53 protein-coding genes and 1 tRNA gene (2 of these 54 only partly in view) are annotated in these 57,227 nt (G+C 70.9%); 14 read left to right on the forward strand and 40 right to left on the reverse strand.

The features are described from left to right. The 20 genes from ACWDEN_RS20930 to ACWDEN_RS21025 form a co-directional block, all read right to left on the reverse strand. Positions 1-951, reverse strand: partial view of a cytochrome P450 gene (locus ACWDEN_RS20930; RefSeq protein ID WP_450859856.1) — the 5' portion only. It extends 273 nt beyond the left edge of the window; the window shows 951 of its 1,224 coding nt (coding positions 1-951); it begins with the start codon at positions 949-951; its stop codon lies off the left edge, out of view. A 54-nt stretch (positions 952-1,005) separates the two neighbouring features. Next, positions 1,006-1,494, reverse strand: coding sequence for a hypothetical protein (locus ACWDEN_RS20935; RefSeq protein ID WP_351602481.1), 489 nt, complete (start codon positions 1,492-1,494; stop codon positions 1,006-1,008). Between the two features lie 41 nt (positions 1,495-1,535). Continuing rightward, positions 1,536-2,201 carry a response regulator transcription factor gene (locus tag ACWDEN_RS20940; RefSeq protein WP_351602479.1) on the reverse strand — a complete coding sequence of 222 codons (666 nt, stop codon included), beginning with the start codon at positions 2,199-2,201 and terminating at the stop codon, positions 1,536-1,538. Next, complete coding sequence (locus ACWDEN_RS20945) at positions 2,198-3,538, reverse strand: sensor histidine kinase (RefSeq protein ID WP_351602477.1); 1,341 nt, start codon at positions 3,536-3,538, stop codon at positions 2,198-2,200. Before ACWDEN_RS20945 ends, ACWDEN_RS20940 begins: the two co-directional genes overlap by 4 nt. A 101-nt stretch (positions 3,539-3,639) precedes the next feature. After that, complete coding sequence (locus ACWDEN_RS20950) at positions 3,640-4,320, reverse strand: response regulator transcription factor (RefSeq protein ID WP_351602475.1); 681 nt, start codon at positions 4,318-4,320, stop codon at positions 3,640-3,642. Between the two features lie 36 nt (positions 4,321-4,356). After that, positions 4,357-5,787, reverse strand: coding sequence for a sensor histidine kinase (locus ACWDEN_RS20955; protein ID WP_450859857.1), 1,431 nt, complete (start codon positions 5,785-5,787; stop codon positions 4,357-4,359). 10 nt (positions 5,788-5,797) lie between these two features. Then, positions 5,798-7,027: an acyltransferase family protein gene (locus tag ACWDEN_RS20960; RefSeq protein ID WP_450859887.1), complete on the reverse strand. Its 1,230-nt coding sequence runs from the start codon at positions 7,025-7,027 to the stop codon at positions 5,798-5,800. Positions 7,028-7,127: 100 nt separating this feature from the next. Beyond that, positions 7,128-8,291, reverse strand: coding sequence for an alpha/beta hydrolase (locus ACWDEN_RS20965; protein ID WP_351602474.1), 1,164 nt, complete (start codon positions 8,289-8,291; stop codon positions 7,128-7,130). Positions 8,292-8,480: 189 nt separating this feature from the next. Next, positions 8,481-9,365 carry an alpha/beta hydrolase gene (locus ACWDEN_RS20970; protein ID WP_351602473.1) on the reverse strand — a complete coding sequence of 295 codons (885 nt, stop codon included), beginning with the start codon at positions 9,363-9,365 and terminating at the stop codon, positions 8,481-8,483. Between the two features lie 243 nt (positions 9,366-9,608). Then, positions 9,609-10,793 (reverse strand): kynureninase, encoded by a 1,185-nt coding sequence (gene kynU / locus ACWDEN_RS20975; RefSeq protein ID WP_351602471.1) that lies wholly within the window; start codon positions 10,791-10,793, stop codon positions 9,609-9,611. Next, entirely contained in the window at positions 10,786-11,634 is an 849-nt protein-coding gene (locus tag ACWDEN_RS20980) for a tryptophan 2,3-dioxygenase family protein (protein ID WP_351602470.1), read from the reverse strand. The genes kynU and ACWDEN_RS20980 overlap by 8 nt, the downstream gene beginning before the upstream one ends. A 160-nt stretch (positions 11,635-11,794) precedes the next feature. Further along, the gene (locus ACWDEN_RS20985; RefSeq protein ID WP_351602469.1) at positions 11,795-12,208 is read right to left on the reverse strand and encodes a DUF3151 domain-containing protein; all 414 of its coding nucleotides are present in this window, start codon (positions 12,206-12,208) and stop codon (positions 11,795-11,797) included. 80 nt (positions 12,209-12,288) lie between these two features. After that, positions 12,289-13,743 (reverse strand): MFS transporter, encoded by a 1,455-nt coding sequence (locus ACWDEN_RS20990; RefSeq protein ID WP_450859858.1) that lies wholly within the window; start codon positions 13,741-13,743, stop codon positions 12,289-12,291. Positions 13,744-13,812: 69 nt separating this feature from the next. Beyond that, on the reverse strand, positions 13,813-14,835 hold the full coding sequence (fbaA, locus tag ACWDEN_RS20995) for a class II fructose-bisphosphate aldolase (protein WP_351602466.1): 1,023 nt from the start codon (positions 14,833-14,835) through the stop codon (positions 13,813-13,815). 141 nt (positions 14,836-14,976) lie between these two features. After that, a complete protein-coding gene (pyrE, locus tag ACWDEN_RS21000) occupies positions 14,977-15,525 on the reverse strand; it encodes an orotate phosphoribosyltransferase (protein WP_351602464.1) in 549 nt (182 codons plus the stop codon). Between the two features lie 10 nt (positions 15,526-15,535). Beyond that, positions 15,536-16,342 (reverse strand): aldose epimerase family protein, encoded by an 807-nt coding sequence (locus ACWDEN_RS21005; protein WP_351602462.1) that lies wholly within the window; start codon positions 16,340-16,342, stop codon positions 15,536-15,538. 70 nt (positions 16,343-16,412) lie between these two features. Beyond that, the gene (locus ACWDEN_RS21010; RefSeq protein WP_351602460.1) at positions 16,413-17,207 is read right to left on the reverse strand and encodes an SRPBCC family protein; all 795 of its coding nucleotides are present in this window, start codon (positions 17,205-17,207) and stop codon (positions 16,413-16,415) included. A 54-nt stretch (positions 17,208-17,261) separates the two neighbouring features. After that, positions 17,262-18,899 carry a polyamine aminopropyltransferase gene (locus ACWDEN_RS21015; RefSeq protein WP_351602458.1) on the reverse strand — a complete coding sequence of 546 codons (1,638 nt, stop codon included), beginning with the start codon at positions 18,897-18,899 and terminating at the stop codon, positions 17,262-17,264. 99 nt (positions 18,900-18,998) lie between these two features. Beyond that, positions 18,999-19,523 (reverse strand): DUF2617 family protein, encoded by a 525-nt coding sequence (locus tag ACWDEN_RS21020; RefSeq protein ID WP_351602456.1) that lies wholly within the window; start codon positions 19,521-19,523, stop codon positions 18,999-19,001. Between the two features lie 318 nt (positions 19,524-19,841). Continuing rightward, positions 19,842-20,159, reverse strand: a complete 318-nt coding sequence (locus ACWDEN_RS21025) for a hypothetical protein (RefSeq protein ID WP_351602454.1) — start codon at positions 20,157-20,159, stop codon at positions 19,842-19,844. A gap of 118 nt (positions 20,160-20,277) precedes the next feature. Here ACWDEN_RS21025 and ACWDEN_RS21030 point away from each other — a divergent pair, with 118 nt between their 5' ends. Continuing rightward, positions 20,278-21,462, forward strand: a complete 1,185-nt coding sequence (locus ACWDEN_RS21030; RefSeq protein WP_450859859.1) for a pyridoxal phosphate-dependent aminotransferase — start codon at positions 20,278-20,280, stop codon at positions 21,460-21,462. A 52-nt stretch (positions 21,463-21,514) separates the two neighbouring features. Here ACWDEN_RS21030 and ACWDEN_RS21035 read toward each other — a convergent pair whose 3' ends face one another. After that, entirely contained in the window at positions 21,515-22,066 is a 552-nt protein-coding gene (locus ACWDEN_RS21035; protein ID WP_450859860.1) for a mycothiol transferase, read from the reverse strand. Between the two features lie 196 nt (positions 22,067-22,262). Here ACWDEN_RS21035 and ACWDEN_RS21040 point away from each other — a divergent pair, with 196 nt between their 5' ends. Next, complete coding sequence (locus ACWDEN_RS21040) at positions 22,263-23,456, forward strand: mannosyltransferase family protein (RefSeq protein ID WP_450859861.1); 1,194 nt, start codon at positions 22,263-22,265, stop codon at positions 23,454-23,456. Between the two features lie 12 nt (positions 23,457-23,468). Here the strand turns inward: ACWDEN_RS21040 and ACWDEN_RS21045 are convergent, their stop codons facing one another. After that, complete coding sequence (locus ACWDEN_RS21045; RefSeq protein WP_351602448.1) at positions 23,469-23,999, reverse strand: type III secretion system chaperone family protein; 531 nt, start codon at positions 23,997-23,999, stop codon at positions 23,469-23,471. 215 nt (positions 24,000-24,214) lie between these two features. Beyond that, positions 24,215-26,812, reverse strand: a complete 2,598-nt coding sequence (gene clpB, locus ACWDEN_RS21050) for an ATP-dependent chaperone ClpB (RefSeq protein WP_450859862.1) — start codon at positions 26,810-26,812, stop codon at positions 24,215-24,217. Between the two features lie 107 nt (positions 26,813-26,919). On the opposite strand from clpB, the gene ACWDEN_RS21055 reads away from it, so the two are divergent. Further along, positions 26,920-27,312: a pyridoxamine 5'-phosphate oxidase family protein gene (locus ACWDEN_RS21055; RefSeq protein WP_351602444.1), complete on the forward strand. Its 393-nt coding sequence runs from the start codon at positions 26,920-26,922 to the stop codon at positions 27,310-27,312. 156 nt (positions 27,313-27,468) lie between these two features. On the opposite strand, the gene ACWDEN_RS21060 is transcribed toward ACWDEN_RS21055, so the two are convergent. Both ACWDEN_RS21060 and ACWDEN_RS21065 read right to left on the reverse strand, forming a co-directional pair. Continuing rightward, a complete protein-coding gene (locus tag ACWDEN_RS21060; RefSeq protein ID WP_351602442.1) occupies positions 27,469-27,804 on the reverse strand; it encodes a hypothetical protein in 336 nt (111 codons plus the stop codon). Then, positions 27,801-28,052: a hypothetical protein gene (locus tag ACWDEN_RS21065; protein ID WP_351602440.1), complete on the reverse strand. Its 252-nt coding sequence runs from the start codon at positions 28,050-28,052 to the stop codon at positions 27,801-27,803. Before ACWDEN_RS21065 ends, ACWDEN_RS21060 begins: the two co-directional genes overlap by 4 nt. Before the next feature lie 170 nt (positions 28,053-28,222). Between ACWDEN_RS21065 and ACWDEN_RS21070 the strand changes: the two genes are divergently transcribed. Genes ACWDEN_RS21070 through ACWDEN_RS21080 form a run of 3 tightly spaced genes read left to right on the forward strand, consistent with a single transcriptional unit; the run spans position 28,223 to position 31,171 of the window. Then, entirely contained in the window at positions 28,223-29,167 is a 945-nt protein-coding gene (locus tag ACWDEN_RS21070; RefSeq protein ID WP_351602605.1) for a helix-turn-helix transcriptional regulator, read from the forward strand. 19 nt (positions 29,168-29,186) lie between these two features. Continuing rightward, positions 29,187-30,185 carry a helix-turn-helix transcriptional regulator gene (locus tag ACWDEN_RS21075; protein ID WP_450859863.1) on the forward strand — a complete coding sequence of 333 codons (999 nt, stop codon included), beginning with the start codon at positions 29,187-29,189 and terminating at the stop codon, positions 30,183-30,185. After that, positions 30,182-31,171, forward strand: a complete 990-nt coding sequence (locus tag ACWDEN_RS21080; RefSeq protein WP_450859864.1) for a helix-turn-helix transcriptional regulator — start codon at positions 30,182-30,184, stop codon at positions 31,169-31,171. Before ACWDEN_RS21075 ends, ACWDEN_RS21080 begins: the two co-directional genes overlap by 4 nt. Here ACWDEN_RS21080 and ACWDEN_RS21085 read toward each other — a convergent pair. The 7 genes from ACWDEN_RS21085 to ACWDEN_RS21115 all read right to left on the reverse strand — a co-directional run bounded on the left by ACWDEN_RS21085 (position 31,134) and on the right by ACWDEN_RS21115 (position 39,216). Further along, positions 31,134-32,180 carry a helix-turn-helix transcriptional regulator gene (locus ACWDEN_RS21085; RefSeq protein WP_351602434.1) on the reverse strand — a complete coding sequence of 349 codons (1,047 nt, stop codon included), beginning with the start codon at positions 32,178-32,180 and terminating at the stop codon, positions 31,134-31,136. The two genes, ACWDEN_RS21080 and ACWDEN_RS21085, sit on opposite strands and share 38 nt — an antisense overlap. A 297-nt stretch (positions 32,181-32,477) precedes the next feature. Beyond that, the gene (locus ACWDEN_RS21090; RefSeq protein WP_450859865.1) at positions 32,478-33,581 is read right to left on the reverse strand and encodes a sugar ABC transporter substrate-binding protein; all 1,104 of its coding nucleotides are present in this window, start codon (positions 33,579-33,581) and stop codon (positions 32,478-32,480) included. 353 nt (positions 33,582-33,934) lie between these two features. Beyond that, the gene (locus ACWDEN_RS21095) at positions 33,935-34,381 is read right to left on the reverse strand and encodes a heat shock protein transcriptional repressor HspR (protein WP_023547970.1); all 447 of its coding nucleotides are present in this window, start codon (positions 34,379-34,381) and stop codon (positions 33,935-33,937) included. A gap of 5 nt (positions 34,382-34,386) precedes the next feature. Beyond that, complete coding sequence (gene dnaJ, locus ACWDEN_RS21100) at positions 34,387-35,559, reverse strand: molecular chaperone DnaJ (protein ID WP_351602431.1); 1,173 nt, start codon at positions 35,557-35,559, stop codon at positions 34,387-34,389. Between the two features lie 36 nt (positions 35,560-35,595). Continuing rightward, on the reverse strand, positions 35,596-36,261 hold the full coding sequence (gene grpE / locus ACWDEN_RS21105) for a nucleotide exchange factor GrpE (protein WP_351602429.1): 666 nt from the start codon (positions 36,259-36,261) through the stop codon (positions 35,596-35,598). Further along, the gene (gene dnaK / locus ACWDEN_RS21110; protein WP_351602427.1) at positions 36,258-38,102 is read right to left on the reverse strand and encodes a molecular chaperone DnaK; all 1,845 of its coding nucleotides are present in this window, start codon (positions 38,100-38,102) and stop codon (positions 36,258-36,260) included. The genes grpE and dnaK overlap by 4 nt, the downstream gene beginning before the upstream one ends. A 94-nt stretch (positions 38,103-38,196) precedes the next feature. Then, positions 38,197-39,216, reverse strand: coding sequence for an MraY family glycosyltransferase (locus ACWDEN_RS21115; RefSeq protein WP_351602425.1), 1,020 nt, complete (start codon positions 39,214-39,216; stop codon positions 38,197-38,199). Positions 39,217-39,390: 174 nt separating this feature from the next. On the opposite strand from ACWDEN_RS21115, the gene ACWDEN_RS21120 reads away from it, so the two are divergent. Both ACWDEN_RS21120 and ACWDEN_RS21125 read left to right on the forward strand, forming a co-directional pair. Next, entirely contained in the window at positions 39,391-41,673 is a 2,283-nt protein-coding gene (locus tag ACWDEN_RS21120; RefSeq protein WP_351602423.1) for a (Fe-S)-binding protein, read from the forward strand. A gap of 297 nt (positions 41,674-41,970) precedes the next feature. After that, on the forward strand, positions 41,971-42,708 hold the full coding sequence (locus ACWDEN_RS21125; protein ID WP_450859866.1) for an SDR family oxidoreductase: 738 nt from the start codon (positions 41,971-41,973) through the stop codon (positions 42,706-42,708). 60 nt (positions 42,709-42,768) lie between these two features. On the opposite strand, the gene sigJ is transcribed toward ACWDEN_RS21125, so the two are convergent. Both sigJ and ACWDEN_RS21135 read right to left on the reverse strand, forming a co-directional pair. Next, the gene (gene sigJ / locus ACWDEN_RS21130; RefSeq protein WP_450859867.1) at positions 42,769-43,683 is read right to left on the reverse strand and encodes an RNA polymerase sigma factor SigJ; all 915 of its coding nucleotides are present in this window, start codon (positions 43,681-43,683) and stop codon (positions 42,769-42,771) included. A gap of 266 nt (positions 43,684-43,949) precedes the next feature. Then, positions 43,950-44,276, reverse strand: a complete 327-nt coding sequence (locus ACWDEN_RS21135) for an antibiotic biosynthesis monooxygenase family protein (protein WP_450859868.1) — start codon at positions 44,274-44,276, stop codon at positions 43,950-43,952. A 129-nt stretch (positions 44,277-44,405) separates the two neighbouring features. Between ACWDEN_RS21135 and ACWDEN_RS21140 the strand changes: the two genes are divergently transcribed. Next, positions 44,406-45,491, forward strand: coding sequence for a Yip1 family protein (locus tag ACWDEN_RS21140; protein WP_351602416.1), 1,086 nt, complete (start codon positions 44,406-44,408; stop codon positions 45,489-45,491). 69 nt (positions 45,492-45,560) lie between these two features. Here ACWDEN_RS21140 and ACWDEN_RS21145 read toward each other — a convergent pair whose 3' ends face one another. Further along, positions 45,561-46,058: a phosphoribosyltransferase gene (locus tag ACWDEN_RS21145; protein ID WP_351602414.1), complete on the reverse strand. Its 498-nt coding sequence runs from the start codon at positions 46,056-46,058 to the stop codon at positions 45,561-45,563. Between the two features lie 14 nt (positions 46,059-46,072). Further along, on the reverse strand, positions 46,073-46,648 hold the full coding sequence (dcd, locus tag ACWDEN_RS21150) for a dCTP deaminase (RefSeq protein ID WP_055705140.1): 576 nt from the start codon (positions 46,646-46,648) through the stop codon (positions 46,073-46,075). A 567-nt stretch (positions 46,649-47,215) separates the two neighbouring features. Here dcd and ACWDEN_RS21155 point away from each other — a divergent pair. Further along, positions 47,216-47,289, forward strand: a tRNA-Gly gene (locus ACWDEN_RS21155). 229 nt (positions 47,290-47,518) lie between these two features. Then, positions 47,519-48,784: a DUF4365 domain-containing protein gene (locus tag ACWDEN_RS21160; RefSeq protein WP_450859869.1), complete on the forward strand. Its 1,266-nt coding sequence runs from the start codon at positions 47,519-47,521 to the stop codon at positions 48,782-48,784. Positions 48,785-49,504: 720 nt separating this feature from the next. On the opposite strand, the gene ACWDEN_RS21165 is transcribed toward ACWDEN_RS21160, so the two are convergent. The 3 genes from ACWDEN_RS21165 to ACWDEN_RS21175 all read right to left on the reverse strand — a co-directional run bounded on the left by ACWDEN_RS21165 (position 49,505) and on the right by ACWDEN_RS21175 (position 51,470). Continuing rightward, complete coding sequence (locus tag ACWDEN_RS21165) at positions 49,505-49,903, reverse strand: type II toxin-antitoxin system VapC family toxin (RefSeq protein ID WP_450859870.1); 399 nt, start codon at positions 49,901-49,903, stop codon at positions 49,505-49,507. Further along, a complete protein-coding gene (locus ACWDEN_RS21170) occupies positions 49,900-50,181 on the reverse strand; it encodes a hypothetical protein (protein WP_351602408.1) in 282 nt (93 codons plus the stop codon). The genes ACWDEN_RS21165 and ACWDEN_RS21170 overlap by 4 nt, the downstream gene beginning before the upstream one ends. A 470-nt stretch (positions 50,182-50,651) precedes the next feature. Then, entirely contained in the window at positions 50,652-51,470 is an 819-nt protein-coding gene (locus ACWDEN_RS21175) for a COG4705 family protein (RefSeq protein ID WP_351602406.1), read from the reverse strand. Positions 51,471-51,773: 303 nt separating this feature from the next. Between ACWDEN_RS21175 and ACWDEN_RS21180 the strand changes: the two genes are divergently transcribed. Then, complete coding sequence (locus tag ACWDEN_RS21180; protein WP_351602404.1) at positions 51,774-52,094, forward strand: hypothetical protein; 321 nt, start codon at positions 51,774-51,776, stop codon at positions 52,092-52,094. Between the two features lie 11 nt (positions 52,095-52,105). Here ACWDEN_RS21180 and ACWDEN_RS21185 read toward each other — a convergent pair whose 3' ends face one another. Next, positions 52,106-52,609 carry a hypothetical protein gene (locus ACWDEN_RS21185; protein WP_450859871.1) on the reverse strand — a complete coding sequence of 168 codons (504 nt, stop codon included), beginning with the start codon at positions 52,607-52,609 and terminating at the stop codon, positions 52,106-52,108. A 328-nt stretch (positions 52,610-52,937) separates the two neighbouring features. Here ACWDEN_RS21185 and ACWDEN_RS21190 point away from each other — a divergent pair, with 328 nt between their 5' ends. Continuing rightward, positions 52,938-55,322: a hypothetical protein gene (locus ACWDEN_RS21190; protein ID WP_450859872.1), complete on the forward strand. Its 2,385-nt coding sequence runs from the start codon at positions 52,938-52,940 to the stop codon at positions 55,320-55,322. 162 nt (positions 55,323-55,484) lie between these two features. Continuing rightward, positions 55,485-57,227 carry the 5' portion of a hypothetical protein gene (locus tag ACWDEN_RS21195; RefSeq protein WP_450859873.1) on the forward strand. The gene runs 135 nt beyond the window's last position, so 1,743 of the gene's 1,878 nt are visible here — the first part of the coding sequence; the start codon lies at positions 55,485-55,487; its stop codon lies beyond the right edge, outside the window.

Genomic DNA, 57,227 nt, shown 5'->3' on the forward strand with positions numbered 1-57,227 from the left:
CGAGCCCCTCGGGACGGTCGTGCCGTCGATCTCGATGTCGTCCAGCACCCAGCGTTCGAAGAGCTGGAGCGGGGTGTCGTAGCGCATCAGCTCCTCGATCGCGGACGGGACCAGGGAGTGGTCGGCGCGCAGGGCGGCCAGCTGGCCGGGGTTGCGGAACAGCGCCCACCAGCCGTTCACCGTGGCGTTGACCGTGGCCTCGTGACCGGCGTTGAGCAGCAGGACCGCTGTGGAGATCATCTCCTGCTCGGTCAGCCGGTCGTCGTCCTCGTCATGGGCCGCGATCAGGCCGGAGACGAGATCCTCGCCCGGCTCCTTGCGGCGGGTCGCGATCAGCATCCGCAGATACTCCGAGAACTCCACCGAGGCCCGCACCGCCTGCGCGGCCGTCTCCTCCGACGGGTTCAGCTCGTACATCCCGCAGATGGCCGCCGACCAGGGACGGAGCTGGGCGCGGTCCGCCTCGGGGATGCCGAGCATCTCGGCGATCACGGCCACCGGCAGCGGCTCGGCGACGTCGGTCAGCAGGTCACCGCCGCCGTTGTGGACCAGCGCCGCCACCAGGTCGTTCGCCAGGCCGTGCACATACGGCTTCAGGCGCTCGACGGTGCGCGGTGTGAACGCCTTCGACACCAGACGCCGGATCCGGGTGTGGTCCGGCGGCTCCAGGTCGAGCATCCCGTGGTCGTTGAGGGTGTGGAACGGCTCGTGCTCCGGCGGGGGCGCGGTCCGACCGAACTCCTCGTGCGAGAACCGGTGCTGATACGTCCGCCCCAGCCGGCGGTCCCGCAGCAGCGCCGCGACGTCCGCGTGGTGCGGGACCAGCCACTGGTCCGTCGGCTCGTACCGGATCACCCGGCCCCGCGCCCGCAGCTCGGCATAGGCCGGGTACGGGTCGGCGAGAAACGCCGGGTCCCAGGGGTCGAAGGTCAGGTCGGTGGTGCCAGCCATGCGGGGACGCTAACGCGCCGGGCCGACATCTGACCAGGGTCCCCCCTGACCTGCTCAGCCGCTGCCTTCGAGGAGGAAGTCGTAGTAGTCCTTCCCGCCGACGAGAACGGACGTGACGCACAGGGGCAGGCCCTCGGCGTCCCGGGGAACTTCCTGGGAGGTCTCGCGGGTGAAGCCCAGGGACACGCCGGGGATCACGGGGTGCCCGGGGCGGGACTCGTCGACCCTCCAGCCACGGTCGGCGGCGCGGCGGAAGAGGTCCTGGGCCGGTGTGCCGAAGACGTCGTGCCCGTCGAGCAGGACCCGGGTGCCGGAGGTCCGGCCCTCGCCGGGCCACCACAGCTCGATCGCCGTGACCGTGGGGCTGCTCTCCAGGAGGGCCTGCACGCCCACGCCGTCCAGGGACCAGGACGCCCGCGCCGAATCCCGGCGCCGGAGGACTCTGGGCTCACCCCAGTCGGGCGCCGCCGCGAGCGCCTCGTCCAGTGTCATCCCCAGCCGGAGCGGCGCGACTCCGCGCGGCGGGTCGAGTACCAGGTCCATGGCCTTCCCGTTCCGTTTCCGTCCTGCCCGCCCGGACACCGTCAGCCCGGTGTCACCAGCCTTGCCTCGTACGCGAACACCGCTGCCTGGGTGCGGTCTCTGAGGCCCAGTTTGACCAGGATGCGGCTCACATGGGTCTTGATCGTCGACTCCGCCACCACCAGGCGCTCGGCGATCTCCGCGTTGGACAGGCCCTGGGCGATCAGGACCAGGACCTCTGTCTCACGCTCGGTGAGTTCGCCGTAGGCCGCATGGGCCGACGGGATCAGGCGCGGGGGGTCCGAGAGACGGGAGAACTCCGTGAGCAGGCGTTTGGTGACCGAGGGAGCCAGGAGGGCCTCGCCTGCGGCCACCACCCTCACACCGTCCGCCAGCTGACGGGCCGAGGCGTCCTTCAGCAGGAAACCGGAGGCTCCCGCGCGCAGCGCCTGGTACACGTACTCGTCCAGGTCGAAGGTCGTCAGGACCAGCACCTTCGCCGCCGCGTCCGCCGCCACGATCTCCCGGGTGGCCTCGATGCCGTTCAGCTCCGGCATGCGGATGTCCATCAGGACGACGTCCGGGGCGAGTTCACGGACCCGGTCCACCGCCTCCCTTCCGTTGACGGCCTCGCCGACGACCTCGATGTCCGGCATCGCGTTCAGCAGGACGGAGAAGCCCTCGCGGACCATCATCTGGTCGTCCGCGATCAGTACGCGGATGGTCATGCGTCCCCTTCACTCGCGGTCGCCGCCGGCACCGGCAGGAACACCGTCACCTCGTAGCCCCCGTCCTCCGTCGGGGCCGCCGTCATCTCGCCGTTCAGCATCGACACGCGCTCCCGCATGCCCGTGATGCCGTGCCCCGCGCCCGGAGAGGGCTTCACGAGGTGCGGCGCGGGCGGCGGGGTGTTGACTATGCGCAGGCCCAGGCCGCCGAGGACGTAACCGATCTCCACGCGGGCGCCCGCTCCCGGTGCGTGCCGCAGGGTGTTGCTGAGGGCCTCCTGCACTATGCGGTACGCCGACAGCTCCACGCCCTGCGGCAGTTCGCGCACCGCGCCGGTCACCGCCTTGTCCACCGTCAGACCGGCCTCCCGCACATTGGCCAGCAGCCCGTCGAGGTCGGCCAGGGTCGGCTGGGGGGCGTCGGGCGCCTCGTAGTCCTCCGCGCGTACGACCCCGAGGACCCGGCGCAGCTCGGTCAGGGCCGCGACCGCGTTCTCCCGGATGGTGGCGAACGCCTTCTCCAGCTCCTCCGGGGGGTTCTCCACCCGGTAGGGAGCGGCCTCCGCCTGGATGGCGACCACCGACATGTGGTGGGCGACCACGTCGTGCAGCTCGCGGGCGATCGTCGTGCGCTCCTCCAGGAGGGTGCGGCGGGAGCGTTCGTGCTGGGTGACCGTCTGCTGGGCGGTCACCTCCTGCTGGGCCTGGCGGCGGATGTGCCGGACCGTCACGGCCAGCAGGATCAGGGCAGACAGGAAGAGCATCGGGGTCACATTGGTGTCGTAACGGTGCCAGCCGAAGAGGCCTCCGGTGACGAAGCCGTAGACCGCGGTCATCACCCACATCGAGGCCGCGGTGCGCGGGCGGGTGCGCAGCGCGACGACCGTGAGCACCACCAGGTGGGACAGGAAACTGCCCGGCAGCCAGGGCCAGTCGCTGCCGTCGCCCCGGCCGATCACGGCGGCGACCGTGCTCGCGGCCAGCGAGAACCAGAAGGCCCCCACCGGGCGCGCCAGCGTCAGCAGGACCGGTCCCAGCGCCAGCAGCCCGCACAGCAGGGTGGCCAGGCCGGAGTCGAAGGAGCTCGCCAGGGCGAGGGACATCGCCATCACACCCAGGGCTGCCACCACCGTGTGCGGCAGCCAGCCCGCGCCGGACAGACGGCGGGCGAGCGGACCGTCGGCGCTCCGGCGGGGCAGCGGCCGGTAGGCGAAGGCGTCATCGAACAGGTCCTGCCGCAGCCCGCGCAGGGCGTCCGCGGCCAGCCGGAACTCCGGACTGCGCGGCCGGCCGGCCGGGCCCGGCGGTGTCGTCTGCGTGTGCGTCGTCTGGGTCACGTACGCAACGGTAGGCGGGCGGCGGGGCGCGGTCGTCACCTTGGAGGGGGGTTCTCGGGGGTCCCTCTCAGGTACTACGGGTCGCCCCGCAGGGGTTCGGTTCAGCGGCCGCCGGGGCGGACCACGCCGGACTCGTAGGCGAAGACCGCCGCCTGGGTGCGGTCGCGCAGGCCCAGCTTCACCAGGATCCGGCCCACGTGCGTCTTCACGGTCTGCTCGGCCACGACCAGCCGCTCGGCGATCTCCGCGTTCGACAGGCCCTGCGCGATCAGCGCCAGCACCTCCGTCTCCCGCTCGGTAAGGTCGCCGACGCGCTGCTTGAGCGGGGCCCGGCGGCTGCCGTCCAGCCGGGAGAACTCGGCGATCAGGCGGCGGGTGATGCCGGGCGCGAGGAGCGCGTCGCCCGCGGCCACGACCCGGACCGCCTCGGCCAGCTGGTCCGCGGAGGCGTCCTTCAGCAGAAAGCCGGAGGCCCCGGCCCGCAGTGCCTCGTACACGTACTCGTCCAGGTCGAAGGTGGTCAGCACCAGCACCTTGATGGCGGGATGTTCGGCGGTGATCCGGCGGGTCGCCTCGATGCCGCCGAGTTCGGGCATCCGGATGTCCATCAGCACGACGTCCGGGGCCAGTTCGGCGGTCTGCGCGATCGCGTCCAGACCGTCCACCGCCTGCCCGATCACCTCGATGCCGGGCTGGGCGCCGAGCAGCACGCCGAAACCCTGCCGGACCATCTGCTGGTCGTCGGCGATGAGTACGCGGATGGGACCGGTGCCGCTCGTCATGGGGCCTGTTCTCCTGTCGGGGGCTCGGGGCTGAGGTCAGTGCGAGGAGGTGGGTTCGGGTCCGGTGGGTGCGGATCCGGTGGGGTCGGGGGTGCCCTCGCGGGGAAGGAACGCCGTCACCAGAAAGCCGCCGTGCCGGGTCGGTTTCGCCTCGACGCGCCCGCCCAGCATCGCCGCGCGCTCCCGCATGCCCAGCAGTCCGTGGCCACTGCCCGGGGAGGGCGGGACCGGGCGGCTGGGACGGGAGTTGACGACGCTGAGGTATATGCCGTTGGGAAAGTGGCCGATCTCCACACGGGCCTTCGCGCCCGGCGCGTGCCGCAGTACGTTGCTCAGCGCCTCCTGGACGATCCGGTACGCGGACAGCTCCACCCCCGGCGAGTAGCCGCGCGGGGCGCCCTCCTCCGCCTTCACGACCTCCAGGCCGGCCGCCCTGGTGTTCTCGAGCAGGGAGTCCAGCCGGGCGAGGTTCGGCTGCGGGGCGTCGGGGGCCGGGCCGGTGCCGGGCGCGGGCCGGCGGGAGACGTCCTCGGCCGCCTCCGGGGCGTCCGGGTCGTCCGGGCTCTCGGAGCGCAGGACGCCGAGCACACGGCGCAGCTCGGTCAGCGCCTCCAGAGCGTTGTTGCGGATGCCGGCCAGGTTCTCCTTCAGTTCCTCGGAAGGGTTCTCCACCAGATGGGGGGCCACCTGCGCCTGGATGGAGATCACCGACATGTGGTGGGCGACCACGTCGTGCAGCTCCCGGGCGATACGGCTGCGTTCCTCCAGGAGCGTGCGGCGGGCCCGTTCCTCCGCGGTGATCGTCGTCTGCTGGATCAGTTCGGTACGGGCCTCGCTCCGGCTGCGCAGGGCGGTTCCGATGACGGCGGCGACGGCGAACAGGCCGACGGCTACGGCACCTGTGGGGGAGTAGTGCTGCGCGCCCACTCCGCTCTTGCTCTGGACCCCGAACGTGAGCACGGCGGTCACGCCGAGCGCGGCGACCGTGCCCCGGATGGGAACGCGCAGGGCCACGAACAGGAGCACGGCCATGTGAGCCAGCAGAAGAGGCGTGGACCAGGGCCAGTCGGTGCCAGAGTGCGGGAGCGATGCCAGGTGCGGGCGGGCGAACAGCGCCGTACCGGTGGCGGCTGCCAGCGACACGGCCCAGGCGGGGACGGGGTGCCACAGGGCCACGACGATCGCGACGGCCTGGAGGAAGGTGCTGAGGACTGCTACGGCTGTGGTGAAGCCGTAGCTACGGGACAGTTCCTCGGCGCCGCCCAGGGCGATGCCGAGGGCCAGCCAGCCGACGAGGAGGTAGGTGAGGAAGCGGAGCCAGCGGTACTTCGAGAGAGGGGGTGAGTGGGCGGAGGCCGACTCGCCCAGCCAGGTACCGATGCGGCTGTGGAGGCCGGGCCCGGGGTCCGGGGTGGGACCCGCGAGGGCGGACGGCTGGTCGAGGTCGTGGTCGTCCGCGGGCTGCACGGTGTCAACATTAGGCATTCCGCTGGGGCCTTGCTCGGGGCAGGTGGCGGTGGACCACGTGGGACCTGCGGTTTCGGGGGCGGCGGGGGCCCTGTTCGTGGTGCTGGAAGGCCGCCCGGCACAGGGCGAGCATCAGGGCGAAGACCGGAAGCCAGGCGAGGCGGTACGGCACCCATCCCAGCGAGTCGGGTGAGGTGTGCAGGCCGGGCAGCCGGCCGGCCAGGAGGCCCGTGGCCGTCGTGGCCATCATGGCCGTCTGGTGCCAGAGGTAGATCGTCATCGCGGAGAGGTTGACCAGGGCCACCGCCGCCCAGAGCAGCGGGCGGGCCATCGCGCGGCGCAGCCGGTCGCGCAGGAGCAGGGCGAGCCCGCACTGGGTCAGGCCGAAGGTGACGGCCGCCAGGGTCGGGGGGTCGAGGTTGGAGATCCGTGCGCCGGGGACGCCGACCATGGACGCCGGGTAGCCCGCGCAGATGACGAGGACGGCCGTGGCCGCCGTACCGCCGAGGAACAGGACGCGGGCCGCGCGGCGGGTGTCCAGCTCGCCCCGGGTCCAGGCCGCGCCCAGGGTGTACGGGACCAGCCAGCCGGCGGGGAGGTTCAGCCAGCCGAGCCAGGACGGGCCGGTGTGCAGACCGAAGCGGAGCAGGTCCACGTGCAGGACGACGGCCAGGGGCCAGAGCGGGTTGAGGCGGGTGACGAGCGGGGTGGCGGCCGTCAGACCGGCGAGGACCAGCAGGAACCACAACGGTGACAGGGCCAGCTTGAGCAGGGCCTCGAGGGTGGGGAGGGGGGCGCCGGTGAGGAGGAGGACCGCGGCGGCCACCGCCCACAGGCACAGCAGAGCGGCCACCGGGCGCAGGAGGCGGGTCAGGCGGGCGCGCAGCCAGGAGCCGTAGGTCTCGCCCCTGTCGCGGGCGGTGGCGAGGCTTCGGGTTGCCACATGGCCGCCTACCAGGAAGAACACGGCCAGGGTCTGGAACAGCCAGGAGATCGGGGCCAGCCAGGGCATGTGCTGCAGGGGGCTGGTGGTGTGCAGTCCGCCGTCCCTGTCCACGAGTGCCGTCACCAGCCAGTGGCCCATCACGACCCCGAGGATCGCGATCGCCCGCAGTGCGTCCACGGCTCGGTCCCGGGAGGCGGGGGTGAGGCTGTCGAGGTGGCGGGCGGATCGGCGTAGGGCGTGGAGGGGGGTGACGGTGTGGGGCTTCTTCGGCGGGACAGAAGTCCCCACCGGCATCGCCCGTGACGGTTTCGTCGTCGGGTGCGGGTGGCCCTCGAGGGGCGGCAACGCCGTCGGCGGCTGCGGGGCCGTGCGGGGGGTGTGGGGTGCGGTCGGGTCAGGCATGGGGCACCTCCGGGGTCTCGCCGAGGGTGATCCGGGCGAGGTCGGCGAGGGAGGCCGAGCCCGGGGTGAAGTAGCCGCTGTGGTCGGCGGCGCCCGCGTCGAAGACCCGGGCGCCGAAGGCGCGGGAGACCGGGTTGGCGCCGAGGCCGACGGTGGTGCCCAAGAAGGTGGCGCTGATGTGCGGCACGTCGGCGACCCAGTCCTCGCTGCCGCGGGCCGCCCACACTCTTGCGCGGGTGTGCAGGGCCGCGACGGAGCCCGCGCCGGTGCCGGGGCTGCCGATGAGGACGATGTCGTCTGCGGCCAGGCCATGGGCGGCCCGGCCGCAGACGACGGTCCCGTAGGAGTGGCAGAGCAGGGAGAGGTGCGCCTGCGGTGTGGTCGCGGTGCGCAGGTCGCGTACGAAGGCGCGCAGACGGGGGGCGGCTTCCTCGGCTCGGGTGGTCGTGGTCACCGTCGTGCTGACGGTGGCCGGTGTCTCGTAGCCGAGCCAGGCGACGACCGCGGTGCGGGTGCCTCGCGGCGCGCGGTGGGTGAGGTCCGTGTACAGGGCCACAGCCGCCTTGTGGAAGCGGGCGTAGGTGTCCAGGGAGGTGTCCGAGCCGGGGACCAGGACGGCGATGTGGTCGGCGTGGGCGAGGTCGCCGAGCACCTCCGTGGCCTGGCCGGCGCCTCGGCCGTCGAAGGTGAGGAGCCGGCGGGACGGGGCGGCCAGGGCGCGGTCGGCGGCGGCGCGGTCGGTGTCGCCGTGCGCGGCGGCCATGTCGGCGGCACGGGTGGCGTCGGCCCGGTTGGCGGCGTAGGCCGACTGGAGGGTGGTCGCCGTGAGCTTGGGGAGAGTGGCGGGGGCCGGGGCCGGGATCTGGGCGCGGGCGGCGCCGGAGAGGGGGGCGGCCAGCGCTGCGGTGAGGAGGGTGGCGAGGAGGGTGCGGCGCCACTTTCGGGTACGGGTGCGGGGTGCTTTCGGCGGGGTTCGCGTTCCCACCCGCACCACCCGTGACGGTTTCGGCTGCGGGTGGCCCTCGTGGGGCGGAATCACCGTCGGCGGCTGCGGGGCCGCGGGCGGAAGCCCGTCCGTGGGACAAGGCGCCGTGTCCGTCGGCGGGTTCGGGTGTGTGGTGTGCTCGGTGTGCTCGGTGTGCTCGGTGTGCCCCATGGGCGGGCTTCCTTTCGGATTGCCCGGCCATCGGGCGCGTCCGAGAAGGAAGTTATGGATCGGGGCGTGTCGTCGGCGTCCCGCCAGGGAGCCGTTCTGCGGGGTAGCTCTCAGGTATTACGGGTATCACCGGGGCCGGCCCTCGGGGGCAGGCTCCGCGAGTCGGCCCCGTGCATCGAACGCCCCCCGTCACCAGGCCAGTTGGGCGAGCTCCTCCGCCACCACGGCGCACGCGTCCGCCGCCGGGTCGATGAGCGGGAAGTGGCCGACGTCCTCCAGCAGCGTCAGACCCACCACCTCGCCGGCCTTCGCCGCCGCGGCCGCGTAGGACTCGGCCACCGCCTGCGGCACCACCAGGTCCGTACGCCCCTGGACCAGCGTCGTCGCGATGCCCGTCGGGAGGAGCAGAACGGGGTCGGCGCTGGGGCGGCGCTCGGCGAAGGTGTCGTGGCCGCCGAGGAGTTGCAGGCTCGCGTTGCCGCAGACGTCCAGCTTCTCCGCCACTTCGAAGTCCGCGATCGGCGCGAGGGCGACGACGCCGCGGAGCGGGGCGGGCCGGTCGGTGCGCCACGGGGCGTCCGCGGGCAGGACGTGGCGTGCCGCGGCCCACAGGGCGAGGTGGCCGCCGGCCGAGTGCCCCGTCAGCACCATGCGGCGGGAGTCGGCCTGCGGGAGCGCCTCCCGGACCAGAGCGGGCAGCGCGTCCAGCGCGGCCGCGATGTCGTCGAAGGTGTCGGGCCAGCGGCCTGCCGGAGGGGTGGTGTCGCCGGCCCCCTCGGTGAGCGGGTCGCCGCCCCGGCGGTACTCGACGTTGGCCACGGCGAAGCCCCGGCGGGCCAGGTAGTCCGCGAAGGGGGTGATGTGGCGGCGGTCGTAGCGGGCGCGCCAGGCACCGCCGTGCAGGACCACCACCAGAGGGGCCGGGGATTCCTGGGCCTTCCGGGGGGCGTAGAAGTCGATCACCTGGTCGGGGTGGCTGCCGTAGGCGGACGTGACGTCGGGGTCGACCGGGGGGTGCGAGAAGGCCGACTCCTCTTCGGCGGCGGCGCGGGCTGCTGCGGCGTCGTCCGGCATGCTCCAACCTCTCAGCGATGGAACGTGTTTGGCGTCTGGCGGACCAAGGGGTGGCGGACCAGGTGGGGGATTCCCGTTCACCGTTGGCGGGACGGTATCAGGCCGGTGACGTGCGGGGACATGGGGATGTCACGCAGGGTGAGGAATAAACGGTTCTGCGGGGAAAGGCCAAGGCCGGGCCCGAGAGAGATGCCCCTCCCGGACCGGCCCTCGGCCCCCCGCCATGCCTCGCTCACGCCTCCCCTACGCCAGCTCCTCGCCCAGGATCTGCGCCGCCCGCTCGGTCTCACCGAAGGTGACGTACAGCGGGGTGAAGCCGAAGCGAAGGACGTCGGGATGGCGGAAGTCGCCCACGACGCCCCGGGCGATCAGGCGTTTCATCACCTCACCCGCGTCGTCACAGCGCAGCGCGACCTGGCTGCCGCGTTCCCCGTGGCGTTCCGGGGTCACGGACTCCACGCGCCCCGGCTCGGTGTACGCCCGCACGCACCGCAGGAAGAAGTCCGTCAGCGCGAGGGACTTGGCGCGGACGGCGGAGACGGACACGTCGTCCCAGACGTCCAGGGCCGCTTCCAGGGCGAGCATGGACAGGACGTCCGGGGTCCCCACGCGGCCGCGCCGGGCGCCCGGCGCCGGGGTGTACGACGGGCTCATGCCGAAGGGGTCGGTGTGCGAGTTCCAGCCGGGCAGCGGGGAGTCGAAGCGGGGCTGGAGCTCCTCGCGGACGTACAGGTACGCCGGGGAACCCGGGCCGCCGTTCAGATACTTGTAGGTGCAGCCGACCGCGAGATCGACCCCGTGCTCGTCCAGGCCCACCTCCAGCGCGCCCGCGCTGTGGCACAGGTCCCAGACCGCGAGGGCGCCGGCGGCGTGGATCGCGGCGGTCAGCCCCGGCAGGTCGTGCAGGCGGCCCGTGCGGTAGTCGACGTGGTTGAGGAGGACCGCGGCCGTACGGCCGCTCAACTCCCCCGGCACCTCCGACGGCGTCACGGCGCGCAGGGTGCGGCCGGTCAGGCGGGCCGCCGACTCGGCGATGTAACCGTCCGTGGGGAACGTGGTGGCGTCCACCAGGATCTCGGTACGGTCCTCGCCCGCCATCCGTACGGCGGCCACAAGTGCCTTGAACACGTTGACACTTGTGGAGTCACCGACGACGATCTGCCCGGCCGCCGCGCCGACCAGCGGGGCGATCCGGTCGCCGATCCGCTCCGGCGCGGTCCACCAGCCGCTCTCCTCCCAGGAGCGGATGCGCAGTTCGCCCCACTGGCGGCGCACCACGTCGGCCACCCGGTCCGGGACGCCCGCCGGGAGCGCGCCGAGCGAGTTGCCGTCCAGGTAGACCACGTCATCGAGGACGAAACGGGAACGCAGCGGGGCGAGTTCGTCGGCCGCGTCCAGCTTCTCCGCCTGCAGGGCAAGTTCAGACATGGGACCTCGCCGTCCACAGCTCCGGGAACACGTTCTTGCGGGCGCGCTTCTCCAGCCAGGCCACGCCGGCCGAGCCGCCCGTGCCGGGCTTGGCGCCCATCGCGCGGCGGGTGGCGACCAGGTGGTCGTTGCGCCAGCGCCAGACCAGTTCGGCCACGTCGGTCAACGCCTCGCCCAGGCGGGCGAGTTCGGCGTCCTGGTCGCCGGAGTAGACCGCCGCCCAGGCCCGCTCGACCTGCTCGGAGGGCTCGTGGCGCTGGGACACGTCACGGTGCAGGACGGACGCGGGGATCGGATGCCCGCGCCGGGCCAGCAGCCGCAGCACCTCGTCGTACAGGCTCGGCTCGTGCAGCGCCTTCTCCAGCTCCGCGTGCGCGCGGGGGGCGCCGCGGTGCGGTACGAGCATGGACGCGGACTTCTCGCCGAGCAGGAACTCCATGCGCCGGTACATCGCCGACTGGAAGCCGGAGCCCTCGCCGAGGGCGGAGCGGTACGAGTTGAACTGCGCCGGGGTGAGCTGGCCGAGGGGCCTCCAGGAGGCGTTGAGGGCCTCCAGTTCCCGTACGGAACGCTTCAGCGCGGCGATCGCGGTCGGTACGTCGTCGCCGCGCAGGGCCGCCGCCGCGGTCTCCCACTCATGGACGACGACGGTGAACCACAGCTCCATGACCTGGGTCGTGACCAGGAAGACCATCTCTCCGGGATCGTCGGAGAGGGTGTGCTGGAGGTGGGTGAGCACGTCCGCCCTGACGTAGTCCTCGTACGGCGTCGTGCCCGCGAAGTCGAGATGCGGAGTCTCGGGCTCCTGAGTCTCCAAGGACTGCTGAGCCGGTTGGGACATCGCTGTCTCCTGTTGTAGCTCCGGGTAGCGGTCCGCCCCTGCCGATGCCGGCACGGGGGCCCCGGTCCCCACCCGGCATCCTCCGCAATGGACCCGGATCCGGCAAGGCCCGTCCGCTGCCAGACGGGCCACACCGGTGACTGCCGTCGCTCCGGCCGGGCTAGCCGAGGGTCTGGGCCGCCGTGGGCGAGGAGTCCTTCAGGAACTGCGTGCAGCGCTCGTACTCCTCCTGCTCGCCGATGGCGTGGGCGGCGCGGGCGAGGGCGTGCAGCGCGCGCAGGAAGCCCCGGTTCGGCTCGTGCTCCCAGGGGACCGGTCCGTGCCCCTTCCAGCCGCTGCGGCGCAGGGCGTCGAGGCCGCGGTGGTAGCCCGTACGGGCGTAGGCGTACGACTCCACGACCGAGCCGCGCTCGAAGGCCTCGTCGGCCAGCTGGGCCCAGGCGAGAGAGGAGGTCGGGTACTTGGCGGCGACGTCCGCGGGGGCGGTGCCGGCCGCGAGCTGTTCGCGGGGCTCGGGGTCGTCGGGGAGGTGGGTGGGGGGCGGACCGCCGAGCAGGTTCTCGTGAATCGTCATGGGGTCCAGTCTGGCTCACCTCACGGATTCCCGTGCTGCCGGCATGTGCCCCGTGCCGCCCCGCACCGCGAGCCCACCGGCTAGGTACGCCGCTCCCCCTCCAGCGGCGGAGCCGTCACGCAGCCGTGTACGCGGCACTCGGGGTGCCGGCACTCCGGAGCCGGGCGGCGGACCAGGGCGAAGGCCAGCAGCGAGCCGACCACCAGCACCCCCGCGCACATCGGCATCGCCCGCTTGTACGCCGCGTCGAAGGCCGACGGCACCCGGTACGCCTCCGGCCCCATCCCCGCCAGCAGCGGCAGCGCGGCCACCGCGATCAGGCCCGCCGCCCTCGCCGCCGCGTTGTTGATGCCGCTGGCCAGGCCGGCCCGCGCGGTGTCCACGGAGGCGAGGACCGTGGCCGTCAGAGGGGCGACCAGGGTGACCATGCCCGCGCCCATCACGAGCAGCGCCGGCAGGACGTCGGTGAGATAGACCGCGCCCTTGCCCACCCGCAGCATCAGCAGCAGCGCCACCGCGCAGAGCAGCGGGCCGACGGTCAACGGCAGGCGCGGGCCCGTGCGGTCGGCCAGGGCGCCGGAGCGGGCGGAGAAGAGGAGCATCAGGGCGGTGGTCGGCAGCAGGGCCGTACCGGCCTCCAGGGGCGAGTAGCCCACCACCACCTGGAGCTGGAGCGCGGTGAGGAAGAAGAAGCCGCCGAACGCCGCGTACACGCACAGGGTGACCAGGTTGACGGCCGTGAACTGGCGCGAGGCGAAGATGTCCGGCGGGAGCATCGGGTCCGGGCGGTGCCGTTCGACGTGGACGAAGGCCACCGCCGCGAGCACACCCGCCGCCCCGGTCAGGGCCACCGCCACACCGCCCGCCCTCGCCTCGATCAGCGCGTACGTCACCAGGGCCAGGGACAAGGCGCCGAGGGCCGCGCCCAGAACGTCGAAGCGGCCGTGTTCTCCGCCGTCCCTCGACTCCGGGACGTGCCTGAGCGCCACCGGCACGCACAGCAGCGCCAGCGGGACGTTCAGCAGGAACACCCAGCGCCAACCGGGGCCGGCCACCAGCCAGCCGCCCAGGAACGGGCCGACCGCCGCGCCGATCCCGCCGAAGCCGGACCACAGGCCGACGGCCCGGCTGCGGTCGTCGTGATGGAAGGACGCCTGAATGATCGCCAGGGACCCGGGGGTCAGGAGCGCGCCGCCGATGCCCTGCAGAGCCCGGGCGGCGATCAGCACCGGCGGGTTCGGCGACAGGCCGCACAGCAGGGACGCGGCGGCGAACCACACGACCCCCAGCACGAAGATCTTCCGCCGGCCGTAGTGGTCGCCCAGCGAGCCGCCCAGCAGGATCAGCCCGGCCAGCGTGACCATGTACGCGTTGACCGTCCATTGCAGGGCGGCCAGGCTCGCGCCCAGGTCCTCGCCGATGCGCGGGAGCGCCACGTTGACGACGGTCGAGTCCAGCAGGGCCATGCTGGAGCCGAGGACCGTGGTGAGCAGGATCCACTTGCCCTGGGGCGAGGCCAGCCGGACGTCGGGCACCCACCCAGGTATACAGCGGGCCCGGCGGCTTGGACAGCCACCGGGCCCACCGCGCAGCGGACGTACCGCTTACTTGATCTTGTTGCCCGCCGAGCGCAGGTTCTGCGTGGCCTCGACGACCCGGGCGGCCATGCTCGCCTCGGCCAGCTTGCCCCAGGTGCGCGGGTCGTAGGCCTTCTTGTTGCCGACCTCGCCGTCGACCTTCAGGACGCCGTCGTAGTTCTGGAACATGTGGGCGGCGACCGGACGGGTGAAGGCGTACTGGGTGTCCGTGTCGATGTTCATCTTCACCACGCCGTTGTCCAGCGCGGTGAGGATCTCCTGCTCGGAGGAGCCGGAGCCGCCGTGGAAGACGAAGTCGAAGGGGGAGGTCTTGCCGAACTTGGCGGCGACGCCCTCGTTGAGCTCCTTCAGCAGCTCGGGGCGGAGCACGACGTTGCCCGGCTTGTACACGCCGTGCACGTTGCCGAAGGAGGCGGCCAGCAGGTAGCGGCCCTTCTCGCCGAGGCCCAGGGCCTCCGCCGTACGGATCGCGTCCTCGACGGTGGTGTAGAGGGAGTCGTTGATCTCGTGCGAGACGCCGTCCTCCTCGCCACCGGTCGGGGTGATCTCCACCTCGAGGATGATGTGGGCGGCGCGGGTGCGCTCCAGCAGCTCCTGGGCGATGGCGAGGTTGTCGGCGAGGGTCTCGGCGGAGCCGTCCCACATGTGGGACTGGAACAGCGGGTTCCGGCCGGCCTTCACGCGCTCCTCGGAGATCGCGATCAGCGGACGTACGTACCCGTCGAGCTTGTCCTTCGGGCAGTGGTCGGTGTGCAGCGCGATGTTGACCGGGTACTTCTCGGCGAGGATGTGCGCGTACTCGGCGAGGGCGACCGCGCCGGTGACCATGTCCTTGCTGTACTGGCCGCCCAGGAACTCGGCACCGCCGGTCGAGATCTGGACGATGCCGTCGCTCTCCGCCTCCGCGAAACCGCGCAGCGCCGCGTTCAGGGTCTGGCTCGAGGTGACGTTGATGGCCGGGTAGGCGAACTTGCCTGCCTTCGCCCGGTCGAGCATCTCGTTGTAGACCTCGGGGGTTGCGATGGGCATCTGTCCGCTCCTTGTGTTGCGGGTTGGATTGCTGCGTTACGGCCCTGACCTAGACCTGGGGGGTGACGTCATCGTCGGCCCCATCTTTCCAGACACGGGGTGCTGGTCGGCGCCCCGCCAAGTCCAGGTCACCGGGGCGTGTCAGTCCAGACCCAGTTCATCCTTCGAGAAGGCGAAACGGTACGGAACACCCGCGCCGGCCTCGATCTTCTCGGCGGCACCGGTGGCCCGGTCCACGATGGTCGCGACGGCGACGACCTCGGCGCCGGCCTCGCGCACGGCCTCGACGGCGGTGAGCGGGGAGCCGCCGGTGGTGGAGGTGTCCTCGACGACCAGCACCCGCCGGCCCGCGATCTCCGGGCCCTCCACGCGCCGCTGCAGGCCGTGCGCCTTCGCCGCCTTCCGTACGACGAACGCGTCCAGCTTCCTCCCGCGCGCGGCGGCGGCGTGCAGCATGGCCGCGGCGACCGGGTCGGCGCCCATGGTCAGGCCGCCCACCGCGTCGAACTCCAGGTCCGCGGTCAGATCCAGGAGCACCTGGCCGACCAGCGGGGCGGCCTCGCCGTCGAGGGTGATGCGGCGCAGGTCGACGTAGTAGTCGGCCTCCAGACCCGAGGAGAGGGTCACCTTGCCGTGCACCACGGCCTTGTCCTTGATCTGCTGCAGCAGCGCGCCACGTACATCCGTCATGCCGACCAGCTTAAAGGCGCCGCCAGCTCCAGGTGGTGCTCGCCTCCAGCGGCTCCAGCGGGGTGACCAGGCGCGGAAGGGTGTTCAGGCCGTTGGGCGGGCCGGTCTGCGGCTCCACGCACACGGCCTCGGCCTGCTCGTCGTAGACGACCACCCACTCCTCGCGGCTGGTCACCCTCAGCTCCAGCTGCCCGGGCCAGGTGAGGGTGACGTCGACACCGCCGGGCATGCCGAAGCAGTCGTCCCAGGGGCCCGGCTTCGGGTCGGTCCTGTTCCCGGTGGGCAGATGGTCGTCCCCGCGCTCCTCCTGCCAGGCGGGCTCGAAGCCGACCGTGACGTCCTCGCCCACGGCACCGTCCTCGCCCGCGAGGGTTCGGTTGAACCAGGGGTGCCAGCCGATCTGCGCCGGGAAGGAGTCGTCCCGCGCCTCCACCGACATCGTCAGCGTCAGGGCGTCCTCGGCGAGCGCGACGACGTGGGTGACGCGGCCGGGGTGCGGCCAGGGTTCGACCAGGTCGTACGTGATCACCGCCTCGTTCTCCGAGACGCGCGCGGTGCGCCAGGCGCCGTCGCGGGTGGTGCCGTGGATGGCGTGGGGCGGGGAGTTGAGCGGCATCTGACGGACGGTGCCGCCGTCCAGGAAGCGGCCGTCGCGGATGCGGCCGCACCACGGCACCATCGGGAAGCAGCCGTAGCGGTCCCCTTGCCTCAGCAGTTCCAGGCCGTCGACCGCGAGGCTGCTGATACGGCCGCCGTGGGCGGGGCTGACGTGGACTACTGCAGTGCCTGCGGTCAGCGTGATGTCTTCGTTACTCACGGGAAGAGGCTACTGGGGGGCGACTCGCGGTAGGGGCTGAGCGCCGTGCGCCCTCACGGGGCGCTTTCGCTCAGCGGCGTTTGCGCAGTGCCCTGCTCACGACGATCGCCGACGCCACGACCAGTGCCGCCGCCGGCGCCGCCCAGCGCAGTGCCGATGTCGCCGTGACCGTCTGCGGGGCCGGAACCGGTGCATAACGGCCCCGCGGCGGCGCGTGGTCGACCTCCTCCGCGCTGCGTCCGATCATCGTCCGGCGCGCGTGCGCGGCCTCGGCGGGGGGCTCGCCGGTGTCGGCGAAGTCCTCGGCGAGGCGGTCGGCCGCCGGGTCCAGGGGCGGCGGCGGGATCTCGGCGTCGAAGACGGAGGTGTGCTCGGCCTCCGGCTCCGGTGCCTGCTCCTCCGGCCCTGGTGCCTGCTCCTCCCCCTCCTGCGAACCCGTCGCAGGCTCCGCCGTCGCCAGGTTCTCCACGAAACGGTTCAGCAGGCGGGTGGCCGCCGCGTGCGCCGCGTCCGCGGGGAGCTCGGCGATCCGGCCGTCCGCGTCCGCCGTGCCCTCGACCGTGACCGTCGTACCGCCCTCGGTGTCCGCGAGGCGCAGGGTGAGGGCGAGTTTCACGGCGCCGGTGCCGCGGGCCTCGGTGGCGTCGGCCTCGACGGCGTACGTGCCGTCGTCGCGGGCGGCCACCCGGGCCGTGCCCCGGTAGGTGACGGAGTGTCCCTGGACGCGGAGCTTCAGGCGCCCGGTGACGGGTTCGGCCCCGGCGTCCTGTTGCAGGCCGGGGACCGCGCGGGCGATGCGCGCGGGGTCGGCGAGGGCGGCTCTGAGCGACTCGAGCGGGACCGGGACGAAGACCTGGTGCTCCATGTCCGGTGAGCCTACCCAGCTGTGACCGGAATTCACTCCCACCTGACCGGCTCGTCAGTACCGGGGATGCACCAGCGTCGACGGTGGCAGCCCGTCGATCCGGGTCCGTTCCGCCGCCCGCGCGTCCGCGGTCAGTTCCGCCTGCGTCAGGGTGTGCGGCGGCCCGGTGGGCAGGCGCAGCGGTGGCGGAACGGCCCCCGGGCTCGCCAGCAGGAATCCCCAGTCGTGCGGGGTTCCGGGCGTGCCCGCCGAGCGGTCGGGGCCGGCCGGGAAGCCGGTGTCGTGGCCGAGGACCCGGTAGGGGGAGCAGGCGAAGCCGGCGGCACGCAGGGTCGCGGCGACCGTCCAGAAGGCGCGGGGGCGGGTGGTGACCGACCCGGCGTGGACGACGAACCGGCCGCCGGGGGCGAGGACGCGGCGGGCGAGGCCGTAGAACTCCTGGGCGTACAGCTTGGTGCTGGCGGTGATGCCGGGGTCGGGGAGGTCGGCGATCACCACGTCGTACGCGGAGGGGGGTGCGCCGCGCAGCCAGCCGAGGGCGTCGGCATAGGTGACGTGGGCGCGGGGGTCGTCGTAGGCGTGGCCGTTGGCGGTGGCGAGGCCGGGGTCACGGCGGGCCAGCCGGACCAGGCCGGGGTCGAGTTCGACGACGTCGACGCGGCGCACTCCGCCGTGGCGCAGCACCTCGCGGGCGGCCAGGCCGTCGCCGCCGCCGAGGATCAGCACGCGCGCGTGGGGGCCGCCGGACATGGCCGGGCGGACGAGGGCCTCGTGGTAGCGGCGTTCGTCGCGGCCGCCGACGCGGAGCCGGCCGTCCAGGAAGAGGTCGAGGGGCTTGCCGTCGGTGCCGCCGGCGAGGACGACCTCCTGGACGTCGGTCTGTTCGGCGACCCGGACGTCCGTGCCGTAGACGGCCCGCCGGGCGGCGCGCTCGAATTCGTCGGCGAGGGCCGCGGCGGAGGCGAGGACGCCGAGGACGACGAGGCCGACGAGGAGCAGGGTCCAGCGGGCCCGGCGGGTGAGGTCGCGGCGGAAGAGCCCGAGGACCAGGGCGCCGCCGGCCACGACGTTGACCGTGCCGGTGAGCAGCGCACCCGTCAACTGGCCCAGGACCGGCAGGAGGAGGAAGGGAAAGGCCAGGCCGCCGACCAGCGCGCCGACGTAGTCCGCCGCGAACAGGTCGGCCACCGCGCCGCCCGCGTCCTGGTGACGGATGCGCTGGATCAGCTCCATCAGCAGCGGCACCTCGGCGCCGATGAGCAGGCCGATGGCGAGGGAGAAGGCGACCAGCAGGCAGCGCGGGCCCTCGCCCCACACCCCGCCCCAGCCGCCGGTCCAGGCGAAGACGGCGTACAGCGCCATCGCGCTGCACCCGCCGACCAGCGCGAGGACGGTCTCGATCGCGCCGAACCCGGCCGCCGCGTGCCAGCGCAGCCGCTTGGCTCCGAGGGAGCCGATGCCCATCGCGAACACCATCACGGACAGCACGACGGAGGCCTGGGTGACGGAGTCCCCCATCAAGTACGAGGCGAATGCGACGAGTTCGAGTTCGTACACGAGTCCGCAGGCCGCGCAGACGAAGACGCACACGAGGACCAGGAACCGCCCGGTGCCGGGCCGGACGGGCAGCCGGGCGGGGGCTGTCCAGGGCGGCGGACAGCCCGGGGGTGCGGGGGCGTGCGGTTCGATCACTCTGCGACGTTACGTCACACGCGCGGTACGCTTCGTCACCCACACGTGTGGATCTGGGGGCAGTTGACGTAGGGCGGGTTTATCTTCGCGCGGGCGCGCTCAGTTCAGCTGTGCGGTCGGCACGCGCACCCCGACCCGGGTCCGGGTGGCCACCAACTGCCCGTCCTGCGGGTAGGCGTGCCAGGTGCGCCAGTGCACCTGGCCCTCGTGGTGCTGGGCCAGCATCGCGGTGAAGGCGTGCGGACTGCCCGGGAAGACACCGGCGAGGCCGTGCGGATGGTCGGAGACGAGGGCGAGCAACTCCTGGGCGCGGCCCGCGAACGAGCCGGGGGTGAGCACCTCGACGCGCGCGGCGAACTCGTACTCCCAGTCGCCGACGCGCTTGGCGACGCCGAGCGGCAGCGGGGTGCTGGAGCCGGGGATGCATGCGACCGTCTCCGAGCAGCTGCCGCGCTCCTCGTCCAGCAGCACCTGGTGGGAGGCGCCGAGGAGTCTCAACTGAAGCTTCGCGCCGGTGAGTTCCAGATCCAGGGTGGCCAGCGCAGGCAGCGGCTCGCGTCCCAGGGCCCAGGCCAGGTCGGCAGCCCGCGTATCGGTGTAGGAGGTGTTCAGGGTCGTGAGCATGGATCGGCTCCGCTAACACGCGATGAGGGGGAGATCGGCCATGTCAGCCCAGCCGGCTCGGCCGGGGCGGGAGTCTCAGTGAGGTCCGAGGGGCTGCGTTGGCGGTTTAGAGGGAATCATGAACGGAGGCAGCCCCACAGCGTTTTTACCCAACTTCGCCGGGTTTCCATCCCTCAGGGGGCTCCACGGTTCAACTGTTCAACTATGGCGTACGCCGGGCGCGGAAAACCAATGGCGAGCGCCCGCCGGTCGTCCTGCCCGGCGGGCGCTCGCATGCGGCCCGGATACGGCTCCCCCGAGGAGCTCGGCTGCCCCGTGTCAGCTGCCTCCCCCGCATCCTCCGCCGCCGCACGACGAGCCCCCGCCGCAGGAGGAGTGACCTCCGCAGGAGTGACCGCCACCGCAGGAGTGACCGCCGTGATGGCCGCCGTGGTGCCCGCCCGACGAGCCGGAGTCGACGCTGCCGGCCCACCAGCTGCCGCTGCCGTCGTACGACGAGGACGACGAGCGGCACCGGCCGCGGCCGCCCTTGCCGAGCGACACCTTGCGCCGGCGGTTCCCGGATCGGGCGCCCGCCAGCGCCGTGACCGTCACGAACGCGGCCACGACCAGGATGAAGATGATGCCGACGACCATGGCGTCACCCTCCTTCCGTTCCCCCGAAGCGGTCCCCCGTGGACCGCGGTGACCGGCAGATGCCCGGCCGTGCCGGGGCTCAAAGCAGAGTTGAGGAACTCCAGAGCTTGGGCGCAGGATGGCCGCCATGACCTCCAGCGCACGCCCTCACCTCAATCGCCGGCTCGCCGAGTTCGGGACCACGATCTTCGCCGAGATGTCCGCGCTCGCCCTGTCCACCGGGTCGATCAACCTGGGCCAGGGCTTTCCCGACACCGACGGGCCCGAGGAGGTCAGGGAGGCGGCCGTACGGGCGCTGCGCGACGGCCGCGGCAACCAGTACCCGCCGGGGCCGGGCATCCCGGAGCTGCGCGCCGCGATCGCCGCGCACCAGCAGCGCCGCTACGGGCTGCCGTACGACGCCGACACCGAGGTGCTGGTCACGGCGGGCGCCACGGAGGCGATCGCGGCCGCGCTGCTGGCGCTGGTGGAGCCGGGTGACGAGGTCGTGGCCCTGGAGCCGTACTACGACTCCTACGCGGCGAGCATCGCCATGGCGGGCGGCACGCGCGTGCCGGTGACCCTGCGCCCCCACGACGGCAGCTTCCGCCTCGACCTGGACGAGCTGCGCGCCGCCGTCACCGGCCGCACCCGGCTGCTGCTGATCAACACCCCGCACAATCCGACCGGTACCGTCCTCACGCGCGCGGAGCTGGCCGCGATCGCCGAGCTGGCGGTCGAGCGGGACCTGCTGGTGGTCACGGACGAGGTCTACGAGCACCTGGTCTTCGAGGACGCCGAGCATCTGCCGCTCGCGTCCTTCCCCGGGATGCGCGAGCGCACGGTCACGATCGGCTCGGCCGGCAAGACGTTCTCCTTCACCGGCTGGAAGGTCGGCTGGGTCACGGCCGCGCCGGAGCTGGTGACCGCGGTCCGCTCGGTCAAGCAGTTCCTGACGTACGTCTCGTCGGGCCCCTTCCAGTACGCGGTCGCCGAGGCGCTCGCCCTGCCCGACGCCTACTTCGCGGAGTTCCGCCGGTCCATGCTGGCCCGCCGGGACATCCTGGCCCAGGGCCTCGCGGATGCGGGCTTCGCGGTCTTCCGGCCGGCCGGCACGTACTTCATCACCACCGACATCCGCCCCCTCGGCGAGAAGGACGGCTTCGCCTTCTGCCGCGCCCTGCCGGAACGGGCCGGCGTGGTGGCGATCCCCAACGCCGTGTTCTACGACGACCGGGAGGCGGGGGCGCCGTTCGTACGGTTCGCCTTCTGCAAGCGCGAGGAGGTCCTGCGGGAGGCGGCGGAGCGGCTGCGGAGGATGTAGGCACCTCCTGGCGTGCGAGCGTCTCCGGCGGGAGGACGGCCCGGGCGCGGAGTCACACCCCGACCGCGCCGTCGATCCGTTCGCGGATCAGGTCGGCGTGTCCGTTGTGACGGGCGTACTCCTCGATCATGTGGATGAGCACCCAGCGCAGGGAGACCGTGCCCCGCCAGGAGTCGTGGCCCTCGATGTCGAGGTGCGGGGCCCCGGCGGCGAAGGCCTCCGCGAAGGCCACTTCTGCGCGCCAGGCCGCCCAGGACTCCGCGACGACCCCGGGGTCGGGGCCGGCGCCGTCGAAGTCGCCCTCGGGGACGTCCGCGGAGGAGAAGCGCAGCTCGACGTCCTGCCCGGCGAGCACGGCCCGGAACCAGCGGCGTTCCACGTCGGCGAGGTGCCGGACGAGGCCGAGCAGGGACAGCGAGGACGGGGACACGGACCGCAGGGCCAACTCCGGCCCCAGTCCGGAGCACTTCAGCTCCAGGGTGGCGCGCTGGGCCGCCAGCACGGCGACCAGCATGCTCCGCTCGTCACCGGTCGCGGGGCCGCCGAACCGGTGCTCGCTTCCGGTGCCGGTGAACAGTTCGATCCGTCGGTCGGGAATCTTCATGCCCACATCATGTGCGCCGGGCGACCGGTCCCGGAACCCATGCCGGATGCCGGGCCGAAACCCCAGGCCCCGTGCACAGGGCCCCGCGCCCCGCCCCCCTCCGGGGCTCCCGGCGTACTCGACACAGGTGAACCCGCCCCGCACTCGGCCGTCACCTGCTCGCATCCGCGCCCGAGCCCTTGCAGGGTGCTCAGGTGTGACCCACGCCAGTACCACCCTCGCCACGCCCGTAGCCGCGCCCCAGCCGGCGCCGCGTGCACGGACCGGGCCGTCACTCGTGCGAGCGAGCGGGGTCGCCGTGGGCCTCTTCCTCGGTGTCCGGCTCACCGGGGTGGCCGTGCTCGCCCTCGTCGCGCATGTCGCCGGCCGGCACCCGCTGACCCTGCTCGCCCGGTCCTGGGACTCGGTCTGGTACCTGGGCATCGCCGCGCACGGCTACGGTCACGACCTGCCCTCCTCCGATCCGGACCCGCACAGCGACCTCGCGTTCTTCCCGCTGTATCCGGCGCTGCTGCGGGCAGTGACCGCGCTGGCGCCGGTCGGCGGCGGCACCGCCGGGCTGCTGATCTCGTGGACCGCGGCCGCGGTGGCCGCCGCCGGGATCCACGCGGTCGGCTCCCGGCTGCACGGGCGGGCCACCGGTATCGCGCTGGTGCTGCTGTGGGGTCTGCTGCCGCACGCGGTGGTGCTGTCGATGGCGTACACCGAGCCGGTACTGGCCGCGTTCGCGGCCTGGTCGCTGTACGCGCTGCTGGCCGGGAACTGGCTGTGGGCGGGCGCGTTCGCGGCGCTCGCGGGGCTGGCCCGGCCGAACGGGCTCGCGGTGGCCACCGCGGTACTGGTCACGGCCGCGGCCGAGGTGTGGCGGCGGCGCGGAAAGGTTTCCCACAGGCTGTGGACGGGCGCGGCACTCGCCCCGCTGGGCTGGACGGCGTACGTGCTGTGGGTCGGGCGGCGGAAGGGGGATCCGCTCGGCGGCTACTTCGAGGTGCAGCGGCTGTGGGGGTCGACGTTCGACTTCGGGTACGGCTCGCTGCAGTTCCTGCGCGCGATGCTGCTGCACGGCAGCCGGTTCGTGTTCCCGATGGCGCTGGTCCTGGTGGTGGCGGCGACGGTGCTGTACGCGCTGCTCCTCCTGGACCGCGCTCCGCTGCCGCTGCTCGTCCACAGCGGGGTGCTGCTGCTGATCGCGCTCGGCGGGTCCGGCTTCTTCGAGTCCAAGCCGCGGTTCCTGCTGCCGGCGTTCCCGCTGCTGCTGCCGCTGGCCCAGGCACTGGCGCGCACGGCGAGAGCCCGGCCCTGGCACGCGACCGTGCTGGTCGCGAGCCTGGCCGGGCTCAGCTATGTCTACGGCGCGTACCTGGTGGTGTACGCGCAGGCACCGCTGTAGAGCGGGGGGAGGCTACTCCTCCTCGTCCTCGGGCTTGTCCGCCTCGTTGACCTCCTGCTCCAGGCCGAGCTGCTCGACGAGCCACCGGTCGAACTCGATCGCGGCCCGCACCCAGCTGACCGTCGAGGAGACGAAGTGGTTGATGTCGACGCCCGTGCCGATCAGCATCTGGGCCTCGCCGATCAGACGGACGGTGCCGTCGTCGTGGGTGTGGGTGTACACCTTGGGCCACAGGGTGCGGCGGTTCCAGTCGTCGACGGACTCCAGCAGCTGCGGCTTCTCGTCGATCTTGTGGGGGCGGTCGTAGAACGTCCGCACCGAGAAGATCGCCTGCTCGGCCTCTCCTCGGAACATGAAGTACGTGCGGAACTGCTCCCACGGCGCCGCGAGGTCACCCTCCTCGTCGACGACGTACTTGAGCTCCATCTGGTCGAGGAGCTGCTTCACAAGATCCTGATCCGGGACGACGGGGCCCGCCGGTCCTTGGGGCTGCGGTTCGGGCTGGCCCCCGAAGTTCGGAATCGAGGACGGGTCGATGCTCACCGTGTTTTTCCCTTCATGCGGATTCCGCCATCCTCCCCCATGCGGGGAGGGGGGAGGCAAGCCCCGCCGCCCGCCTGTCCGCCTTTGGCCGACATGATTCCGGCTGCGGGGCGCAGGGGCCCAGGTGACAGGGGTGGCGAGGCGAGGACGGACCAGGTGAAGAGCGAGGGCCCGGTCAGGCCCTCGCACGGTGCACCACGTTCACCCTGTGGGCGTCACAGCGTCTTTCCCGTCGCCGGACCCACCAGCAGGCCCTCGCCGAAGCGGTCGACGCGGACCGTGTCGCCGTCCTTGATCTCGCCGGCGAGGATCTCCTTGGCGAGGCGGTCGCCGATGGCGGTCTGGACGAGGCGGCGCAGCGGGCGGGCGCCGTAGGCCGGGTCCAGGCCCTCCTCCGCGAGCCAGGCCAGCGCCTCCGGGGTGACCTGAAGGGTCAGGCGCCGCTCGGCCAGGCGCTTGCCGAGGCGGTCGAGCTGGAGCTGGGCGATCCGCTCCAGCTCGGCCTTGGTCAGTGCCGAGAAGACCACCAGGTCGTCGAGCCGGTTGAGGAACTCCGGCTTGAAGGAGCTCCGGACCACCTCCAGGACCTGCTCCTTCTTCTCCGCCTCGCTGGTCAACGGGTCGACCAGGAACTGGCTGCCCAGGTTGGAGGTGAGCACCAGGATGGTGTTGCGGAAGTCGACCGTGCGGCCCTGGCCGTCCGTGAGGCGGCCGTCGTCCAGGACCTGGAGCAGGATGTCGAAGACCTCGGGGTGGGCCTTCTCCACCTCGTCCAGGAGGATGACGGAGTACGGGCGGCGGCGGACGGCCTCGGTGAGCTGGCCTCCCTCCTCGTAGCCGACGTAGCCGGGAGGCGCGCCGACCAGCCGGGCCACGCTGTGCTTCTCGCCGTACTCCGACATGTCGATGCGGACCATGGCCCGCTCGTCGTCGAAGAGGAAGTCCGCCAGGGCCTTGGCCAGCTCGGTCTTGCCGACACCGGTCGGACCGAGGAAGAGGAAGGAACCGGTGGGGCGGTCGGGGTCGGCGATGCCCGCGCGGGAGCGGCGGACCGCGTCCGACACCGCCCGTACGGCCTCGGTCTGGCCGATGAGCCGCTTGCCCAGCTCGTCCTCCATGCGCAGCAGCTTCTGCGTCTCGCCCTCCATCAGGCGGCCGGCCGGGATGCCGGTCCAGGCGGCGACGACGTCGGCGATGTCGTCGGAGCCGACCTCCTCCTTGACCATCGTGTCCCTGGCGGCCTCCTCCTCGGCCTGAGAGGCGGCCTCCAGCTCCTTCTCCAGCTGCGGGATCTCGCCGTAGAGCAGCTTGGCGGCGGTGTCGAAGTCACCGTCGCGCTGGGCGCGTTCGGCCTGGCCGCGCAGGTCGTCCAGGCGCTCCTTGAGCTCACCGACCCGGTTGAGGGACTGCTTCTCCTTCTCCCAGCGGGCGGTGAGGTGCCGCAGCTCCTCCTCCTTGTCGGCGAGGTCGCGGCGCAGCTTCTCCAGGCGGGCGACGGAGGCCGGGTCGGTCTCCTTGGCGATCGCCAGCTCCTCCATCTTCAGCCGGTCGACGGCGCGCTGGAGTTCGTCGATCTCGACGGGCGAGGAGTCGATCTCCATGCGCAGGCGGGAGGCGGACTCGTCGACGAGGTCGATGGCCTTGTCCGGCAGGAAGCGGGAGGTGATGTAGCGGTCGGAGAGGGTGGCCGCCGCGACCAGCGCGCTGTCGGCGATCTGGACCTTGTGGTGGGCCTCGTACCGGCCCTTGAGGCCACGGAGGATCGCGATCGTGTCCTCCACCGTCGGCTCGGCGACCAGTACCTGCTGGAAGCGGCGTTCCAGGGCGGGGTCCTTCTCGATCCGCTCCCGGTACTCGTCCAGGGTGGTGGCGCCGACCATGCGCAGCTCGCCCCGGGCCAGCATCGGCTTGAGCATGTTGCCCGCGTCCATGGCGGAGTCGCCGCCGGCACCGGCGCCGACGACGGTGTGCAGCTCGTCGATGAAGGTGATGATCTGCCCGTCGGAGTCCTTGATCTCGGCGAGGACGGCCTTCAGCCGCTCCTCGAACTCGCCGCGGTACTTGGCGCCGGCCACCATCGCGCCGAGGTCGAGCGCGACCAGCCGCTTGTCCTTCAGCGACGAGGGCACGTCACCCTTGACGATCCGCTGGGCGAGCCCCTCCACCACGGCGGTCTTGCCGACGCCCGGCTCACCGATGAGGACGGGGTTGTTCTTCGTACGGCGGCTCAGCACCTGTACGACCCGCCGGATCTCCTGGTCCCGGCCGATGACCGGGTCGAGCCGGCCCTCGCGGGCGGCGGCGGTGAAGTCGGTGCCGAACTTCTCCAGGGCCTTGTACTGGCCCTCGGGGTCGGCGGTGGTCACGCGGCGTCCTCCCCTGGCCTTCTTGAAGGCCTCCAGCAGTTTCTCGGCGCCGGCGCCCTGTGCCTGGAGCAGTTCGGCGACGCGGCCGCCCTTGGCGGCGATGCCGATGAGCAGGTGCTCGGTCGACAGGTACTCGTCACCGAGCTCCTTCGCGCGCGCGTCGGCGTCGGCGAGCACGGCCAGCAGCTCACGGTTGGGCTGCGGGGGCGCGACCGTGGATCCGGTCACGCTGGGCAGCGCGGCCAGGATCTTCTCGGCGCCGGCGCGTACGGCGGCCTGGTCGGCCTCGACGGCCGCGAGCAGGTCGGTGATGTTCTCGTTGTCCTGCCCCTGGAGCAGAGAAAGCAGCAGGTGGGCAGGGGTGAGGTCCGGGTGCCCCTCGGTCACGGCCCGGTTGCTGGCCGCGTTGATCGCGTCCCGGCTCCTGTTGGTCAGCTCGGCGTCCACGTTGTCCGTTCTCCTCCTCGGCCGCACTCTCCACTGCTGACTTAGACAGCGTACACAAAGTTGAGTCTATTCCGCTCAAGTCAGGAGGCAGGGGTTAGGTTGCGGTCATGGCGAAGCACTCTGAGCAGTACCTGGAGTTCTGGCGAGAACGCCACCTGTGCACCCTGACGACGCTCCGGCCCGACGGCAGCCCGCATGTGGTGCCGGTGGGGGTGACGTACGACGCGGAGGCCGGGCTGGCCCGGGTGATCACCGGCAAGTCGAGCGCGAAGGCCGGACACGTCCTGGCGGCCGGGCCCGAGGGCGCCCGGGTCGCGGTGTGCCAGGTGGACGGCCGGCGCTGGGCCACGCTGGAGGGGCGGGCGTGGGTGCGCACGGAACCGGAACGGGTCGCGGAGGCGGTACGGCGCTATGCCGAACGCTACGAGCGGACACCGAGGCCGAATCCGGCGCGCGTGGTGATCGAGATCGCGGTCGAGCGGACCTTGGGGAACCGCTGAGATGGCCGAAAACTTTCAGCCACCCTGGCGGCGGACCCATAGCGCGACATGCCATGGAATATCCCGAAAACTGCAGCGGCGTCACCGTGTTCAGGTCACGGTGACGCCGCTGCGGGGGGAAGCACCTGAGCGATCTTTTACGACGGGGGAATCGCGTCAGGCACTGCGGGGGGTGGCCGAGATGGTCCTCAGGTTCTGGTCCGCCGGCTCGGCGAGCCGGTGGTCCCGCTGGTCAAGGTTCACAAAGATCATTCCGTACCGGACGGCACACCGCACCGGCTGTGGCGCACCGCGCGGCTTGCGCAGGCACCGGTACGCCCGCACGTCCTCGTCCTCGTCCCGCGTCACGACGACCGGCTCACCGAACACGGTCACCATCAGCGAGTCACCGCTGTGGGGGATGGCGGTGACCAGGTCGATGAAGTGCCAGCCGGAGCGGTACGCCGTGGCCATTTCGCGGCGGAAGGACCGGTCGTCGGGTGGGGTGGTCATGACCGCACGGCCCAGCTGCTGTCGGCGGGGGCGACCCACGAACTGTCGGCAGGAGCAAGCCACGAGCTGTCACCCGGGGCGGCGGACGCCGCGGTCACCCAACTGCTGTCGCCGGGCGTGGCCTTGACCAGCCAGCTGCTGTCCTGTGCGGCATCGCTCTTCGCGCCCGCATGACCGGTCATCACTCCGAAGGCCAGCGCGGCGGAGAAGGCGGCGACAAGCGCCGAGCGAAGCATTCTCTTATGCATAGTCGGCTTCGTCCTCATTTGAAGGTCACCTCTCCCCCGTCCGAATACGACGATGGCCCATTCCGGCACGTCATGGCCACACAAACGATGCATCATGTTCCTGCACGTTCAGGACCCTGGGGGGTGGAGATTTGGCGATAAATGAGACTAAGCGGACACATCCCCACGGGCTGACCGACCTGTGCGAGGACGGGCGACGCCTTTACGGGAACGCTCTCCGGACGGGACGCCTAGCCCGTGCGGAGGTGGAACCCGCGCCGTGTCTGATGGAGTTCGCCCTCCTTCATCCCGATCCCGACGACCCGAACTGGCTGCGTCCGGTCCCCCCATCCATTGCCCTGGCCCAGCGGCTCAACCCCATCGAGCAGGAGATCAGCCAGCGCAGGCGGCAGTCCATCGAACTGGCCGACGCGTTCGAGCCGTTCATGAGCATCAGTGCCCAGCCCACGGCGACCACGCACTCCATCACCGTGCTGGAGGGCCTCGACCGCATCAACGCGGCACTGGATCTGGCCACCTCCCAGTGCCAGACCGAGATGCTCACTGTCCAGCCGAGCCGCCGCCGACTGGAGCACACCCTCACCAAGGCACTGGAGCGCGACCGGCCGATGATCGAACGCGGCTGCCGCATCCGCACCCTCTACCAGCACCCGGCCCGCTACAGCCCGGAGACGCTCGCGTACGTCGCCCAGTTCACCGACGGCAAGGTGGAGTACCGGACCATCGACGAACTCGTCGAGCGACTGATCATCTGCGACGAGACCGTGGCCTTCATCCCCACGCGCGACGACGGGGAGATCGCCCTGGAACTCCGGCATCCGGGGCTCGTCCGCTACCTGGTCAAGGTCTTCGAGTTCATGTGGGCCCGCGCGGTCCCGCTGAGCGCCGGCGCCCCCTACGAGACCGCCCCCGACGGCATCACGGAGATCCAGCACTCCATCGCCAAGCTGCTGGTCGAGGGGCACGTGGACGAGGCCATCGCCCGGCGCCTGGGCATGAACGTCCGCACGTGCCGCGCCCACATCGCCAAGCTCGCGACGGCCCTGGGCAGCGGCAGCCGGGCCCAGCTGGGCTTTCTCATAGCGCAGTCGGGGATCCTGGACCAGGACCTCTGAGTCCGGGAGGGAGGGCACGATGGCCCGGGCCACGCATGTGGCACACGGTGCGGAGGACCTGTGCGCCGAGGGAGCGGCGCTGTACGCACGCGCGCTGCGAGACGGTCACCTGCGTGCCGGGGACGCCGAGGGGGCGCCCTGCCTGGTCGACTTCGGCCTGCTGCGGCCGTCGGCCGGGGCCCCGGACACACTGGAGCCCCTCGCACCCGCCGTCGCCCTGCACCGGTTGCTGCGCGCCTCGGAGGACCGCATCGCCGACGAGCGGCGGCGCGAGGCCCGGCTGGCCGATCTGTTCGAACCCCTGCTGCGGATCGACGGCCGGCACGCCGGGGCCGACGACCCGCCGGCGGTCGCCGTCCTCAGCGGGCTCCCGCGCATCGGCCAGGCCATCACCCGGGCCATGGCCGCCGGCCATGGCGAACTGCTCGCCGTCCAGCCGCACATCAGCCACACCCGCACGCCTGCCGAGGCGCGCGCCGAGGCACTCGCCCGCGACCAGGACTTCCTCGACCGCGGCGGCCGTATCCGCACGCTCTACCAGCACACCCTCCGGCACGCGCCCTCGGTCCTCGCCCGCTACGAGCAGCTGCGAGGCGCCGCCGAGGCCCGCACCCTCGACGAGATCACCGACCGCCTCATCGTCGTGGACCGCACGGTGGCCTTCATCCCGGCCAACGCCGACCGCACCCTCGCCCTGGAGATCCGCCATCCCGCCCTCGTCGAGTTCCTCGCCACCGCCTTCGACCGCCTCTGGCGCCTGGCCACCCCCATGTACCCCGTAGCCGCCCAGCCGCCCACCCTGAACGGCATCACGCCCCGCCAGCGCGCCATCGCCGCCCTCCTGATCGAAGGCCACACCGACGCCCACATCGCGGAGAGACTCGGCATGAACATCCGCACCGCCCGCCTGCACATCGCCAAGCTCGCCGCCACCCTGGGCAGCGACAGCCGGGCCCAGCTGGGCTACCTCATCGGGCGGTCCGGGATCCTCGACGTCCAGGGGGAGGCGGGCCGGTGACGCACCGGGAACACGGGGTCGAGGAGTTGTGCGCCGCCGGTGAGGAGGTGTACGAGCGGGCCCTGCGGGAGGGGCGGATCCCCGTCGGCGAGGCCGCCGACGTGCCCTGTCTCACCGAATTCGGCCTGCTCCACCCGGCGCTGGACGACGTCGGACAGCTCGAACCGGTCGCGCCCACCGCGGCACTGCACCGGCTGCTGCGCGCCTCCGCGGCACGGGTCGCCGAGGAACGGCGGCGCGAGGACCGGCTGGTGGAGCGGTTCGGGCCGCTCCTGCGGATCGACGTACGGCAGGACTCCGGCACCGGCGCCGGGCCGGCGATGCTGCGGCTGCTCAGCGGCACCGAGCAGATCAACCGGGCCATCACCGACGCGATGGTCGACGCCACCGAGGAGTCCCTGACCATCCAGCCGCACGCCGGCCTCACCGGCCCGCGCGGAGAGGTGGCCCGCGACACCGCCTTCGGGCGCGATCAGGCGCTGCTGGACCGCGGCGGCCGTATCCGCACCCTCTACCAGCACACCCTGCGCCATGTGCCGGAGGTGTACGGGCCGTTGGAGCACTTCCGGCGCGGCGACACCGAGGCCCGCAGCCTCGACGAGGTGCCGGACCGGCTCATCGTGATCGACCGCAAGGTCGCCTTCCTGCCCGCCGCCGACGACGGCACGCTCGCCCTGGAGGTCCGTCACCCGGCGCTGATCAAGTACTTCGTCACGACCTTCGAGCGGCTCTGGCGGCTGGCCACGCCGATGTTCCCGAAGGCGGTGCAGCCGCCGTCGGTGAACGGCGTCACGCCCCGCCAGCGCGCCATCGCCACCCTGCTCGTCGAGGGGCACACCGACGCCGTCATCGCCGACCGCCTCGGCATGAACATCCGCACCGCCCGCCTGCACATCGCCAAGCTCGCCGCCACCCTGGGCAGCGACAGCCGGGCCCAGCTGGGCTATCTCATCGCACGCTCGGGGATTCTTGATCAGGAACCGTGAGCGCGCCGGCCGGCAGGCCGGGCCCGCGGTGGCCGTCCAGGCCGACCTGGGCGATCCGCACGCCCAGCTGGGTACGGCTGGCCGCGCCGAGGGTCTCCGACAGCCGGGCGATATGGGCCCGGCAGGTGCGCACGCTGATGCCGAGCCGCTCGGCGATCACGGCGTCCTGGTGGCCCTCGGCGAGCAGCGCGGCGATGGACTGCTCGCGGTGCGAGATGCCCTCGATGCCGGTGTCGGGGAGGGGGGCCGTCAGCGGGATGGCGAGGCGCCAGAGCCGCTCGAAGACCGTCACCAGGTATTCGACCAGGGCCGGGTGACGCAGTTCCAGGGCCATCGTGCGGTCGGCGTTGGCCGGGATGAAGGCCACCGTGCGGTCGAACAGGATGAGCCGGTCGATCACCTCGTCCAGGGTGCGGGCCTCGACCGTGTCGCCCATCAGCTCCAGGTAGTTGAGCAGGCCCTGGCCGTGCCGGGCCACGTGCGTGTACAGGTCGCGCATGCGCACGCCCCGGCCGCGCAGGGCCAGTGCCCGGTGCAGCCCCTCGGTCAGCTCGGCCTCCCGGCGGATGCCGCCGGGCTGCACGGTGAGCACCTCGGTCGTGCACGCCTCGGTCGCCTCGTCCATCGCGGCCTGGATCCGGGAGAGCCCGTCCAGCACCCGGATCGCGCTGCCCTCGGCCGGTGCGGCCAGTGCGCCCAGCTGACGGCCGAGTCCGGCGTACCACTCGAAGGCGGCCACCGCCGAGCCCACCCGCCGCTGGCTCTCGCTGACCTCGTCGTAGACCCCGCGCAGCAGCCTGGTCATGACCTCCTGCGGGGAGGTCGGCACCAGCCAGTCCATGTCGTCGGGATCCGGGTGCAGCAGGGCCAGTTCCAGCAGGCAGGGCACCGCCTCGGCATCAGTGCGCGGCACGCGCCCCCGGCGTACGGCCCGGGAATAGACCCGGTCGCCGGCCGCGCACAGTCGGTCGGCGCCGTGTGGATGTTCCTCCGCCCCGCGCCCGGCCATCGCCCATTTCACCCCCGGTGTGCTGCCACTTCCGCAGCGCAACTATGCGCGGCGCCGACCGGGTCCGCAACACGGCTCTCCACAACAGGGCCGCCGTTAAACGCAGTTATGTCCGGGTATCGGCCAGGCTCCGCCCCTCGCATTGCAACAAGCTGATGGTGGTGGCCCGGACCACGTCACGGCATCGTTGGTCCCACTTCCCCCAGGTGTCACCGGCACACCCGGAGGGGACCCGTCCCGCGCCCACGGGGGTGGCGCGGGACGGGGCGCCGCGCAGCCCCGTACGCCTTCGGACGCCTACTTCAGGCCGAGCGCCGTGCACGCAGCCTTGTACTTGGGCGTGCAGATGTCGGCCACGGTGTAGATGCCGTCCGCGACGACCGTGGACTTGATGTTGCCCTTGGTCAGGGCGACCGGCTGGATCAGCTTGGACGGGATGGCCTTGGTGGTGGGGCTGTCGACCTTGTCCTGGGTGAGCGCGTCGAACTGGATGTCCTGGCTGCGGACCCTGGCGACGGCCATCTGCGCGGCGGCCTCGGCCTCGTCCGGGTAGGCCTTGTAGACGCTCATGTACTGCTCACCGGCCACGATCCGCTGGACGGCGTCGAGTTCCGCGTCCTGGCCGGTGACCGGGGGCAGGTTCGTGACGCCGGCGGCCTTCAGGGCCTTGATGACACCGCCGGCCATGCCGTCGTTGGCGGCGTAGACGCCGGCGATGTTGTTCTTGCCGATCGCGCTGATGGCCCTGGCCATCTCGGTCTGGGCGAGCTCCGGCTTCCAGTCCGTGGTGTCGTACGTCGCCGCGATCGTCACCTTGCCGGTCAGCTCGGAGAGCGCGCCCTGCTTGAACTGCTTGGCGTTGGGGTCGGTGGGCGAGCCGTTCACCATGACGATCTTGTTGGAGCTGTCGGCCGAGCCGAGGGCCTCCAGCAGGGTGCGGCCCTGCACCTCGCCGACGAGCTCGTTGTCGAAGGAGACGTAGGCGTCGATCGGGCCCTCGGCGAGACGGTCGTAGGCGATGACCGGAATGCCCGCGTCCTTGGCCTTCTTCACCTCGGGGGCGATGGCGTGCGAGTCGACCGCGTCGATCATGATGATGTCGACCTTCTCGTCGATCATCTTCTGCATCTGCGAGGCCTGCTGGGAGGCGTCCGCGTCGGCGTTGGCGTACTCCACCTTGCCCTGCTTGCCGGTGAGTTCGGCCACCTTGTTCTTGATGATGGGGTAGTCGAACTTGTCGTAGCGGGTGTTGGCCTTCTCCGGCAGCAGCAGGCCCACGGTGATGTCGTTGCCCTTGCTCGGGCTCGCGCTCGCGCCGTCCCCCGTCGCTCCCAGCACGCCACAACCGGCGAGCGAGAGGGTCATCGTGGATGCGGCCACGGATATGGCGATACGACGCATTCGAGGGCTCACTTCAGGTGCGTTCCGGACGTAGGGCAGCTATACGACCCAGGTGTCTGAAAAGACAACGCGTAGGCCGCACCCGGCGTCAAGCGGAACCACTTAACGAGATGGCAACATCACGCTCCGCGCAGCCCGTGAAGGCCTGGAAAGACTACGCGAATCCCCCTTCATGCCCCCGTTACGGACCCTTCACCGACGCCCGCCCGCCTCGCACACCCGACCGAACATTCTCGGCCGAAGAGTCGGGCGGCTCGGTGGAGGTGCCGGAGCGTGGTGCACCGCCGGCAGGTACGGCGAAGGGGCCGGCGGAATCGCTTCTGCCGGCCCCTGGTGGTCCACTCGGTCCCGCGTCAGTCCTGCTGCCGCTTCGGCCGCCACACCACCAGCGCGCTGGTCTGCTGGACCTCCTGGTACGGGACCAGGTCGCGGCGGTAGGAGGCGTGGACGGCGGCCTCGCGCTGCTGCATCGCGGCCGCCGCGCCGTCCAGGGCCGCCTCCAGCTCCGCGACGCGGGACTGCAGCGCGGCGACCTGGTTCTCCAGTTCGATGATGCGCTTGATGCCGGCCAGGTTGATGCCCTCGTCCTGCGACAACTGCTGGACGGTGCGCAGCAGTTCGATGTCGCGGGCCGAGTAGCGGCGGCCCCGGCCCGCGGTGCGGTCCGGGGAGACCAGGCCCAGGCGGTCGTACTGGCGCAGCGTCTGCGGGTGGAGTCCGGAGAGCTGGGCCGCCACCGAGATGACGTAGACCGGGGTCTCCTCGGTCAGTTCATACGGGTTACGTCGACGGCCGTCCATCTCTCTCAGTCTCCCTTCGCGGCCTCGAACAGCTCCGCCCGCGGATCCTCGCCCGCGGTCGCCTCGCGATACGCCTCGAGCGCGTCACGAGCCTTCCCCGACACGTCCTTGGGCACACGCACCTCGACGGTGACCAACAGGTCACCGCGGGTGCCGTCCTTGCGGACCGCGCCCTTGCCCCGGGCGCGCATGGTGCGGCCGTTGGGCGTGCCGGGCGGCAGTTTCAGGGTGACGGGCGGGCCGCCCAGGGTGGGGACCCGCACCTCGCCGCCGAGCGCGGCCTCGGCGAAGGTCACCGGGACGGTCACCGTGAGGTTGTCTCCCTTGCGCCCGAACACCGGGTGCTCGCCGACGTGCACGACCACGTACAGGTCGCCCGCCGGTCCGCCCCGCTCGCCGGGCGCGCCCTTGCCGCGCAGCCGGATCCGCTGGCCGTCGGTGACTCCGGCCGGGATGCGGACCTGCATGGTCCGCGAGGACTTGGCGCGGCCGCTGCCCTTGCACTCCATGCAGGGGTGCTCGGCGATCAGGCCGCGGCCCTTGCAGTCGGGGCAGGGGTCGGTGAGCGAGAAGCCGCCGCCGGAGCCCCGGGCGACCTGCCCGGTGCCGACACAGGTCGGGCACACGCGCGGTGTGCCGTTCTTGTCGCCGGTGCCCGAGCAGGCCTTGCAGGGCGCCTGGGAGGACATCCGCAGGGGCACCGTGGCGCCCTCGATGGCCTCCGTGAAGCTCAGCGTGACCTCGGACTCGATGTCCTGGCCGCGCCGGGGCTGGGTACGCGTGCCGGCGGTGCCGCCGCGGTTGAACAGGCCCCCGAAGACGTCACCGATGCCGCCCCCGAAGCCTCCGCCCTGGGTGGTGGTCCCGCCGCCTCCGAAGAGGTCGCCCAGGTCGAAGTTGAAGGAGCCGCCGGCGCCCGGCCCGGGGCGGAAGCCGCCGTTGCCGAACAGGGCGCGAGCCTCGTCGTACTCCTTGCGCTTCTTGGGGTCGCCGAGGACGTCGTTCGCCTCGGAGATCTCCTTGAAGCGCTCCTCGGCCTTGGCGTTGCCCTTGTTGGCGTCCGGGTGGAACTCGCGGGCGAGCTTCCGGTACGCCTTCTTGATCTCGGCCTCGGTGGCGTCCTTGGGGACGCCGAGGACCTTGTAGTAGTCCTTCTCGATGAAGTCCTTGGTGCTCATCCCCGACGTCCCTCCTTCCCCTCAGTGGTCTTCACGTCAGCCCTCGTCCGGGCCACCGTTCTCCTTGTCGTCGGCCTGCTTCGCCTCGGTGGTGTCCTCGGCGCCCTCGGCCTTGACGGTCTGCGCGCCGGGCTGCGGCTCGGCGACGGCCACCCGCGCGGGGCGGATGGTGCGCTCGCCGATGCGATACCCGGGCTGCAGGATCGCCACGCAGGTCGTCTCGGTGACGTCCGGCGCGTAACTGTGCATCAGGGCCTCGTGGATGGTCGGGTCGAAGGGCTCGCCCTCCTTGCCGAACTGCTGCAGGCCCAGCTTGGCCGCGACGGTCTCCAGCGACTCGCCCACCGACTTGAAGCCGCCGACCAGTTCGCCGTGTTCCCGCGCGCGGCCGATGTCGTCGAGCACGGGCAGGAGCTCGGTCAGGAGGTTCGCGATGGCGATCTCCTTGACCGTGATCCGGTCCCGCTCGACGCGTCGGCGGTAGTTCTGGTATTCGGCCTGGAGGCGCTGGAGGTCCGCCGTGCGCTCGTTCAGCGCGGTGCGCACCTGGTCCAGCTGGGCGACCAGACCGGCACTTTCGGTTCCGTCCCCGGCCGGGGCCGCCCCCTTCTCGGAGGAGGCGGCCTTCGGCTCGGCGTCGTCGGAGGTGGCGCCGGAGGGGACGTCGGGCTTCTCCTCAAAGCCCGGGGTCTCCTCCGTCACGCGGCACCGTCCTTGCGCTCGTCGTCCACGATCTCGGCGTCCACGACGTCGTCGTCGGCGGCCTTGGCGCCACCGGCGGCGGCACCCTCCGGGCCGGCCTGCGCGGCCTGGGCGTCGGCGTACATGGCCTGGCCCAGCTTCTGCGAGACGGCCGCGACCTTCTCGGTGGCGGTGCGGATCTCGGCGGTGTCCTCGCCCTTGAGCTTCTCCTTCAGCTCGGCGACGGCCTCCTCGACCTCGGTCTTGATCTCGCCCGGGACCTTGTCCTCGTTGTCCTTGAGGAACTTCTCGGTCTGGTAGACGAGCTGCTCGCCCTGGTTGCGGGTCTCGGCGGCCTCGCGGCGGCGGTGGTCCTCCTCCGCGTACTGCTCGGCCTCCTGGCGCATGCGGTCGACCTCGTCCTTCGGCAGCGAGGAGCCGCCGGTGACGGTCATCTTCTGCTCCTTGCCGGTGCCGAGGTCCTTCGCCGTGACGTGCATGATGCCGTTGGCGTCGATGTCGAAGGAGACCTCGATCTGCGGGACGCCACGCGGCGCCGGCGGCAGACCGGTCAGCTCGAACATGCCGAGCTTCTTGTTGTACGCCGCGATCTCGCGCTCGCCCTGGTAGACCTGGATCTGCACCGACGGCTGGTTGTCCTCGGCCGTGGTGAAGATCTCGGAGCGCTTGGTCGGGATGGTCGTGTTGCGCTCGATCAGCTTGGTCATGATGCCGCCCTTGGTCTCGATACCGAGGGACAGCGGGGTGACGTCGAGCAGCAGGACGTCCTTGACCTCGCCCTTGAGGACACCGGCCTGGAGCGAGGCGCCGATGGCGACGACCTCGTCCGGGTTCACGCCCTTGTTGGCCTCCTTGCCGCCGGTCAGCTCCTTGACGAGCTCGGCGACGGCGGGCATGCGGGTGGAGCCACCGACGAGGACGACGTGGTCGATCTCGTTGATGGAGATGCCGGCGTCCTTGATGACGTTGTGGAACGGCGTCTTGCAGCGCTCCAGCAGGTCGGCCGTCAGCTGCTGGAACTGGGCCCGGGTGAGCTTCTCGTCCAGGTGCAGCGGGCCCTCGGCGGACGCGGTGATGTAGGGCAGGTTGATCGAGGTCTCGGTGGAGGAGGACAGCTCGATCTTGGCCTTCTCGGCGGCCTCACGGAGGCGCTGGAGGGCCATCTTGTCCTTGGACAGGTCCACGCCGTGACCGGACTGGAACTGCTTGACCAGGTAGTCGACGACGCGCTGGTCCCAGTCGTCACCACCGAGGTGGTTGTCACCGTTGGTGGCCTTCACCTCGACGACGCCGTCGCCGATCTCCAGCAGCGAGACGTCGAAGGTGCCGCCACCGAGGTCGAAGACGAGGATCGTCTGGTCGTCCTTGTCGAGGCCGTAGGCCAGCGCGGCGGCGGTAGGCTCGTTGACGATGCGCAGGACGTTCAGACCGGCGATCTCACCGGCCTCCTTGGTCGCCTGACGCTCGGAGTCGTTGAAGTAGGCGGGGACGGTGATGACCGCGTCGGTCACCTTCTCGCCCAGGTAGGCCTCGGCATCCCGCTTCAGCTTCTGCAGGATGAACGCGGAGATCTGCTGCGGGTTGAAGTCCTTGCCGTCGAGCTGGATCTTCCAGTCGGTGCCCATGTGACGCTTCACCGAGCGGATGGTCCGGTCCACGTTCGTGACCGCCTGCCGCTTGGCGACCTCGCCGACGAGCACCTCACCGTTCTTGGCGAAGGCGACGACGGACGGCGTGGTCCTGGCGCCTTCGGCGTTGGTGATGACGGTGGGCTCGCCGCCCTCCAGAACGCTGACGACGGAGTTAGTCGTGCCCAGGTCGATGCCGACCGCACGTGCCATGGTTGATTCCTCCAGCTGACTTGAGTGGAACGGACTCAAGTGTGCACGACGGCTCCCCCCGGGTCAACAGACCTGAGTCGATGGGGCTCAAGTCTTATCCGTTCCTTACACGCAACTGGCCGCTGACCTGCGTAGACGGCATCCGCCGGGGTTGCTGGACAGGGATGCGAAGGATCACGCCGACGACCAGCAGAACCCCTCCGGCCACCCACAGCACCGCCCCCTCGCCCGTCCATCCGGTGTGCACGAGCACCCCGACGAGCACCGAGGAGAAGGTGCCGGCCGACAGGAGCACGACGGAGCCCTGCGGGGTGAGCCCGAGCGGGCGCAGCCGGTGCACGAGATGGTCGGGGCCGCGCCGCAGCAGCGGGCGCCGGGCCAGCCGCCGGGCGAGGACCACGAGGACGGCGTCGGCGAGGGCCACCGCGCTGAGGCAGAACATCACCGCCACGCTCGGCACGAGCCCGTACCCCGCGCGCGTGAAGACGAGGGACGACGACAGCAGGAACCCGGTGAACAGCGAGCCGCAGGCGCCGAGCCCGATCCGCGCCGGATGCCAGTTGTGCATCAGGAAGCCGGTCAGGGCGGCGGCGAGGACGCTCAGCAGGACCGCGAGCCCGTCCATCAGTTCCGCGGCCGCGCAGGCCCCCGCCCCGAACGCGGTGACGACCCCGACGGTCCCCGCGAGCCCGTCCGCGTGGTCCAGCCCCCTGAAGGCGAGGGTGGCGAGGACGATCCAGCCCACCGCGAGGATCCCGCCCAGCACGCCCGTCTCCTGGTACGGCACCACACAGGCCGCCGCCACGGCCGTCCCCGCGACGAGCACGCGCGCGCGGATCCGCCAGACGTCGCCGACCAGGCCCAGCGCGGCCACCGAGGCGGCGGCGACCAGCAGCCGGTCGACCCCGTCCCCGAGCGGCGCGATCGCGGTGCGCTGCCCCACCCAGGCGACGAGACAGGTGACGACCACCACGGCGAGCCCGCCGAGCAGCGGCAGCCGCCGCTGGCGGCGCCGGTCGACGATGCCCGCCCGCAGCGCGGGCACCCTGAGCAGCGCCGAGAGCAAGGCGGCGAGGAGCAGGGCGGCGGTAGCGGCGGCGATCCCGTAGAGCACGGCTCTAAGGTAGGGGCGAAAGGAGCAATTAGGTACGAATAACACGATCCGATCAGCCGTGGGATGATGCGCATCACCCCGCGCCCGGCTGCATCCCGCCGGAAGATGGGGGTAGTCTCAGACCGACTGCATAAGTTACCGCTTAGTAATTTCGAGGCCGCCTCAGGAGCCCCCATGCAACTCGCCGCGATCATCGTGTCGCTGGTCCTGACCGTGGTCGGCGTTGCTCTGCTCGCCCGCGCCATCGGTCAGTTCGTCAGGTACTTCAAGCTGGGCCAGCCCGTCCCCGCCGGCTCCCGTACCGACAACCCGTACCAGCGCAGCGTGACCCTGGTCCGGGAGTTCCTCGGCCACACCCGTATGAACCGGTGGGGGATCATCGGCTTCGCCCACTGGTTCGTGGCCATCGGCTTCCTGACGCTGCCGCCGACCATCATCAACGCCTACGGGCAGCTCTTCCAGGCCGACTGGACGCTCCCCGTCGTCGGCGACTTCCTGCCCTACGAGCTGTACATCGAGTTCATCGGCTCGATGACCACCCTGGGCATCATCACGCTGATGGTCATCCGCCTGCTGAACCTGCCGTCCCGCCCCGGCCGCAAGTCCCGGTTCGCGGGCTCCAAGATGGGCCAGGCGTACTTCGTCGAGTACGTCATCCTCATCATCGGCCTGGCGATCTACGCCCTGCGCGGTCTGGAGGGCGCCCAGCACCACGTGGACCACTACGAGGCCGCGTACTTCGCCTCGTACCCGCTGATCCTGGCCCTGAAGGGGCTCAGCCTCTCCACGCTGCAGAACCTGACCTACTTCACCGCCATGATCAAGCTGGGCACGACCATGGTCTGGATGATCACGGTCTCGCTCAACACCAACATGGGTGTGGCCTGGCACCGCTTCCTCGCCTTCCCGAACATCTGGTTCAAGCGCAACGCCACCGGTGAGACCGCCCTCGGCGCCCTGCAGCCCATGACCTCCGGCGGCAGGCCGATCAACTTCGAGGACCCGGGCGAGGACGACGTCTTCGGTGTCTCCCAGGTCGAGCAGTTCTCCTGGAAGGGCCTGCTGGACTTCTCCACCTGCACCGAGTGCGGCCGCTGCCAGTCGCAGTGCCCGGCCTGGAACACCGGCAAGCCGCTCTCCCCGAAGCTACTGATCATGTCCCTGCGGGACCACGCGCACGCCAAGGCGCCGTACCTGCTGGCCGGCGGCGGCAAGACCATGGAGGGCGAGGAGAAGGCCTCCGAGGAGCAGCTGAAGGACGTCCCCGCCACGGCGCTCGCCGAGGCCGAGCGGCCGCTGATCGGCACCGCCGAGGAGAACGGCGTCATCGACCCGGACGTGCTGTGGTCCTGCACCACCTGCGGCGCCTGCGTCGAGCAGTGCCCGGTGGACATCGAGCACGTCGACCACATCGTCGACATGCGCCGCTACCAGGTCATGATCGAGAGCGCCTTCCCCTCCGAGGCGGGCACGATGCTCAAGAACCTGGAGAAGAAGGGCAACCCCTGGGGCCTGGCCAAGAAGCAGCGCCTGGAGTGGACCAAGGAGGTCGACTTCGAGGTCCCGGTCGTCGGCAAGGACATCGAGGACCTCACCGAGGTCGAGTACCTGTACTGGGTCGGCTGCGCCGGCGCCCTGGAGGACCGCGCCAAGAAGACCACCAAGGCCTTCGCCGAGCTGCTGCACATCGCGGGCGTCAAGTTCGCGATCATGGGCGGCGACGAGAAGTGCACCGGTGACTCCGCCCGCCGCCTCGGCAACGAGCCCCTGTTCCAGGAGCTCGGCATGGAGAACGTGGCCGCGCTGAACATGGCCTTCGGCGAGGAGACCGACGAGGACGGCAACGTCACGCCGGAGTCCAGGAAGCCGAAGTCGGCGAAGAAGATCGTCGCCACCTGCCCGCACTGCCTCAACACCATCGGCAACGAGTACCCGCAGCTCGGCGGCGACTACGAGGTCATCCACCACACCCAGCTGCTGCAGCACCTGGTGGACGAGGGCAAGCTGATCCCGGTCACCCCGGTCGAGGGCATCATCACCTACCACGACCCGTGCTACCTGGGCCGCCACAACAAGATCTACACGCCCCCGCGCGAGATCATCGGCAAGGTCCCGGGCCTGCGCAACGAGGAGATGCACCGCCACAAGGAGCGCGGCTTCTGCTGCGGCGCCGGCGGCGCCCGGATGTGGATGGAGGAGCGGATCGGCAAGCGCATCAACAACGAGCGCGTCGACGAGGCCCTCTCCCTCAACCCGGACATCGTCTCCACCGCCTGCCCGTTCTGCCTCGTCATGCTGACCGACTCGGTCAACGGCAAGAAGAACGAGGGCAAGGCCAAGGAGTCCATCCAGGTCGTGGACGTGGCCCAGCTGCTGCTCGACTCGGTGCGGACCCCGGTCGACCCGGCCGGCGAGACGGAGAGCGAGACCGAGCCGGAGCCCGAGCCGGTGAAGTGACACGCGGCTCCACGACCCGAACGGCGCCCCCTGCAACGCACAGGCAGGGGGCGCCGTTCGCGTACGGACGACCAGGTCGTCGTACGGGGGTCGGCCTTGGCGGACGGCAACGGCGTGCCGGGCGCCGGAGCCGGGGCCGGGGCCGGGGCCGCTGGGGCGTCCTGCGCTGCTGCTGCGCGGCCCGGCTGTCACAGATCCGTCCGCTGCCCTGTCCTGCTGGTGTACGTGCCCACGCACCGGGTCCGGCGGATGTCGCCGGACCCGCCGCGAGGGCCCAGTCAGTGAACGGAGACAGTGATGAAGATCGTGGTTGTCGGCGGTACGGGGCTCATCGGCTCACAGGTGGTCGCGCGCTTGCGCGAGGGCGGTCACGAGCCCCTGCCGGCCGCTCCCTCCACGGGGGTGAACGCCCTCACCGGCGAGGGCCTGGCAGACGCCCTCAAGGGCGCCGACGTGGTCGTGGACGTGTCGAACTCCCCCTCCTTCGACACCGAGCCCGCGCTGGACTTCTTCACCCGCTCGGCGCGGAACCTGTTCGCGGCCGAGAAGGAGGCGGGCGTGCGCCACCACGTCACGCTGTCCATCGTCGGCGTCGACCAGGTCCCCGACTACGGCTACTACCGGGCCAAGGTCGCCCAGGAGGAGGCCGTGCGCGACAGCGGCGTGCCCTACAGCATCGTGCGTGCCACGCAGTTCTTCGAGTTCATCGCTCCGGTGATGGACATGTGCACCGAGGGCACGGAGGTCCACCTGCCGTCAGTGCGGCTGCGTCCCATGGCCTCCGCCGACGTCGCCACCGCCGTCGCGGAGGCCGCGCAGGCCGAGCCGTCGTACGGTGTGCGCAACATCGCGGGCCCCGAGATCCAGCGGCTCGACCGGCTCGCCGAGATCACCCTGGCGGCGAAGCCGGACGGCCGTACCGTCGTCACCGACGAGACCGCCGGACCGTTCGCGGGCATGCCCGACGTACTCGTCGGCGACGCCACCGCCCACATCGCCACCACCCGCTACGAGGACTGGCTCAACCGGAACTAGCCGACGGCCGGCCGCCGCTGGTGCGTCAGGGGCGGCCGACGAGCCGGTGTGGCGCGTGCGTCACGGGCGGCCTGCGGGCCTGTGAGCGGAACGCTCGTAGGCCCGCAGCTTGGCGGGGGCCAGGATCCAGTACAGCCCGTCGATGCCGTCCGGCCCGGCCGTGACACCGACCAGGGCGACGGTGACCCCGTTCTGCACCAGACGTATGCCGGGCCGGCCGTTGGCCTCGACGACGCCGTACCCGGCGCCGGGGAAGAACTTCCGGGTGAACGCGCTGATCCTGGCCACGCGCCCGGCCCCCACGACCGCCAACCGGGCCACACCGCGCATGCCGTTGCCGTCCGCGTAGGCGACGGCGTCGGCCGCCAGCAGGCTCTCCAGGGCGGCCACGTCACCGTGCCGCGCGGCGGCGACGAAGGCCTCGACCAGCCGCCGGTGCTGTGCCGCCTCCACCGGCTCGCGACGCTCGGCGGACAGACGCTTGCGGGCCCGGCTGATGATCTGCCGCGCGTTGGCCTGGCTCAGCTCCAGCATGCCCGCGATCTCGCCGTACGAGTACGCGAACGCCTCGCGCAGCACATAGGCCGCCCGCTCGACCGGGTTCAGCTTCTGCAGGACCACCAGCACGGCCAGCTCCAGCGCCTCGCCACGCTCCGCGCCGACCTGCGGATCCACGCTGGTGTCCACGGGCTCCGGCAGCCACGGCCCCACATAGGCCTCACGGCGGACCCGCGCCGACTGGGCCACGTTGACGGCCAGCCGGGTGGCGACCGTCGCGAGGAACGCCCCGGGGTCCAGCACCGCGCCCCGGTCGGCGCCCTGCCAGCGCACCCACACCTCCTGGACGACGTCCTCGGCCTCCGCGACGCTGCCCAGGATGCGGTAGGCGACACCGAACAGCCGCGGCCGCAGCCGCTGGAACACCTCCGCCGCTTCCTCCAGCGAGCCGTCGGTGTGCTGCTGTCGCTCGTCCATGGTGCCGATGCCTTTCGAGACGGTCAGCGGGCAACAACGGTGAGGCGAAGGGGCCGGGCCTCCACAGGGGCGGGAACGCGGCCCTGCCCGGCCCGGCCGGGTGGCGGGGCAGCGGCCGGTACGGCACCGGGCATCCCGTCGCCGCCGTGGCCGTGGCGGTCGTCGTGGCCATGCGGTCGTCGTGGCCATGGCGGTCGTCGTGGCCGCGAAGACCGCGTCGGCCGGGACCGTCCGCCGCACCGCCCCACCCTCGTGACGCCGTTCGGCTAGGCCTCCTTCGGCCCCGCCTGCTGCACCACCTCGAAGGACCACAGGGTGGAGCCGGAGGCCGCGGGCTTCGGGCGCTCGGCGCCCTCCCCGCCCCCCTGGTGCGCGGACTTCATCGGCCCCTCCATCCACGCCTGGAAGGACTCCTCGTCACGCCAGCGCGTGTAGACGAGGTAGGTGTCGGTGCCCTCGACGGGACGCAGCAGCTCGAACCACTCGAAGCCGTCGGAGCTCTCCACCGCGTGGGCCCGGGAGGCGAACCGCTTCTCCAGAACCTCCCGCTGCTCGGCGGGCACGGTCAGCACGTTGATCTTCACTACGCTCATGGCACCATCCTCGCCCACCGGCACCGCGCTCGCCCTCACCGGTGGTCAGGCGGCGGCACCCCGCGGCGCGGGAAACCGGGGGAAACCCCTGACCGCCCCCTGGTCGAGTCGCTGACGGTCCCTTAGGGGATGTCACAGGTCGGCCGCAAAGCCGGGCCGGGATGCCCGGGCCCGGCACGTCACTCTCCGGGACCAGGTACGTTCGATGACGTGGCTGGATTCAGGATCGGACGCGGGGGCCGGGACAACCGCACCCCCCAAGGACAGCAGGCGCCGCAGGGACCGTCGTACGGCCGGCCCGGACCGCAGCACGGGCAGCCGGGACCGTCGTACGGGCAGCCCGCGGGGCCCGCGTACGGCTACCCGCAGGCACCGCAGCGGCCGCACCCGCAGCAGTCGTACCGGCAGCCGGGACAGCGGTCGTACCCGCAACAGGGGCAGCAGCCGTACGGCCGGCCGGGACAGTCCTACGGCTACCCGGGCCCGGCCGACGACGGGCCGGAGTACTTCGGGGACGACGGCGGCTACCCGGGCGCCGGCGCTCCCGGTCACGACCCGTACGGGGCCGACAACCCGGGCCGCACCCAGGCGTTCTCGATCGACGAGGCCGCCCGTTACACGCAGGGCGCGACCTACCAGGCCGGCTCGGCCGCGGCGCCCGCCGCCCCGCTGGGCCCGCGGCTGCACTGGAAGGAGCTGCTGAAGGGGATCATCCTCTCCCCCGACCAGACCTTCCTGCGCATGCGCGACTACACGATGTGGGCCCCGGCGCTCATCACGACCTTCCTCTACGGCCTGCTGGCCGTCTTCGGCTTCGACAACGCCCGCAAGGACGCCATCGGCGCCACGCTCGCCAACGCGGTGCCGATCGTGCTGATCACGGCGGTCGTGATGGTGCTCGGCCTGTTCGTCCTGGGCGTGGTCACCCACACCCTGGCCCGTCAGCTCGGCGGCGACGGCGCCTGGCAGCCGACGGTCGGCCTGTCCATGCTGATCACCGCGCTCACGGACGCGCCACGGCTGCTGGTCGCCATGTTCTTCGGCGGCGACGCGACCTTCGTCCAACTGCTCGGCTGGGCCACCTGGATCGGCGCGGGCGCCCTGCTGACCCTGATGGTCTCCCGCTCCCACGACCTGCCCTGGCCGAGGGCGCTGGGGGCGTCGGCGATCCAGCTGATCGCGCTGCTGTCGATCGTGAAGCTGGGCACGTTCTAGTTTTCCCGGGCATGTGAAAGGGCCCCCGGCGCTGAGGTGCCCGGGGGCCCTTTCACATGCCCGGTGTGCTCAGGCGTCCAGCACCTGCCCGGCCCGCTTCACCACGGGCGCCTCGACGCTCCACGGGAAGTTGATCCAGTCGTCGGTCCGCTTCCAGACGTACTCGCACTTCACGAGGGAGTGGGACTTCTCATAGATCACCGCGGAGCGCACCTCGGCGACGGTGTCGAGACAGAAGTCGCGCACGAGCTTGAGCGTCTTGCCGGTGTCGGCGACGTCGTCGGTGATCAGCACCTTCTTGTCGGAGAAGTCGATCACATTGGGGACGGGCGCCAGCATGACCGGCATTTCCAGGGTGGTCCCCACCCCGGTGTAGAACTCGACGTTCACGAGGTGGATGTTCTTGCAGTCGAGGGCGTACGCGAGACCGCCCGCGACGAACACCCCGCCCCGGGCGATGCTGAGCACGATGTCGGGCTCGTACCCGTCGTCGGCGATGGTCTGCGCGAGCTCGCGGACGGCGAGGCCGAACCGCTCGTAGGTCAGGTTCTCCCGAACGTCACTCATGTCTGTGGCTGCCCTCACACCTGGGTCCGATGGAAATTGACGTAGGACCGCGAGGCGGTCGGCCCGCGCTGCCCCTGGTAGCGGGAGCCGTAGCGCTCGCTGCCGTACGGGAACTCGGCGGGCGAGCTGAGCCGGAACATGCACAGCTGGCCGATCTTCATCCCGGGCCAGAGCTTGATCGGCAGGGTGGCGAGGTTGGACAGCTCGAGGGTGACGTGGCCGCTGAAGCCGGGGTCGATGAACCCGGCGGTGGAGTGCGTGACGAGCCCGAGCCGCCCGAGCGAGCTCTTCCCCTCGAGACGGGAGGCGAGATCGTCGGGCAGCGAGATGACCTCGTACGTGGAGGCGAGCACGAACTCCCCGGGGTGCAGGATGAACGGCTCGTCGCCCTCCGGCTCGACCAGCCGGGTCAGATCGGGCTGCTCGACCGAGGGGTCGATGTGCGGGTACCGGTGGTTCTCGAACACCCGGAAGTAACGGTCCAGCCGAACATCGACGCTCGACGGCTGCACCATGGATTCGTCGTAGGGATCGATCCGTACCCGCCCGGCGTCGATCTCGGCCCGGATGTCCTTGTCTGAGAGAAGCACGTAGCGAGGATACGCAAGGCGCGCGGAGCCGTGACAATCGCGACGGCTCCGCGCGCCTGGGTACCGCGGGCTGTGTGTTACTGCTGCTGTCTGTCGTTACCGCTGATGTCCCTGATACCGCTGCTGCGCTAGCGCTTCTCCAGGGCGACCGGCACCACACTGCGGAGCCGGGCACACCGGGGGCACCTCATGAGCCGGCCGGGGCCGAGCCGCTCGGCCTGCTGCATCGGGAACGAAGCGGCGCTGAAGACGTGCCCATCCGCACAGCGGACGACGGTGCGTTCCATCAAGTCCCTTAAGTCCCTTCCCCAAGACCCTCGTCGGGCTTACCGCCCTGACGACAAAAGCCACATTACGGGATCAAAGACACGACTCTCCAGGCGGCACTCCGGCCTCCCCCGAGCCCTCCGCGAGGCCTCTACGGTACGCCCCAACTCGCCCCACCCGCAGCCGGATCCCACCCCTGAAACGGGCTCAGACCCCCGGGCCCGAGCACCAGGGGTCTGCGATGATGTACAGTGAGCAAGGTCCGGACGCCGACTCCGCGAGGATCATGTCCGTACTTACGCGGGTGTAGTTTAATGGTAGAACATCAGCTTCCCAAGCTGAGAGCGCGAGTTCGATTCTCGTCACCCGCTCCATGAAGAAGGCCCAGGTCAGAGACCCGGGCCTTCTTGCTGTCCCTGGTGATCATTGCGTGCCAGATGGTTCACCGGAAGGCCGTGTCCCGGCGAGAGGCTTCCCAGGCTGGGCATGTGAACCCCCGGCCGTTCCCCAGGCCGGATGTCAGAGGCGTGCGGCAGGATGCCGAAGGACGGTGCCGTCCCGGATCTGCCGGGGTCCGGCGAGGGAGCTCCGGGGGAGGACGATATGCCGAAGATCTCGAAAGGGCGGCGCGTGGGGCAGGCCGCCGTGAACGCGCTGCGCTCCCTGTTCGAAGAGCACGACCACATCGTTCAGGAAATTTCCGGGCAGAACGATTTCGGCGAGGACCTCTACGTCACCTTCACCCACAACGGGCATCTCACGAGCGACACAATCAAGGTTCAGGTCAAGGGTGGGAGCAGCCGGCGCCGAGGCAACGGCTACGCGGTGCGTGTCGACCAGCACGGCGACACCTGGGCGAACGGGAACATCCCCGTCTACTGCGTGGTGTACGACCCTGACACCAGACAACTGCACTGGGCGAACGGAACCCAACAGCTCCGTCGGTCCGGTCCGCTGAGTCCGCCGCGCTTCATCGGGGTCAGCCCCAACGCGGTGCTGGACGACACCACCATGGAGTCCTTCGTCGCCCAAGCCCGCCGCTACGTCGGGCGTTATCGAGATCGGCAGGCCGTCCTCACCCACCTCGGCGAGATGTCCGGCGTCGAATTCGACCCGGCGGACCACGTTCTGCACTTCGTCAACGGCTACGACGAGGACCTCATCTTCTGGAAGCGCCCGGGGGACCGTGTGGCGACGCTGCTGCTCAGCGCCCAGGACTGGGAACCGGTTCTCGTCACCCTGGAGTCCCTGATGCGCAACCGGATCGACATACCCGAGGAGACAAAAGGCGGTGAATCCCCGGACCCCGATCTGTGGACCGCCGAGGACCTGGAGCTCAGCCCGTCCGAGATCATATGGGCGACCTCGTGCTTCATGTCCACCCGAGAGGCCGACGAGGGGCCGGGGGACGACGCCATCGGCCCCGTCGAGTGCGCGGGGTGCCCTGACTGCACGGACGAGGAGCCTGTAGAGCACGGCCGGATCGAGGCCGACCTGCTCCACGACTACCTCCTCGCCCGTATCCTCGACCGGATCGACGCCGAGCCCGACCTGATGCGGCGCTCGATCCTGGCCATGCGCGAGGACGGCGAACTCGGACCGGAGATCGTCGCCGAGCTCGGGCCTCTCGAAACGGAGCCCCGTGTCGTCCGTCAGGTGAACAAGCTGAGCCGGGCGACAGTGTCGACAGTGGACGACATGGAGCCGGGGGCCTTCCAGCTGGCCGTCCTCTACCTCATACACCGCGTCTACATCAGCGGCCCCTCGCTCCCCCTCGGCGAGCAGGTCCGCATCGTCTGGCGCATACCCGAGGCCACGGCATCCGAGAAGGCCGTCGCGAATGATCAGGCTCCGTCCGCCCGGACGTGACCAACCCGCTGAGTGATACCCGCGCCTCGGTCGCGGCCACGAGCAGCTGCACAGCGATCCTCAGATGCCCCCGGTCCCTGGCCGATTCCGCCAGGGCAGTCAGGGACTCCCCGCGCAGCACGGTCCGTCAGGGCATCCCACAGCTCGGCCGGTGGGGCATTGGTACGCCGTGCCTTCCTGCCGTGCTGGCCCGGGTAGTCCGCGAGTCTGACCCTGCTGGTGGGGAGGCGAGTTCTGCCGGGTTCGCGGGCGTACACAGGCGTCAGGGCCTCGAGTGCCGCGCGAACCTGGGCTCAACTTCAAGAGAGCGTGCCCGATGTCCCTGTCCGCCACCATGTCATGCCCGAGGCGGCGGGCGTCCATGGCCGACTCCATCAGGGCGCCCTTTGCAGGGCTGTGGTGGCTTCCTACCTGTCGATGAGGGCGCAGCCACCGGCGAGGTACTGGGTGATCTGCCCCAGACGAACTGGCCGTTGATATCAACCGAGCAGTTTCACGGCGCGGGCCAAGGTCTTGTCTCGATGCCCCGGCGGCGAATGTGCCGCAGTCGACGTCCATATGATCGCCGCTTGGTCGCACTGGTGACGTGGGGCGCGTCACGAGGACCTTTTCCAAGCGCTCGCCCTGAAGCGGGGCATGAGGACAGGCGGGAACAACCAGCACGATCAATTTCAGGACGATCTCCGCACAGCGAGCACCATCTCTGCAAAGCGCCTCGGCTCAGACCTTCTCCGAACTCACGCGTGGATGTCCGGCAGTGAGCAGAGCGATGTCTTCTACATCGGACGTCAGGATCGTCACCCGGCCGGGATGCTGTAGGGCGGTCGCACACAGCATGGCGTCGATTGCGTACTTATGGCCGTGCAACCCCGCTGTACGCAGCAACGCGGCAGCGGATTGCGCAACGGCCTGGGGCACCGGCTCGACGCTCAGGCGGGACAGCGTCCACTTCAGTGCGGCATCGTTGATCTTCGGGTGGATCACCTCAACCAGCACGGCTGCTGAGGTGATCACCGGCAGGTCCGCGTCGCGAGCCGCCGTCAGCCACTCGTGGATTTCCCGATCACGCTGTACGGCCTTTGCCAGGCCCTCGCTGTCCAGGACTAGGGCACCGCTCACGCGGCCGCCCCGGCATTTGAGGCGCCGCCGGTCAGTCGGGCACGTTTGGCTGCCACGGCCTCGGGGTCGGCCGGGCCGTGCACCTCGTCGAAGTGCGCGATCAGCTCGTCCAGGTTGTCCCGCTCGATCTGCCGCTGGGCCGCCTTCTCCAGGTACGCCGATACGCCCCGCTTGCCGACCCGCTCACGGATGGCCTGCAGGGTTCCGGCGGACAGTGTGACGGAGATACCGCTGGTTGGGCCGTCGCCGGGCAGGAAGTCAACGTCTTCATCAGCCACACCCCGAGTATGCCATTGAAAATGGCATAGTGGGCGGAAGGTGAATCATAAAGCTCCAACCGAATGACGGAGGAACCCGACACCTCAGGCTCGTGGGTGCTGTGCAGCCGCAATGCGACTTCAACAGCTGATCGCCGCACCGAGCGGACCAGGCGCTGTTGTCCTCTCAGCGGCAACAGCCGCCCACTTTCCGGGATCCCGTGCCCTCCGTGTGCCCGTAAGAGCGGAAACCCACGGTCAACAGCGGTGCAATCCGACGCACACGACCACCCAAGATCCGGGTATCCGCGCTGGTCAGAGCCATGGAGCCGGTGCAAGCGCCGTCGCTTCCCAAGCTGAGAGCGCGAGTTCGATTCTCGTCACCCGCTCCATATGAAACCCCCAGGTCGGAGACCCGGGGGTTCTTTGTTGTCTAGACCATTTTCCTCACCCGGTGCCCGGCGTCCGTCACCTGGACGATCAGTCGGCTTTCACCGCTGCGGAGCCGCCTCCGGCTGCTGATCGGCTTGGCCCTCGGCTCGGGGAAGACCGTCCGGCGTGATGGCTTGCTCCTGGTGAGTGAGCTGCTGGTAGACCACCAGGACAGCCAGCACAGCGAGCAGGGCACCGGAGGTGATGGTGGTCCCCACCCCGAGGCCGCCCTGCGCCACAGGTTTTTCCACGGCGTTCTCCGCGACCGCCCCGAGGGGCCGGGTCAGGACGTAGGCCGCCCAGAACAGCACTGTGCCCGAGATCGGTGAGAAGTAGTGGGCGCCGAGGATCAACAGCATCGCACCGCCCAGCACCAGGGCGCTGTCGCGGAATCCGATGCCCAGGCCGTCGGAGAGGAAGTCACCGCTGGAGGTGCCCAGCGTGTTGGACACGAGCGTCGCGGTCCAGTACAGGATTTCACCCTTGGTGGTGGCGATCCGTTCCACGTCCATGGTCTGGCCGGTCGCCCGCCACCCGATCAGTACGAGCACGAGCAGGGTCGTCAGCACGGTGGCTCCGCCGGCATAACCCAGGCCGGCGGTGCGGTTCATGAAGTCCGACATCGCGGTGCCCACGATGCTGGTCGTCAGGATCACCGACCAGAACACCACCGGCCGGAACCGATCGGACCTCAGCTGCATGGTCAGCGTGAGCGCGAAGGCGGCCAGGAAGATGAGTGCGCTGCTGGCGTAGCCAAGGTTCAGGGGTGCCATCGACACGAAGTTCGACACCGACTCACCCAGCGTGGTCGCCACGATCTTGATCGTCCAGAAGAGCCCGCCGACCATCGGCAGCTTGCTCACAGGGACTCTGCTCACCGAAGCTCCTATCCGCAGCCGGCATGACGCACAACCGGGCGTACCGGGAGAGAACGAGACTCTCGGACAGACTCGCGCGGGGTACGCACCGCAGCCATGTGTTCAGGGCCGAACAGGGCAGCCTTTCGCTCCTTCAGCCGATCGCGCAGGGGGCCTGGCCCGTGCCGGCTCGTGAACCAGGACAGCGGCAGCGTGCGGTCAGGCCGTTGACACCGAGAAGCCCCACCAGGAACGGGTCCAGCACCCAACGTCCTCCGGGCCCTGGCCTTCATGTGACAGAGCAGTGCCGCTAGCTTTCGTGACGTGGCACGCGACGAGGCAAGGCAGGTGGAGGTGGTCCACCGTCCCGGGGACCCGCCGGAACCGCCGCTGCATGTCCAGATGGGCGACGAGGTCCACATCACCTTGCACGGGTCACCCGCATACGGGTGGACGCCGGTCGAGGTGGTCGCGGGTCCCTTGACGGTGACCGCGCCAGAAACGACGGACGGAACCGTACGGGCCACGGTCAAGGCGGTCGGTGCGGGTGAGGCGGAGCTGCGGTCGACGTCGTCGTTTCGCGGGGATCGGTTCGGGCCGCAGACGCGGCTCTGGCGGCTGCTGGTGCACGTCGAACCGGCGTAGGCGTACCACGGTTACGGGACCACGGTGAGGGTCAGTTGCCAGGCCCTTGAGGGCGGACCGTGCGGGTCGGGCGTGTAGGTGGCGGCCGAGCTGAGCGTCGCGGTACCCGCAGAGGCGGCGCGCGCGGTGGCGGACCGGGTGCCGTCGGATGCGGTGTGGTCGTCGAGCAACGTGACGGTGTTCGGGTTGGAGCTCCTGACCGGTGCCCATCTGTAGTTGGCCGGCGACTTGAGGGTGAGGTGGATTGTCGTGCCGACCTGGAGGCAGGCGGTACGCAAGGGGTTGTCGGCCGGCGGGTACAGGACCGTGACGGTGCCGCTGAGGCACGGTCGGATGGAGCTGGAGGCGGACGAGCCTGCGGGGGCCGGGGTCCCGTGGGACGGCCGGGTCGAGGTGGGGGCCGAGGGGCTGTTCTCGGCGGGCGCGGTGGCCCCGGTGCCGGACGCGCAGGCGGCGGCTGAAACAATGAGGGCGAGCACGGCGAGTGGACGGGCGCCGGTGCGGCGGTGTCTCACGATGCCCCCAGGGTGGAGTCGGGACAGTCCGACGGTGGGACGCGGCTGAGGCTGGATCCGTTCCGTGATCCGGCAGGGACTCGCGCTCCCACTACGGGCGATACAGGGAAATCCCTTGTGCCGATACAGAGGAAGCCCTGTGTTTTTACTGTGAGTTGACTGACGTCTGTAAATTCTCGGTTGCTTCGCGCCACGCAGGCTGCATCTCTCTTGTTGCGTGACATGTCCGGTGCAACCATCCCGGATTGCGAACACGCGCTCCATCGGCGTGAACGTCCTTCTTCTCCCCGCATGCCGGGCGATCTTCGGCTGGCCGAAAGGATGTTCCGTGTCCCGATCCAGACGCAGACGCGGCCGGATAGCCGCGCTCACCGCGATCCTGACCGCAGTCCCCGCACTCTGGCTCGCCGCTCCCGCGGCCCAGGCCGACCCCGCACCCCACACCCCGGCGGCCCGCCCCTCGGCCGACACCGGCCCCGCCGTCCGCCACGACACCTCCCCCACCCTGCGCTCCATGGCCGCCCACGCCCACCACGGACACCACGGCAAGAAGCAGCAGGACGACGACCCCGGCGAGGCGCGCCTCCCGCACCCGCCCGCGTCCCACATCCCGGACCCGGTCGTGCAGTCCAGCCCCGGCGGGCCGTCCGCCCCTTCGACGGGCACGAACTTCGAGGGCATCGGCGCCGGCAACTACTCGGTCACCGGTGTCCCGCCGGACCCGAACGCCGCCGTCGGCTCCAGCCAGATCGTCGAGACCGTGAACACCGCCTACGCGGTGTACTCCAAGAGCGGTGCCACCGTCCTCGCCCCGACCGACACCAGCACCCTGTGGTCCGGCTTCGGCGGATCCTGTCAGTCCACCAACGACGGTGACGCGGTGGTCCGCTGGGACACCCTGGCCGGCCGCTGGGTGGTGACGCAGTTCGCCAACGTGTCCTCGTCCTCCGGCCCGTACTACGAGTGCGTGGCCGTCTCCAGCAGTTCGGACGCGACGGGCAGCTACTACCGCTACTCGTTCCAGTACTCGAACTTCCCGGACTACCCGAAGCTTTCGGTGTGGCCGGACGCGTACTACGTCACGTACAACATGTTCACCGCCTCCGGGAGCTTCCTGAACGCCGAGGCGTGCGCGCTGAACCGGTCGGCCATGCTCACCGGCGCGAGCGCCGCCCAGCAGTGCTTCACCACCTCGTCCTCCTACGGCGGCCTGCTCGGCGCGGACCTGGACGGCTCGACCACCCCGCCGTCCGGTGAGCCGGAGCTGATGGTGGGCCTGGGCACGACGAGTACGACGCTGGCGTACTGGAAGTTCCACGTCGACTGGACGACGACCTCCAACTCGACCTTCAGCGGCCCGTCGACGCTGACCGTGGCGTCGTACACCACCGCCTGCGGCAGCTCGGGCACCTGCATTCCGCAGACCGGGACCAGTCAGCAGCTCGACTCGCTGTCCGACCGGCTGATGTTCCGGCTGGCCTACCGCAACTTCGGCGATCACGAGTCGCTCGTGGTCAATCACGCGGTGACGGCGGGAAGTTCGGTGGGCGTGCGCTGGTACGAGCTGCGCATGTCCGGCGGCAACCCGACCGTCTACCAGCAGGGGACGTACGCCCCCGACTCCACCTACCGCTGGATGGGCTCGATCGCCGAGGACAAGGTCGGCAACATCGCCCTCGGCTACTCCCAGTCCTCGTCCTCGGTGCACCCGTCGATCCGCTACACCGGCCGTCTGGCCGGTGACACGCTCGGCACGATGACGCAGGGCGAGGTCACCGCGATCACCGGCGGCGGCTCGCAGACCAGCTACAGCCGCTGGGGCGACTACACCTCGATGTCCGTGGACCCGACGGACGACTGCACGTTCTGGTACACGAACGAGTACATTCCGGCCAACGGCAACTTCAACTGGCACACCAGGCTGGCCTCGTTCACCCTGCCCAACTGTGGCTCCGCCGCGAGCAACGACTTCTCGATCGGCGTCAGCCCGGTCTCGTCCAGCGTTGCCGCCGGCTCGTCGGCGACCACCACGGTCTCGACCGCTGTCACCTCCGGTTCGGCACAGTCGGTGAGCCTGTCGGCATCCGGGCTGCCGAGCGGGGCGACGGCGAGCTTCAACCCGACCTCGGTGACCGCGGGCGGCTCGTCGACGCTGACGGTGGCCACCTCCTCGTCGACGCCGGCGGGCACGTACAACATCACGGTCACCGGCACGGGCGCCTCCGCCACCCACACCGCGACCTACACCCTGACCGTCACCTCCGGCAGCGGCGGCGGTGGGATCACCAACGGAGGCTTCGAGACGGGCAGCCTGTCCGGCTGGACCTCGGCCGGGACCACGTCGGTGGTCAGCTCCGGAGCGCACAGCGGCACCTACGCCGCCCGGGTCGGCAGCACGTCGCCGACCAACGGCGACTCCTCGATCGCCCAGACGTTCACGGCACCGTCCGGGACGAGCACGCTCGGCTTCTACTACAACGTGACCTGCCCGGACACGCTCACCTACGACTGGGCCACGGCCACGCTCAAGGACAACACCACCGGCACCACGACGACCGTGCTGGCCAAGACCTGTGTGTCGTCCTCCGGCTGGCTCCAGAAGACCGCCGCGGTCACGGCCGGGCACAGCTACACGCTCACGCTCATCAGCCATGACGACAACTACACGGGTGACGCCACCTACACCCGCTACGACGACGTGACCCTCTCCTGACCAGCATCGGGCCAGAGATCGGTTCCTGAAACGTCGTGCCCGGGGCGGACCAGCGGACCTGGCCGATGGTCCGCCCCCACCTCGAACGTCCTCGTCCGAGGGCGTACACCCCCATCGACGACAAGGGGTCTCCTCATGTCGCGCAATACCGTCCGTAGATCCGTGGCGACCGCCACCACCGCCCTGCTGTCGTTAGGCGGTCTACTCCTGTCGTCCCACCCGGCCCTGGCCGACGTCTCCAACGGCGGTTTCGAGTCCGGCAGTCTGACCGGCTGGACATCCGCCGGGACCACATCCGTGGTCGCCTCCGGTGCCCACACGGGTACGTACGCCGCCCGTGTCGGCGGCACCTCACCCACCAACGGCGACTCCTCGATCGCCCAGACCTTCACCGCGCCGACCGGCGCCACCCAGCTGTCGTTCTGGTACAGCGTGACCTGCCCGGACACGCTGACGTACGACTGGGCCACCGCCACCGTGACCGACACCACGACCGGCACCACGACGACCGCGCTGGCCAAGACCTGCACCAACGGCCAGGGCTGGAAGCAGGTCACGTCGTCCGTGACCGCCGGGCACAGCTACACGCTCACCCTCGTCAGCCACGACGACAACTACGCGGGCGACGCCACCTACACCCTCTACGACGACGTCGCCTTCACCACCGCCACCCCGCCGCCCGGTCTGACCCAGGTCAGCACGGACCCGTTCACCAACACCTCGAGTCAGCACGCCACCGAGCTGGAACCCGACACCTTCGCGTACGGCAACACGGTCGTCGCCTCCTCCCAGGCCGGCCGGTTCACCGACGGCGGCTCCTCCGACATCGGCTGGAACACCTCCACCGACGGCGGCACCACCTGGCAGCACGGCATGCTGCCCGGCATCACCACCTACCAGGGCGGCACCTGGGCCCGCGTCTCCGACCCGGCCGTCGCCTACGACGCCAAGCACGGCACCTGGATGGTGGCCGGACTGGTCATCGACTCCAACGTCAACGGCGCCGGCGTCAGCGTCAGCCGCTCCGCGAACGGCACGAGCTGGCAGAACCCGGTGATCGCGGTCGGCAACGACGGCCAGGGCTACGACAAGGAGTGGATCGTCTGCGACAACTCCGCCACCAGCCCGTACTACGGCACCTGCTACGTCGAGGTGGACGTCACGTCCTCGGGCAACGCGGTGGTGATGAGCCGCTCCACCGACGGCGGCGCGACATGGTCGGCTCCGGTGGCCCCGTCCGGCGGCCCAAGCGGCCTGGGTGGCCAGCCTCTCGTCCAGCCGAACGGCACAGTCGTGGTCCCCTACTCCGCCAACGGGTCCTCGATCCGCGCCTTCAACTCGACCAACGGTGGCGCCGGCTGGTCCTCCAGCACACTCGTCGCCAACGTCTCCAGCCACGGCGTGGCCGGCAACCTGCGTGACGGTGAGGGCCTGCCGTCCGCCGAGATCGACGGATCCGGCAAGATCTACGTCGCCTGGCAGGACTGCCGCTTCCGCTCCGGCTGCCCGGCCAACGACATCGTCTACTCCACCTCGACCAACGGCACCAGCTGGTCCGCCGTGACCCGGGTCCCCATCGACGCCACCACCAGCGGCGTGGACCACTTCATCCCCGGTATCGGCATCGACCCCGCCACCTCCGGTACGACGGCGAAGATCGGCCTCTACTACTACTTCTACCCGAACGCCAACTGCACCACGTCCACGTGCCAGCTGGAGGTCGGCTACATCTCCTCCGCCAACGGCGGCAGCACCTGGAGCGCCCCGGCCACGGTCGCCGGTCCCATGTCCCTGTCCCAGATCGCCGGCTCCACCCAGGGCAGCATGGTCGGCGACTACATCTCCACCTCCGTCGTCAGCGGCAAGGCGGTCTCCGTCTTCGCCGTCGGCAAGGCCCCGGCGGGC

The sequence above is a fragment of the Streptomyces sp. NPDC001153 genome (genome assembly GCF_053598315.1).

Coding starts and splice junctions, on each gene's coding strand:
- ACWDEN_RS21095 (WP_023547970.1), bottom strand. CDS start 34,381: ATGGACGGCCGTCGACGTAACCCGTATGAACTGACCGAGGAGACCCCG.
- ACWDEN_RS21035 (WP_450859860.1), bottom strand. CDS start 22,066: ATGAAGATTCCCGACCGACGGATCGAACTGTTCACCGGCACCGGAAGC.
- ACWDEN_RS21030 (WP_450859859.1), top strand. CDS start 20,278: ATGGCCGCCATGACCTCCAGCGCACGCCCTCACCTCAATCGCCGGCTC.
- ACWDEN_RS20940 (WP_351602479.1), bottom strand. CDS start 2,201: ATGACCATCCGCGTACTGATCGCGGACGACCAGATGATGGTCCGCGAG.
- ACWDEN_RS21025 (WP_351602454.1), bottom strand. CDS start 20,159: ATGGTCGTCGGCATCATCTTCATCCTGGTCGTGGCCGCGTTCGTGACG.
- ACWDEN_RS20935 (WP_351602481.1), bottom strand. CDS start 1,494: ATGGACCTGGTACTCGACCCGCCGCGCGGAGTCGCGCCGCTCCGGCTG.
- dnaJ (WP_351602431.1), bottom strand. CDS start 35,559: ATGAGCACCAAGGACTTCATCGAGAAGGACTACTACAAGGTCCTCGGC.
- pyrE (WP_351602464.1), bottom strand. CDS start 15,525: ATGACGGATGTACGTGGCGCGCTGCTGCAGCAGATCAAGGACAAGGCC.
- ACWDEN_RS21020 (WP_351602456.1), bottom strand. CDS start 19,523: ATGCTCACGACCCTGAACACCTCCTACACCGATACGCGGGCTGCCGAC.
- ACWDEN_RS21060 (WP_351602442.1), bottom strand. CDS start 27,804: ATGACCACCCCACCCGACGACCGGTCCTTCCGCCGCGAAATGGCCACG.
- ACWDEN_RS21120 (WP_351602423.1), top strand. CDS start 39,391: ATGCAACTCGCCGCGATCATCGTGTCGCTGGTCCTGACCGTGGTCGGC.
- ACWDEN_RS21010 (WP_351602460.1), bottom strand. CDS start 17,207: ATGGAGCACCAGGTCTTCGTCCCGGTCCCGCTCGAGTCGCTCAGAGCC.
- ACWDEN_RS21140 (WP_351602416.1), top strand. CDS start 44,406: ATGTCACAGGTCGGCCGCAAAGCCGGGCCGGGATGCCCGGGCCCGGCA.
- ACWDEN_RS20985 (WP_351602469.1), bottom strand. CDS start 12,208: ATGACGATTCACGAGAACCTGCTCGGCGGTCCGCCCCCCACCCACCTC.
- ACWDEN_RS21055 (WP_351602444.1), top strand. CDS start 26,920: ATGGCGAAGCACTCTGAGCAGTACCTGGAGTTCTGGCGAGAACGCCAC.
- ACWDEN_RS21075 (WP_450859863.1), top strand. CDS start 29,187: ATGGCCCGGGCCACGCATGTGGCACACGGTGCGGAGGACCTGTGCGCC.
- ACWDEN_RS20960 (WP_450859887.1), bottom strand. CDS start 7,027: ATGCCGGTGGGGACTTCTGTCCCGCCGAAGAAGCCCCACACCGTCACC.
- ACWDEN_RS20980 (WP_351602470.1), bottom strand. CDS start 11,634: ATGTCCCAACCGGCTCAGCAGTCCTTGGAGACTCAGGAGCCCGAGACT.
- dnaK (WP_351602427.1), bottom strand. CDS start 38,102: ATGGCACGTGCGGTCGGCATCGACCTGGGCACGACTAACTCCGTCGTC.
- ACWDEN_RS21090 (WP_450859865.1), bottom strand. CDS start 33,581: ATGCGTCGTATCGCCATATCCGTGGCCGCATCCACGATGACCCTCTCG.
- ACWDEN_RS20970 (WP_351602473.1), bottom strand. CDS start 9,365: ATGCCGGACGACGCCGCAGCAGCCCGCGCCGCCGCCGAAGAGGAGTCG.
- ACWDEN_RS21065 (WP_351602440.1), bottom strand. CDS start 28,052: ATGCATAAGAGAATGCTTCGCTCGGCGCTTGTCGCCGCCTTCTCCGCC.
- ACWDEN_RS20965 (WP_351602474.1), bottom strand. CDS start 8,291: ATGGGGCACACCGAGCACACCGAGCACACCGAGCACACCACACACCCG.
- ACWDEN_RS20950 (WP_351602475.1), bottom strand. CDS start 4,320: ATGACGAGCGGCACCGGTCCCATCCGCGTACTCATCGCCGACGACCAG.
- ACWDEN_RS21160 (WP_450859869.1), top strand. CDS start 47,519: ATGCCGAAGATCTCGAAAGGGCGGCGCGTGGGGCAGGCCGCCGTGAAC.
- fbaA (WP_351602466.1), bottom strand. CDS start 14,835: ATGCCCATCGCAACCCCCGAGGTCTACAACGAGATGCTCGACCGGGCG.
- ACWDEN_RS21085 (WP_351602434.1), bottom strand. CDS start 32,180: ATGGCCGGGCGCGGGGCGGAGGAACATCCACACGGCGCCGACCGACTG.
- kynU (WP_351602471.1), bottom strand. CDS start 10,793: ATGTCTGAACTTGCCCTGCAGGCGGAGAAGCTGGACGCGGCCGACGAA.
- ACWDEN_RS21125 (WP_450859866.1), top strand. CDS start 41,971: ATGAAGATCGTGGTTGTCGGCGGTACGGGGCTCATCGGCTCACAGGTG.
- ACWDEN_RS21135 (WP_450859868.1), bottom strand. CDS start 44,276: ATGAGCGTAGTGAAGATCAACGTGCTGACCGTGCCCGCCGAGCAGCGG.
- sigJ (WP_450859867.1), bottom strand. CDS start 43,683: ATGGACGAGCGACAGCAGCACACCGACGGCTCGCTGGAGGAAGCGGCG.
- ACWDEN_RS21145 (WP_351602414.1), bottom strand. CDS start 46,058: ATGAGTGACGTTCGGGAGAACCTGACCTACGAGCGGTTCGGCCTCGCC.